Below are 57,671 nucleotides of genomic sequence, written 5' to 3'. Positions count from 1 at the left end.
TGGGCTTAACTTCTCTGTTCGGAAAGGTAAGAGGTGAGCCCCATCGCTATAACCACCTTAGGGTTATCGGTATGGACAAAGCCATACCGTATGTGTTGACATACTGAAAAGATGTTTGGAGTAAACGTAATAAAACAGAATTACAAAAAGCGTTTTAAATACCTAAGCTTACGGGTAATTAGTATCACTCGGCTATGACATTACTGCCTTTACACCTATGACCTATCAACGTGGTAGTCTCCCACGACCCTTTAAAGAAATCTCATCTTGTGATGGGTTTCGCGCTTATATGCTTTCAGCGCTTATCCCTTCCCGACGTAGCTACCCAGCAGTGCTCCTGGCGGAACAACTGGTACACCAGCGGTCGGTCCAACTCGGTCCTCTCGTACTAAAGTCAGATTCACTCAAATTTCTTGCGCCCACTACAGATAGAGACCGAACTGTCTCACGACGTTCTGAACCCAGCTCGCGTGCCACTTTAATGGGCGAACAGCCCAACCCTTGGGACCTTCTCCAGCCCCAGGATGTGACGAGCCGACATCGAGGTGCCAAACCCCCCGTCGATGTGAGCTCTTGGGGGAGATCAGCCTGTTATCCCCGGCGTACCTTTTATCCTTTGAGCGATGGCCCTTCCATGCGGAACCACCGGATCACTATGCTCTTGTTTCCAACCTGATCGACCTGTATGTCTCTCAGTCAAGCACCCTTATGCCATTGCACTCTACGCACGGTTACCAAGCGTGCTGAGGGTACCTTTAGAAGCCTCCGTTACTCTTTTGGAGGCGACCACCCCAGTCAAACTACCCACCAAGCAATGTCCCTTCCAGTGGAAGGTTAGGTCTCAAATAAGCAAAGGGTGGTATTTCAACAATGACTCCACGACGCCTGGCGACGCCACTTCAAAGTCTCCCACCTATCCTACACATTACTTATCCAAGATCAATACTAAGCTATAGTAAAGGTGCACGGGGTCTTTTCGTCCCGTAGCGGGTAATCGGCATCTTCACCGATACTACAATTTCACCGAGCTCATGGCTGAGACAGTATCCAAATCGTTACACCATTCGTGCAGGTCGGAACTTACCCGACAAGGAATTTCGCTACCTTAGGACCGTTATAGTTACGGCCGCCGTTTACCGGGGCTTCAATTCAGATCTTCGCCGAAGCTAAACCCTCCTCTTAACCTTCCGGCACCGGGCAGGTGTCAGGCCCTATACATCATCTTTCGATTTAGCAGAGCCCTGTGTTTTTGATAAACAGTCGCTTGGATCTTTTCACTGCGCCCCATATTGCTATGGGGGACCTTTCTCCCGAAGTTACAGGTCAATTTTGCCTAGTTCCTTAGCCATGAATCACTCGAGCACCTTAGAATTCTCATCCCAACCACCTGTGTCGGTTTGCGGTACGGGCTGCCTCGCTTGCTTTTCTTGGAAGTTGCTCCACTGGATTATCCACTTGGCCGAAGCTTTGCGGTACTATCCCGATCTCAAAAATCGGTTCAACGTACTATTCCGTCAGTACGCACCAGTTTTACACCTCCGTCACTTTTATTACGGGCAGGTACAGGAATATTAACCTGTTGTCCATCCACTTCCCCCTTCGGGTACGCGTTAGGACCCGACTAACCCTCAGCTGATTAGCATAGCTGAGGAAACCTTGGTCTTTTGGTGAGGGGTTTCTCGCCCCCTTTATCGTTACTTATGCCTACATTTTCGTTTCCATACGTTCCAACAGGTCTCACGACCCATCTTCTACACATATGGAATGCTCCCCTACCACTCCGTAGAGTCCATAGCTTCGGTAATATGTTTATGCCCGATTATTATCCATGCCGTACCGCTCGACTAGTGAGCTGTTACGCACTCTTTAAATGAATGGCTGCTTCCAAGCCAACATCCTAGCTGTCAGTGCAGTACAACCTCGTTTCTTCAACTTAACATATATTTGGGGACCTTAGCTGATGGTCTGGGTTCTTTCCCTTTCGGACATGGACCTTAGCACCCATGCCCTCACTGCTGATCATCATTTTATAGCATTCGGAGTTTGTCAGGAATTGGTAGGCGGTGAAGCCCCCGCATCCAATCAGTAGCTCTACCTCTATAAAACTAAATCAACGCTGCACCTAAATGCATTTCGGGGAGTACGAGCTATTTCCGAGTTTGATTGGCCTTTCACCCCTACCCACAGGTCATCCGAAGACTTTTCAACGTCAACCGGTTCGGGCCTCCACTATGTGTTACCACAGCTTCACCCTGCCCATGGGTAGATCACACGGTTTCGCGTCTACCACTGCTAACTATATCGCCCTATTCAGACTCGCTTTCGCTACGGCTGCACACCTGAAGTGCTTAACCTTGCTAACAACGGTAACTCGTAGGCTCATTATGCAAAAGGCACGCCGTCACCACACTAGGTGGCTCCGACCGCTTGTAAGCGTATGGTTTCAGGTTCTATTTCACTCCCTTATTCAGGGTTCTTTTCACCTTTCCCTCACGGTACTGGTTCACTATCGGTCTCTCAGGAGTATTTAGCCTTGGCGGATGGTCCCGCCGGATTCATACAGGGTTTCACGTGCCCCGCACTACTCAGGATACCACTATCAATAACATTTCTTACCTATACAGGGCTATCACCTTCTACGGCTCCTCTTTCCAAAGGATTTTAATTCAAAATGCATCAAACATTGTGGTCCTACAACCCCATGCAGTCCGTAAACTGAATGGTTTGGGCTATTCCGCGTTCGCTCGCCACTACTAGCGGAATCACTATTGTTTTCTCTTCCTCTGGCTACTTAGATGTTTCAGTTCACCAGGTTTGCTTCCTTTCGGATGACATGTCTTCAACATGACGGGTTGCCCCATTCGGAAATCTGCGGATCACATCGTATGTGCCAATCCCCGCAGCTTATCGCAGCTTATCACGTCCTTCATCGCCTCTGAGAGCCTAGGCATCCCCCATACGCCCTTAATTTGCTTATGGTATTCAATGTCGATTCTCTAACGATAGAAAATCAACGCCTTGCTCTTGTATTCTTATTTTACTAATAACAAACACATTTTTCAATGTGCCTATCTGTTTCTCGTTTAATCTTTTCAATATGTCAATGAACGTTTTCAATATCAAGTAAATGATACCAATAGTGGAGAATATCGGAGTCGAACCGATGACCTCCTGCGTGCAAGGCAGGCGCTCTAGCCAGCTGAGCTAATCCCCCATTTTTAGTTATGAGTTATTAGTTATGAGTTAAGAGTGATCCCACTCGCAACAAACCCAACTTCTAAAATTTCCTTCAATATATAATGAACTATGTGCGGTTTAGGCTTCCGCGAAAGCGTAAAAGTAGTCTCAGGCAGACTCGAACTGCCGACCTCTACATTATCAGTGTAGCGCTCTAACCAGCTGAGCTATGAGACTGTAACGAACCCCGAAAGGCACATCACTCGTCTTTCGACTTTTTTATTAATAAGATTGACAGTTGTAAAAAATAATATAAACAAACACGCCATTTGCATGTAGTAGGCTATGGAACTCTCATTTTTAGGTTCCATTATTTCAGGAACTCCAGAAAGGAGGTGTTCCAGCCGCACCTTCCGGTACGGCTACCTTGTTACGACTTAGCCCCAGTTACCGGTTTTACCCTAGGCAGCTCCTTGCGGTCACCGACTTCAGGTACCCCCAGCTTCCATGGCTTGACGGGCGGTGTGTACAAGGCCCGGGAACGTATTCACCGCATCATGGCTGATATGCGATTACTAGCGATTCCAGCTTCACGTAGTCGAGTTGCAGACTACGATCCGAACTGTGATAGGGTTTATAGATTCGCTCCCTCTCACGAGGTGGCTGCTCTCTGTCCCTACCATTGTAGCACGTGTGTGGCCCAGGACGTAAGGGCCGTGATGATTTGACGTCATCCCCACCTTCCTCACGGTTTGCACCGGCAGTCTCGCTAGAGTCCCCGACATGACTCGCTGGCAACTAGCAATAGGGGTTGCGCTCGTTATAGGACTTAACCTGACACCTCACGGCACGAGCTGACGACAACCATGCAGCACCTTGCAAACTGTCCGAAGAAAAGCCTGTTTCCAAGCCTGTCAGTCTGCATTTAAGCCCTGGTAAGGTTCCTCGCGTATCATCGAATTAAACCACATGCTCCACCGCTTGTGCGGGCCCCGTCAATTCCTTTGAGTTTCATTCTTGCGAACGTACTCCCCAGGTGGGTTACTTATCACTTTCGCTTGGCCACCCAGTACTCAATCGTACCGGACAGCTAGTAACCATCGTTTACGGCGTGGACTACCAGGGTATCTAATCCTGTTCGCTACCCACGCTTTCGTCCCTCAGCGTCAATGTATTGTTAGTGACCTGCCTTCGCAATCGGTATTCTATGTAATATCTAAGCATTTCACCGCTACACTACATATTCTAGCCACTTCACAATAATTCAAGATGTTCAGTATCAATGGCAGTGCCGGAGTTGAGCCCCTGCATTTCACCACTGACTTAAACACCCGCCTACGGACCCTTTAAACCCAATGATTCCGGATAACGCTTGCACCCTCCGTATTACCGCGGCTGCTGGCACGGAGTTAGCCGGTGCTTATTCTTACGGTACCGTCAGCCCTCTACACGTAGAGGGGTTTCTTCCCGTACAAAAGCAGTTTACAACCCATAGGGCCGTCTTCCTGCACGCGGCATGGCTGGATCAGGCTCTCGCCCATTGTCCAATATTCCTCACTGCTGCCTCCCGTAGGAGTCTGGTCCGTGTCTCAGTACCAGTGTGGGGGATCTCCCTCTCAGGACCCCTACCTATCGTAGCCATGGGGAGCCGTTACCTCTCCATCTAGCTAATAGGACGCATACTCATCTATCACCGTAACCTTTAACCAGTAAATCATGCGATTAGCTGGTACCATGAGGCGTTAATCCAAATTTCTTCGGGCTATTCCTCAGTGATAGGTAGATTGTATACGCGTTACGCACCCGTGCGCCGGTCGCCACCATCCGAAGACGTGCTGCCCCTCGACTTGCATGTGTTAGGCCTGCCGCTAGCGTTCATCCTGAGCCAGGATCAAACTCTTCATCGTAGAATCTTGTTAAAAAGATCTCTTGCGAGAATCCCATAACCTATATACTACTAGCAATTGGCGTTCTTGTCTGTTTACACTATATTATTCTTATTCTTACCGATCTGATTCCCCGAAAGGAAACAGACCTGTTCTTTTTGTGCTGTCAATCAATATCTCAATGAACTTATTAGAAGTCTTCAAAATGGAACTTGAAAAGCGGCCTCTTCACGATGCCTAACTTATCAGTATTCCCCATCTCCTAATGAACGTTGCTTTAACTTTCGACTTAACGTCTCTTGCAAAGCGGGTGCAAATATACAGAGCATTTTCTTTTCCAACCAAACTTTTTGAAGAGAAAAATCAATAAAAATTTAAAATAAATTTCAACCCGCTGAAAAACACCCAAATACACCTCCAAAAAAAATCAAAAATTCTTTATCCAAAACTAACACCTGACCAGCCAACCCTCCAATCCCACCTCCCAAACATCCTAACCAACTCCCAAACCAAACCACCCCAAACCAAACCACCCCAAACCTATCCCAACAAAAAAAGCAGCCTTAAAGATGCCTCTCTTATTGTGATCTGTACAGTTAGAATTGCATAGGAACTTCAATAAGTAACAAATCTGATTTTGATGTTGCCTTAATATTAATAGTATCACTTTCTATCACGCCCATGGCATCTCGATTCTTTAACTGGTCGCCATCAATTTCTACATTACCCTCAATGACCATAATGTAAACTCCATTACTTGGGTTTTTCAAACGATAGTCATTAACCGTATCGGGATCCATACTAATCATATGCATCCAGGCATCTTGATGTATCCACACTCCTTCATCGTCTGGTGAAGGAGATAATATTTGTTGAAATCTGTTTTTACGGTCCTCAACGTTAAGTTTTAGTTCGTCATATCGAGGCGTGACATTTTTCTTGTTTGGAAAAAGCCAGATTTGAAATAATTTTAATTCTTCCGTTTGACTGCCGTTGTATTCTGAATGGGTCACTCCAGTACCAGCACTCATGACTTGAACCTCACCCGTTTTGATTTGGGCAACGTTACCCATACTATCCTTGTGTTCCAACACTCCAGATAGTGGTATGGTAATAATTTCCATATTATCGTGTGGATGGGTAGGAAAACCAGCACCTGGAGCTATGGTGTCGTCATTCAACACTCTTATGGCGCCAAAATTGATTCGCTCTGGATTGTACCAGCTTGCAAAACTAAAACTGTGGTTTGCCTTGAGCCACCCGTGATTTGCGTGACCTCTGCTTTCTGCTCTGTGAATTACGTTTTTCATAATTTAAAACTACTATTTATTTGTATGTACAACAAATATTTAATACATCTTTAGCTATCTCTTCTGCGAGCTACCTAAGCTAAGATCTTTAGGCGGCTTCCTTACGTTGCTTTATGCGATGAGGATGATGGTAGTACGCTTTCGCGAAAGCGTACCCATGACCATACTCAATCTTATAGTAAACTACCGCAATGCAGCCAGCTATACTACAAAAGGTGACTATTGCCAATAAAGGCATGATCCCATCTACCAAAAGTTGAGCCACCAAGGTACTTGCAATACTCCCAAAAATCATACTGACCGCACCCACGAGCGCACTAGCGCTACCGGCCTGTAGATTGAAAGGTTGCAAACTAAGCGCCGTCACATTAGGATTCTGGAAGCCGATAAAAAAGAGCATGGTGAACAATCCAGGGTAAATCACCCAAAACTGTGGCTGCACCAACAAACTATAAATGGTGATACTACCCGTTAAAAAAGCCATGATGATTGCCACGGTAAATGTTATCTGGAATGTAGTAAACCGCTTGAGAAAAAGCCTGTTGAGCTGACTGCCCAAAATCAAACCAGCTGCATTACCACCAAAAATATAACCGAACATATCTTCGCTCATCCCAAAAAACTCTATAAACACAAAAGGTGCACTGGCGACATAAGCCAGCAGTGCTCCTATCGCAAATCCTCGAGTGGTTGAAAAGAGAAAGAAATCCTTATTCTTATATATAGACCAATATTCTCTAGCAACTTTAGTGGGCCGCAGGCTTGTCGAGCTATTCGGTTCTGCGCTTTCTGGAAGTACATAGATTACATTAAGAAGCATCAGGCCAGCAAATGCAGCCAGACAGAAGAACACCACTTCCCAGTGAAATGCGGTTATGATAAAACCACCTACCGTAGGCGCAATGATAGGTGCAACACCCATGATGAGCATGAGCGTACTCAAAACATCTGCTACTTGATCCTTTTCAAAGTAATCTCTTACAACAGCCTTACTGGCCACCATACCGGCACAACCTCCTAAGGCCATGAAGAATCTGAAAAATGCCAGCGACCATAGATTCCATGCGATTCCGCATAGGATGCTCATGAAAATATAGAGGGCAAGCCCGACGATAAGTGGTTTGCGTCGTCCATATTTGTCCATCAATGGACCATAGGCAAGTTGGCCTAGACCTATTCCAATAAAATATGTGGTAAGCGTCAGTCCTACAGCACTAGTATCGACGTTAAAGTCTCCAGCAATTTGTTTAAACGCAGGCAGGTAAGTATCTATGGAAAATGGACCTATAGCAATGAGCGTCCCCAACAATAAAATGATGATGTTTTTTCTTCTTTTGCTTATGTCGGTCTGTACAGTTCTCTTTCTCACGCTGCAAAGGTACTTTTCAATCCTAGGCCCTAAACCTATATTCACAAACCTTTACGATTTCATAACGGCCTATAAATCGTACTTTTGAATCTCATAACCCAACAACCTTTACCATGAAAAAATTCCTATTACCCATTCTATTTTCTGTAGCCATCATTTCTTGTAAGAATGAAAAAAATGAGGAGACTACTGTGGAAGAAACTCCAGAACTAGCCATGCAAGTAGCGCAATCCAGCGGCCTTGAAAACTGGAAAGATGTAGAATCGATGGAGTTTACATTTAACATAGAACGTAACGGCGAGACCCTTGCCACCAGAGCTTGGAAATGGAATCCTAATTCTGATCAGGTAACTCTAGATTCAAAAGGAGAGCAAATTACCTATAATAGAACACAACAAATGGACAGTCTTGCCCAGAGTGCAGATCGTGCCTTTATCAACGACGTCTACTGGTTATTGCCACAATTCAAACTGGCTTGGGACACTGGTAAGGAAGTAACCTATCCAGATTCTACTGCAGGTAAGATGGTGCAGGTACAATATACCGGCGATGATGGCTACACACCTGGCGATCGCTATGACATGGTTATCGATGAGAATATGATGATCAATAAATGGATGTACTACCCTAAAGGAAAAACAGAGCCTGCGATGATCACTTCGTTTGAAGATTACCAGGATTATGGCGGCATCAAAATAGCGACCAACCATAGATCAGAAGACGGTACTTTGAACATCTACTTTTCAGATATCAACATCACCAAAAAATAAAAATGACCTACAACTCCACAAAAGAATTTGCACAATCACTAGACCAGGCAGATGAATTGGCTCGCTTTCGCGAAAGCTTTACCATTCCAAAACATGTTGACGGTACAGAAAGTATTTATCTGTGCGGCAACTCTTTGGGAGTACAACCTAAAAAAGCAGTGGAATATGTAGCCGATGAGCTGAATGACTGGGCACAGCTGGGCGTAAAAGGCCACTTTGACAAAACCTTTCCATGGACGCGCTATCATGAATTCCTAACAGATTCCATGGCTGAAGTGGTAGGCGCCAAACCGCATGAGGTCGTTGTCATGAATACCTTGACGCCCAACCTGCATTTTATGATGGTAAGTTTTTACAAACCATCAGGCAAGCGCAGGAAAATCGTGATGGAGGCAGATGCCTTTCCCAGCGATACCTATGCGGTAGATTCCCAGATCAAATGGCACGGCGGCAATCCTGCCGAGGATATTATTCTATGGCAGCCACGACCTGGCAGTAGCACCTTAATGATGGAAGATCTGGAAACGATCTTTAAAAATCATGGTGATGAGATCGCGCTGGTCATGATCGCCTCCATCAATTATTATACGGGTCAGTTTTTTGACCTCAAAAAAATCACTGAATTAGGGCATTCCCACGGTGCGATGGTAGGTTTTGACTGTGCGCATGGTGCTGGCAATGTAGACCTTAAACTGCACGACAGCGGCGCAGATTTTGCCGTATGGTGCACCTACAAATACATGAATTCTGGTCCAGGAAGCATCGCCGGCTGCTTTGTACACGAGCGGCATGCAGACAATGACCAGATCAACCGATTTGCCGGCTGGTGGGGACACAACAAGGAAGAACGTTTTTTAATGAAGCCTAAGTTCGATCCCATCTACGGCGCTGAAGGCTGGCAACAGTCCAACGCTCCTATTTTAAGTATGGCGCCCATACGCGCCAGTATGGAATTATTTATGGAGGCTGGATTTGACAATCTATTGGCAAAATCAAAACAACTTACTAATTACCTGGAATACCTCATCCACAACATTGAGGGCGACCGCATTAAAATTATAACACCTAAAGACCCTAAGGATCGTGGCTGCCAGTTATCACTTGCTGTAAAGGATGCTGACAAGTCCCTTTTTGAAACCATAAGCGATAAAGGCGTGATCGCAGACTGGCGAGAGCCAGACGTGATACGGGTCGCCCCAGTACCTCTTTATAATTCCTATATGGATTGCTGGAATTTTGTCCAGATCCTTGCCGCAGCACTTTAAGCCGCCACCTAGAACTTTTGAATGAAAATATCTGATACGAATACCAATATCCTAATTACCGGCGCAGGTCTTTGTGGTGCTCTGTTGGGATTGCGTCTTGCCCAACGCGGCTACACCGTGAATATTTTAGAGAAACGACCCGACATGCGTACCAAAATTGTGGACGCTGGTAGGTCCATCAACCTTGCCCTGTCAGACCGTGGACTCAATGCCCTTAAAATGGTGGGTCTGGGCGATAAGGTAAAAGAACTGTGCATACCCATGAAGGCACGCATGATCCATCCTAAAAACGGCGCCGTTATCACCTCAAATTATAGCGGTCGTGACGATGATTACATCAACTCCATTTCCAGGGAAGATCTCAACAAACTCTTGTTAGATAAGGCCGACGAATATGATAAGGTCCAGATCGACTTTAATGACGAGGTACTGTCGGTAGATGTAAAAACAGGAAGTGTAGAATACAAGGACTCGGAAACCGAAACCGTAAAACAATGGCATCCCGATATTCTGCTGGGTACCGATGGTGCCGGCTCTAAAGTACGTCAGGCCATGGCGCGACAGCGCGAGTTCTTCTTTTCCTATACTACAGACTGGTTGCCACACGCTTATAAAGAACTGCGCATGCCACCGGCAGATGATGGCGGCTGGCGCATTGATAAACATGCCCTGCACATCTGGCCACGTGGTGGTTTTATGTTGATCGCTCTTCCTAATCTGGATGGTAGTTTTACCATGACCCTTTTTATGCGCCGCAAGGAATCGCCACAAAGCTTTGAGCAAATCACCACAGATGAAGAGGTGACGGCTTTCTTCAAGGAAGAGTTCCCTGATGTCTTTGATGAAATACCCGATTTGTTGGAGCAATACCAGCGTAATCCTGTTCCGCCTTTGGGCACCGTGCGTTGCTCTCCATGGACCGCTCACGGCAAGGTGTTGATGATGGGTGATGCCTGTCATGCGATCGTTCCCTTTTACGGGCAAGGCATGAACGCCGGCTTTGAGGACGTGACCGTTTTTGATCAGATTTTGGGAGAATGCGACGACTGGGAAGAAGCCATGAAGCGATTCTCGGTAGAGCGCAAACCAGATACAGATGCCATTGCAGACCTTGCTTTGGACAACTTTGTAGAGATGCGAGACAGCGTTTCGCATCCTAATTTCCAGACAAAACGTGCCATAGAGATGAAGCTGGAGTCCGCTTTCGCGAAAGCGCAATACTCCTCAAAATACTCACTAGTAACGTTCCCTCCAGAAGGTATGGGCTACCGTGAAGCCATGAAAAGAGGCCGCGCCCAGGACAAAGCCATTATCTGGCTCATCGACAATGATCTGATAAAGGTCGAGGACAGCGCCGAAAGCCTACTCGCCGCGATCAATAAGAAAACGGAAGAGGTTATTTGGCATAGGAGTTAATTAATGTAAATTTGATTAATTCTGCAACTAAATTCTTTTTCAAAATGATCAAATTATTACTCAAATCAACTTTGTTTATTGTAGCATTTCTATTTGTTCAAGTTACGCACGCAGATCAGCTAGCATATATAAGGCTTGATCAAGCAAAAGCTGCAAAGGAATATTTGGAAACTCAATCACATGTAATTGTGTGGTGCGCTTGTTGTGAGAATGAGGATCAACAATACTTGACGATTGAAAACATTTATTACAAAAATGTCAATTATAAGAATTTATATCAAGTAGTACTTCAAGGAAAAGATATAGAAGGAAATCTAGAAACTGTCAATTTGGATTTAGCTTATACCCATGTCCCTAAGGATGGCTATTATCATACCGTAGGAAAATTATTAAATTATGACTGTGATCCCTGCACACAACCATTCAAAATCGATAGCCTAAATGGCTTATATGTCAATCCTACTTACGGTAATAGATCATCCAATAGTATCCATATATTGGATATTTTCGTCTCATCAGATTTCATTATGATGCATATACTTTATAAAAGTCCAATAGAATATGAAAATGGAGGTTGGTCCAGAATTAATTCTGATGTGTATATTAAAAATTCTGAGGGTAAAGCAAAATATAGTCTTTTGAAAGCAGAAGGTATTGCTATTGCTCCAAATATAACCGAAAGCGATTTTGCTGGACAACACCGGTCATTTCGACTTTATTTTCCTAGGATTCCTGACTTAAGTAAATCGATTGATATGATAGAGTGCGTAGAAGATGAGTGTTTTAACTTTTTTAACATTTCCCTAGCGAAAAAATTTAATTAATGATATTTTCAAAAAGATTTTTTGTTCTAGGTTTCTTGTTTCTTTTTATGCTAACGAGTTGCAAAAAAAACCAGAAAGCCAAAAATGAGAACAATGATGAAGTTTTTATTCAATCTAAAGTATATATATTTTTAGATTTTTATGAAGATATGACTTATGACGAACTAAATGATGTTCTTGAATTATTAATTAAGGAAGAAAAAATTGCTTTTGTTCCAAGTCCCAATGCAGAAAAATATTTCTATTTGACGGGTTTTTGTAAAGTTCCCATGTCTTTTGAATTTGGAAATGGTGGGTTGAAAAGCATTGTTTTAGAGGATGCCCGTTGCTTAATCGAAGACTTTAGTCAAAAATATAAAGAAGTTGAATTCATCAATCAGGAAGTAGATTTGGTAAATTATACAGCATATAACGACGACTTTAATCCAAACTCCGTGTATCAAGGTAAAGAACATAAAGTGTTTTGCTATGGTGATTCTAGAGAAAACTGGAAAAGTGAATTTGACTTTAAGGTTCGTAAGGAGTATCAAGTAGTAAAATCAATCTTAAAAAAAGAACCAACAATTATAAAAAAAGGAGCTATTTTAATTGAAATTAAGTCAAAGGAAGCGCAATCCGGTTTGATCAAGGACAAAGTATATTCTAATAGTATCGATGATATTAGTTGCCGTTGTGACTTAGATAAATCTGAATTTCTCAGTGATGCCTTTTCTGAAGAAAGTTGCGAACAATTTTACATGAGAACAAGGTCAAAATATGTTGCTTATATGAGACGAGACTTCAACCACAATTACGATATCAGATACCAATCGATACAAAACCATGAGAACATCCTAAATCAGAGAGAAAATCATCAAAAAAACCTCGAAGAAAATTATCAAAAGCAGAAAGAAAGAATTAACATTAGGGCGAAATCCGCTATGGATGAAATTTGATTAAAACTTGTATTTATAATGAAATCAATGGTAAAAATATATTGATAGATGAAATTGAAAATATGCGATTGAAAGCTCTGAGTTTACATGAATATATCAAAGATATAGCTTCTAATGATCAAGATATCGATGACCTTAGCTGGTTTGTTAAGATAGCAACTGAACACATAGAAATCTTACATTCAAGTCTAAAAAAGATCAAATTTGAATCAAATAGGTGATTCTTGAATGCTTCTCTAACACAATTATCATCGGCGGTGGCGCGGCAGGCTTCTTTACAGCCATTAACCTCGCCGAGCAGCGTCCGGATCTTTCCATCACCATATTAGAACGTGGTAAGGACGTGCTTCAAAAAGTACGTATTTCTGGCGGTGGACGATGCAACGTCACTCATGCCGAATTCGATCCAAAACCATTGACAGGCAATTATCCGCGAGGTGAAAAAGAACTGCTGGGACCATTCCACAAATTTATGACCGGCGACACCATTGCCTGGTTTGCAGATCGTGGCGTGGAACTCAAAATAGAGGACGATGGCCGCATGTTTCCCATCACAGATTCTTCTCAGACTATCATCGATTGCTTTCTTAGTCTGGCCAAAAAACACCATATTCAAGTATTGACCTCACAAAATGTAATGGCGCTAGAGCGACATGACCATTGGAAAGTGATTACCAAAACCGACGAATTCACTTGCGATCATCTAGTCGTTACGGCTGGTAGCAGCCCAAAGATTTGGGAGATGATGAAGTGCTTAGGTCATACCATTGTAGATGCCGTGCCGTCACTCTTTACCTTTAATATAGTTGACAAAGCCATTACAGACCTTGCTGGTATTGCACTGGAAGCTCGTGTTGAAGTGCCGCAGTTACAACTAGAATCTCAAGGACCGCTGTTGATTACGCATTGGGGATTTTCTGGACCGGCCATTCTCAAAATGAGCGCTTGGGGCGCAGTGCAGCTTCATAATTCCAACTACAAATTTGACGTGGCCATCAACTGGCTCAATTATATTTCGCAAGAAGAATGTTACGAGATGCTGCTCGCCAAACGTGACGATAGTAAAAAGCAGATTTCCAACGATCGGTTGTATGAGATTCCAAAAAGGCTCTGGAATTACTTGGTTCACAGCTTGAATTTAGAAGACAAGACCTGGGCCGAATGTTCCAACCAGATCCTAAAAGAATTAGCTATTACTCTAACCGCAAGTGTTTTTAAAGTCGATGGAAAAAGTACCTTTAAGGAAGAATTTGTTACTGCCGGCGGCATTGATTTAAAAGAAGTGGACTTTAGAACTTTTGCGAGCCGCAAGCAGGAAAACCTCTATTTTGCTGGCGAGATATTAAATATTGACGCCATTACCGGCGGCTTTAACTTCCAAAACGCCTGGACCGGTGGCTGGATGGTGGCGCAGGCGATTTCTCAATCTTAAGCTCATTTTACAACTCGTAAAAACTCTATTGCTTACCTTTATTTTCTTAAAACCATACCCGTGAATAAGAAAACCATGCTCATGATCCTGGACGGTTGGGGAATCACTCAAGATCCCAAGGTCAGCGCGATCGCACAGGCAAACACGCCATATATAGACAGTCTTTACGATAAATATCCACACGCCACGCTACGCACAGATGGCGAGAATGTTGGCCTGCCAGACGGCCAGATGGGCAATAGCGAGGTAGGTCACATGAACCTGGGCGCTGGTCGCATCGTGTATCAGGACCTTGCCAAAATCAATAAAGCCGTTCGAGAAAATAGTCTTAAAGATGAACAAGTGCTGGTGGATGCATTCGCTTTCGCGAAAGCGAACTCCAAAAAAGTACATTTTGCAGGATTGGTATCAGATGGTGGCGTTCACGCACACATCAACCACTTGAAAGCATTAATCGATGCTGCGCTGGATTATGGGCTGGAAGATCTTTTTGTACACGCCTTTACAGACGGTCGCGATGTGGACCCAAAATCTGGAGCTGGATTTCTGGAAGAGTTGGAACAGCACATTGCACAGACACCGGCACAAATCGCTAGCGTCATAGGTAGATATTTTGCCATGGATCGTGACCAGCGATGGGAACGCGTAGCCAAGGCCTACCACCTAATGACCGATGGTATGGGCGCGCCCAGCCATGATGTGGTCGCATCAGTACGTGAGAGTTATGCGTCTGGATTGACAGATGAGTTTATTGAACCCATTGTCGCTTTAAATGGAGGCGAACCGGTCGCCAAGGTAGAAAGCGGCGATGTAGTCATCTTCTTCAATTACCGTACAGATCGTGGTCGTGAGTTGACAGACATGCTATCCCAACGCGATTTTCATGAGCAAAATGCGCACAAACTGGACTTGTACTATGTGACGATGACGACCTATGATGAAAACTTCAAGGACATCAAGGTCATTTTTGAAAAACCAAATTTGAAAAACACCTTAGGCGAGATCCTATCGGGTGCAGGAAAGAAACAAATACGCATTGCAGAAACCGAGAAGTATCCTCATGTAACCTTCTTTTTTAATGGTGGTGAAGAGAAACCCTTTGACGGCGAGGAGCGCATCATGTGTAAATCACCCAAGGTGGCTACCTATGACCTACAACCAGAAATGTCCATCGATTGCGTTTCAGGAAAAATAATCCCTGAAATCAAAAAACAATATGCCGATTTCATTTGTTTGAACTTTGCAAATCCTGACATGGTAGGACATACAGGAAGTATGGAAGCTGCCGTTGCCGCCTGTGAAGCGGTAGACCATGCAGCACAACAAGTAATTGACGCTGCCGTTGATAATGGTTATACGGTGATTGTGATTGCAGATCATGGGAATTGTGAAGTGATGATCAATCCTGATGGTAGTGTAAACACAGCGCATACGACTAATCCTGTACCGCTTATTCTGGTAGATCAAGATATTAAGTCGATAAAAGATGGTGTTTTGGGCGATATTGCGCCTACCATTTTAAAATTGATAGGCGTTGAACAGCCAGCAGAAATGACACAAAAACCTTTAATATAAAATTAGAAATGAGAAAAATACTACCTGCAGCCATAGCTGCCATATTACTTACCGCTTGTGGTTCTCAAAAAGAAGCAACCACAACCAGCACTAGCGAGGCTAAAACTGTAGCCACTGTAGAAATGACAAAACCAGAAGCACAAATGGCCACGATGGTCAACGGCAACCTGCAAGGCGTTGCGTCTTTGAAAGATTTCCAGAGTGAGCCATTCAGCTCTTGGTTTACACCTAGATATGAAGACTACACACCAGATGCCGCAGTGGTGTCAGAATTGAAATCGGAGATGAAGGATGTAAGCATACGTGCCTATATGGGAACTTGGTGTGGAGATTCTAAAAGGGAAACTCCTAAGTTTTTCAAGCTTTTGGATGCCGTTGGATATGATCAAAACAATCTTACCATGGTCACAGTAGACCGTTCCAAAAGAGAACCGGCAGATCTTGTCAACGGTTATGACATTAGCAGGGTTCCAACGTTTATCTTCTATAGAGATGGTGAAGAGTTGGGTCGCTTTGTGGAATACCCGCGAGAGACTTTGGAACAGGACATTTTAAAAATCGTCAGCGGTCAGGATTATAAACATTCCTACCAAAACTAAAACCTTTTAAAGGAGAGCAATTCGCTCTCCTTTTTTATTCTCCTAATTATGGACAAAATAAATCTAGCTGAAAAATTTGATCTATTCCAAGAAACATGGACGCCTAAAATCATTAGCGAACTCAATGGGCAGCAAGTCAAGCTTGCCAAATTGCACGGTGAGTTTGTTTGGCACAATCATGAGCAGGAAGATGAACTTTTTTATGTGGTAAAAGGAATTTTGAAAATTCGCTTTCGCGCCTGCCTGCCGGACAGGCAGGAAAGCGAGGTCATTCTTCATCCAGGTGAAATGATTGTGGTTCCTGCAGGTGTGGATCATTTACCAATAGCAGAAGAGGAAGTTCATGTGATGCTTATTGAACCGGCTGCCATTAAACACACAGGAAACGTGCAACATGAACTGACTAAGGAGCAACTGGACTGGATCTAGATTTCGCTTGTTTAAAAAGGAATTGCGTTAGGGATTGAAACGGAAATCCTTTTGTTGCGGCGGTAGCGCGACAAAAGATTGTAGTGTAAAGCCCGACCGTAGGGAACGCCACCATCTTAAATATTACAGGATCCTTACATCTTTCTTATTTTAGCAGCTTGTAAACGACAAGATGATAGTTACCAAAACCAAAGAAGAGCTAGAAATCATGCGCCAGGCGGCGTTGATGGTAAGTAAAACCCTAGGTATGATCGCGGCAGAGATTAAACCTGGCGTGACCTCGCAACGACTGGACAACCTAGCGGAACAATACATTAGAGACAATGGTGCCATTCCAGGATTTAAGGGGTTGTACGATTGTCCCAGCACGCTGCTGATCAGCCCTAACGAAGAGGTGGTTCATGGATTGCCCAAGGATGTGGCGATCAAGGATGGTGATGTACTATCCATTGACTGCGGCGCAATTGTGGACGGTTTTTATGGCGACCATGCGTACACTTTTACGGTTGGTGAGGTCCCGGAAGAGACTAAGTTGCTTCTCGAGCGTACCAAGAACTCCTTATATATAGGTATCGAGCAATTCCGTTTAGGGAATCGTGTGGGCGATGTAGGTTATGCGATCCAGGAATATTGTGAAGGTTTTGGTTATGGTGTGGTGCGTGAATTGGTAGGACATGGTTTGGGACGTGTGATGCATGAAGATCCCCAAATGCCTAACTACGGGAAACGTGGTCGCGGTAAAAAGTTTGTAGAAGGAATGACCGTCGCCATTGAACCTATGATCAATATGGGAACCAAAAGCATCAAGCATTTCCCAGATGGCTGGACCATCAAAACCCGTGACGGTAAGCCCAGCGCACACTTTGAGCATGATGTGGCTATCGTTGACGGCGAGCCTAGGTTATTGAGTACGTTTGATTATGTGCACGAGGTTTTGGGAATTACTTCAAATGAAGAAGATCCTTATCGCTGGAAAGAATAGCACACTAAAACGAGCAATAAAAAAGCGAGATACTATGGAATGTATGCCGCTTTTTTATTGAAATTATAATGGAGACCTAATTACAAATCTGTTCTCCAGATCAGGTCAAGCCCAAAGAAGATCGAGCTATCAAACTCTGTATTCAATCTTGTACGATCGTCACCAGAAACCTGGAAGGTTAATATTTGGGCACCAACGGTGTCTCCTTGATTATATAAACCATAGTCCGTAGTATCATAACCTACTTTTCCTCTTAGGATCATCGTGTTATCAAAGAATGCGTAAGCTGCATAAAGCCCGAAACGTATACTTTCTTCCTGCACATAAAACTGCGAATCGGTTTCTTGAAGATTATAGGCTTTTATAGAGGTGACCAAATTGGCACCTAGACTAAAATCTTCGGTGAAATTGTAATTGACATCTGTACGAATAGGAAGCGTCGCGTTGATGTAAAACTTATCGTTTTCGCTTTTGTACCACAACCCTACAAGCGGAGTAATAGTAGTACCAAATTGTTCTGTACTTACATAACTACCAAATTTTAAGCTGTAACTACTAGAATAGCGCTTTTCAAACAAGGCGAGTCCGCCCAACTGTAGATCTGGTGAATCCAGGCTTCCCGCAAAGTCTGAAGCAAATTTTGGTAAAAACACATAGGTTCCACTCCATTTATTGCCATGGTTCTGTTTCACACCTAGATTGAGACGTGTCATGATAAGATTACTTCTATCTGCATTATACTGTAAACCCAATCTTGTATTCTCATAAGTAAAACCACCAATGATGGTCGTCTTTGCAGATATAGGATAAGGAAAGTAAAATTCAATGTTGGTATTGCTCACCTCGGTATCCACCTCTGTTTCTGGGTCAATATTACCTAAATCAGCATAATTATAGGAGTACTTGAATAGGTCAAAATAATCCTGAGCGTTAGAAAAACTTGCTGTGAAGAGCACTGCAATGAAGAATAGAAGATTTCTCATAAAGTTGATTTTAATTGATGGAAATCTACGTCGTAATTATCATATAATAAAATAAAATGTTAAATACTGATCGATGGGTAATAAATGACCTACAAAAACACGGAATTGATAAAGCTGCTCTAATAAAACCAGAATGACACTTTAAACTGTCATCATTTGATCAAGATCAATCTAGTACATGTATTTTTGCTTCAGGATATCTATTAACTCGATTCAAAAGGTTCTCCATCCAGTGAAAAAACTATTCAAATTCTTTCTCAACTTGATACCACGGCCATGGTTGATCAGTGCGAGTTATGCCGTGCGGCCTTTACTTGCCTGGTGGTATCGTGGTGATCGCTATGAAGATCCTATTGACGGGAAGAAATTCCGCAGTTTTTTACCCTATGGGTATGGCAAGGTGCGCGAGAATGTACTGTCACCTTCTACTCTATCACTAGAGCGCCACCGGTTGTTATGGCTGTATTTGCAGCGAGAAACGACTTTGTTTTCTGCACCTACTAAGCTGCTTCATTTTGCACCAGAGCAATGTTTTTATCATCGCTTTCGCGAAAGCGAACTCATTCAATACACTACTACAGATCTTAATTCACCACTGGCAGATGTTCAAGCAGATATCTGCAACCTGCCATTTGAGGATAACGCATTTGACATGATTTTATGTAATCATGTCCTGGAACATATTCCTTATGATGCGACGGCCATGAAAGAATTGTATCGCGTTCTCAAATCTGGCGGCAAGGCCATTTTTCAGGTACCGCTGGAAAATGATCGCGCCAAAACTTTTGAGGACGATTCCATCACAGATCGCGCAGAACGTGCGCGCATTTTTGGTCAATACGATCACGTACGCATCTATGGGATGGATTATTTTGATCGCCTGCGCGAGATTGGTTTCAACGTAGAAGCTTGTGATTACACCAAAACTTTAACGCCAGAAAAGATCGATTATTACCGGCTGGCGGCTGGCGAACTCATTCCCGTCGTTACAAAATAGGTTGTTTCACGTACTGATTGAATCCTGGCGTCGTCTCAAACTTGAGCTTGCCGTCGGTTCCCATATACATGATCAGGACTTCAATTTCAGGAAGATTTGGTAGCAGTCTTCTGGATTTTTCTAGTGGCATCGCCATAAATGCGGTGGCATAACCATCTGCCAGCGTACAGTTTTCTGCAATTACATTGACACCTAGCACCTCACTGGGAACTGCCTTGCCTGTCAAAGGATTCACCGTATGCACGTACTCCTTGCCAGATTCCTGATCAATCTTGAACTTGCGGTAATTGCCACTGCCGGCCATGGCCTTATCTTTTAGTTTGACCGCAGTGACGAGTTCTCTCTGGCCAGCTACTTGTGTGGGATCATCAATGCCTACACTCCACTCTTGTTGCTTCTCAAGGTTGATTCCCGCAGCGGTGACCTCGCCACCAACTTCTACCAAGTAATCTGTGATACCGTGATTCTCTAGCATTCTGGCGATATAATCTACCAGAGTGCCTTTTGCAATCGCATTGAATTCCAGATAAATACCACTATGGCTGCTTTCCACAAAGTACTGGTCTTCTTTTCCGGCAGGTACCATATCCAGCTTGTAAAAACCCACGTATTGCAACAAACTATCGATTTGATAATCTTGCGGGACTTTCTCCTTTTTGCCGTCAGCGCCAAAGCCGTAGGCATTCACTAGATTCCCTACAGTTGGATCAAAATAGCCGTCGGTTTTGCGGTAGATTTCTTGGGCAAAGTCAAAGACTTCCTTGAATTCCTTTCCTACAGCTACACTATCCTTTCCTGCATTGATCTGGTTGATTTTGGAATCTGGAACCCAAGTGGACATACTTTGATTAAAAAGATCAATCAGACTATCTACTTTAGGCTCTAGATCCTTGGTCTCATTAGCAAAGTACTTGATAGAATAAGTCGTGCCTATGGCGTTGCCGTATAACTCTTGTGTAGTGGCAGAAAGGTCCTGATCGGTCTTTTTACACGAACTCAAAAGAAACAAAAACGATATTACTGCTAGATATTTCATAACCTTAATGATTGATGTCCAAAGTTACCAATTGCACACGATCCTATAGGTAGTAAACATTTAAGATTTGACCGGCTATTATAACTTTTTGTTAGTTCTCCAGCCATGCCCATCAGGTTACCTTTAAATAAAAAACAATGGACTTAAAGCTACAAGGGAAAACAGCACTCGTCACAGGATCCACTAAAGGAATAGGAAAAGCCATCGCTCAAAAACTATTGGAAGAAGGTGCCACGGTAATCTTGCACGGTAGTAGTCAGGATTCCGTGGATAAGAGTAAAAGTGCTTTTAGCACCTATGAAAAGGTAAGCTTCATGCCAGCCGATTTTGCCGACGTCAATTCTATCAATACCTTCATTGAAAAACTGCCCGAAATTGACATTCTTGTCAATAACCTGGGCATTTTTGGCGGTAAAGAATTTCCAGACATTACTGATGAAGACTGGATGTCTTTTTTTGAAATCAATGTCATGAGTGGTGTGCGTTTGAGTCGTGCCCTATTTCCCAAGATGATGGAGAAAAACGAAAATGGCCGGATTATATTTATAAGCAGTGAGAGCGCTCTCAATATTCCCGAAGGAATGATTCATTATGGAATGACTAAAACAGCGCAACTCTCCATCTCAAGAGGACTTGCTAAACTCACTAAAGGTTCTACCGTAACGGTAAATAGCGTGTTGCCTGGACCTACATATTCCGACGGTGTTCAAGACATGCTGGACGACATGAGCGATGATGGAAGTCACGATAGAGAAAAAATGGAACAGCATTTTTTCAATGAAGAGCGACCGTCCAGTTTGATACAGCGTTTTACAGATCCTATAGAAATAGCAAATATGGTGGCATATGTGGCCAGTCCATTATCAAGCGCCACCAACGGTGCATCCTTAAGAGCAGAAGGTGGAATCGTCGATTTTATCTAATCCTTGATTTCTATCAGACCAGCATAGTTGACCACATAATCGTCCTCATGATGGACAGGCATGTCATAATCCCTAGAATTAGCCAGACCTACACCAGCAAAGTAGGTTCTGGCTTTATATTTTACCGCATGATCATAAACCGTCTTCATCAACTTCTCGTCATACTCTACGGGATTTGCTGGGTATGTAATGGCGCGCACCACAACAAAATGTAACTTTTTGTTTTTGAGGGCCACAAATTGCGGGTCCTTTTTGGGCTTTGAATTTACGGCCAGAAATTCAAAGCCTTGCTCCTCCATTTCCTTGCCCACGATATTCATCGCAAGCTGATGTAGTTCTTGAGTTGTCAACGGTGTCATTGTACAAAGATAACGACTGTAGGTAAGTTCGCTTTCGCGAAAGCGAATTCATCCACCAGCTATTTCCTATATTTAGTCGTTAATTTTTTATAATGAAATACGGCAAGCTGTGTTTGATAGCCATGTTTTTGGCTTGGTTCATTTCCTGCGACAAAACTGAAGATCCTAGCGAGGCCATCGCCGCAAAACCTGTAACGGAATATGTGAATCCGTTTGTGGGAACTGACGGTCATGGGCACACCTATCCTGGCGCCACGATGCCTTATGGGATGATGCAATTAAGTCCAGATACACGGCTGGAAGGTTGGGACGGCTGCAGCGGCTACCATTACAGCGATGATAAGATCTATGGTTTTTCCCATACGCATCTGAGTGGTACTGGCGTGAGCGACTATGGCGACGTGCTTTTAATGCCCACCAACCAGCCCATTTTAAACAATGGCGCCGATGGACAGAAAGGATACCGCTCTACCTTTTCTCATGAAAAAGAAGAAGCGAGTCCTGGATACTACAGCGTCCATCTGGATGACACCAATATTGAAGTGGAACTGACCGTATCGCGCAGAAGCGGCATGCATCGCTACCAATATCCAGATAGCACGAATCAATTTCTGATTTTGGACCTGGAACATCGTGATAAATTGTTGGAGCATGAATTGAATCTTGAGTCTGCAACAGAGGTTTCTGGAAAAAGATTCTCCAGCGCCTGGGCGAGTAAGCAGATGCTGTATTATTATATTCAAACCTCGCATCCCATAAAAAACTGGGATCAAGATGCAGGTGATTCACCCACGAAGCGAGCGCTAGAGTTTGAGAATCCAAATAACGAACCGGTAATTATTAAAATAGGAATTTCTGCAGTTGATGTAGATGGAGCAAAGAATAACCTAAAAGAGGAAATTGGAGTAAAGTCCTTTGAGGATGTACGCCAGGAAGCGACGACGGCTTGGGAAAAAGAACTCTCTAAAATCATTGTGGAAGATAGCGATGAGGAAAAAGTCAGCACCTTCTATACAGCGTTGTATCATACCATGCTGGCTCCAAATCTTTATCAAGATGTAGATGGTCGTTACCGAGGCATGGATCTAGAGATTCATCAAACCAAAGATTTTGATTACTATACCGTTTTCTCTTTGTGGGACACCTATCGAGCCGCTCATCCGTTATACACGATTATTGATCAAAAAAGAACCAACGATTATATCAACACCTTTACGGCAAAATATGATGAAGGCGGCATCATGCCTATCTGGGATCTTAGCGGTAATTACACAGGTTGTATGATAGGCTACCATGCTGTTCCTGTTATTGCAGATGCCTACCTCAAAGGAATCAGGAATTATGATATCGACACGGCCTTTGAAGCCATGAAGCACAGTGCAATGCAGGATCATTTAGGTTTGAAATCTTATAAAGAATTAGGCTTCATACCTGTGGAAGAAGAAAGTGAGTCGGTTTCCAAAACCCTAGAATATGCCTACGATGATTGGACCATTGCCCAAATGGCAAAGGCGTTAGGTGCCAAAGCAGACTATGAAGCTTTCATTAAACGAGCGCAGAACTATAAAAATCTATACAATCCAGAAACTGGCTTTTTTCAAGGTCGCTACAGAAATACGTGGTTTTCACCATTTGATCCTTTTGAAGTCAATTTTAATTATACTGAGGCCAATGCCTGGCAATATTCCATGTATGTGCCACAAGATATCAATGGACACATAAAGCTAATGGGTGGCGAGGCTAATTATGAAGCACATCTAGATAAACTATTTACCGCTGCTCGTGAAACCTCTGGTCGCAACCAAGCAGACATTACCGGCCTCATCGGGCAATATGCGCACGGCAACGAGCCCAGCCATCATATGGCCTATTTATATAATTATGTTGGTAAAGCCTCAAAGACTCAAGAAAAAGTTCATGAAATCTTGACCACTTTATACTCCAATACACCTGACGGAATTTCCGGCAATGAAGATTGCGGTCAAATGAGTGCCTGGTATGTATTGAGCTCGCTAGGATTTTATCCGGTAACTCCAGCCAGTAATCAGTATGCCATAGGATCTCCCTTATTTGATAAGGCTACGATTCATTTTGAAAATGGAACATCGTTGACCATCAAGAAAAACGGTAGCGGAAAATATATTGACGCCATGTATATGGACGAAGACCCGAATGATTGGGTTAATAGCAGATCACATAATACTGCTTTTATTACTCACGAACAGTTAATGGCTGGTGGGTTTTGGGAATTTGATATGTCAACCGTTCCAGATTCTTGGGGTAGTTCGCTTTATCAAACACTAACGACCAGAATCACAAATAACTCAATTGTAACGCCACCGTTCATCAAAAAAGGTGACATCACTTTTCCTAATCAAACGGAGATAGTACTGGAAACTACCAGCTCAAATCAGGATATATATTATTCACTCAACGGTGAGCGATTTATCAGATATGATTCTGCCATCACTATTGCTAACTCCCAACTTCTAAAAACCTACTCGGTTTATAAAGGCATTCATAGCGACACGATACAAACAGACTTTTACAAATATGATGCAGATCGATCTGTGACTCTTAATTATCAATTTGCTAATGAATATAGCGCAGGCGGCAAGAATGCTTTGATTGATGGTTTAAAGGGAACTAGAGATTACCGTTCTGGCGCCTGGCAGGGTATTAAAAATCAAGATCTTGATATTATGGTAGATCTTGGATCACTAAAGAGCGTCAACGAGGTGAGTATCAATTTTCTGAAAGAACAAAGAAGTTGGATATTCTACCCGCAAGATGTGGAGATAATGCTGCTGGATTCCAAACAAGAAGTTATTACTTCAAAAACAATAGAACTGCCTGAAACAGGAAGGGAAGAAGTTAGCGAGATCTATACTGCAAATAGTTCTTTTGAAAAAATGGCTGCAAGGTATGTAAAGGTTGTGGCCGCCAACTACGGTGCGTTACCAGAGTGGCATCTGGGTTTTCCCATGAAAGGAACGGCCTGGATATTTGTTGACGAAATCACTATTGAATAAGATTTGAAAAGAAGAAACTTTATAGCCACCAGTATCAAGGGTAGCCTAGCGTTGAGCATGGGCATCCAATTATTAGCTTGTAAAACACCCAAAATGACAAAACAAAAAATAAATCCCATAGCCATTTGCACTTGGGGATTTGTATCTGCAAATGAGACAGCTGGAAAAGCACTGGATGCTGGAATGAATGCCCTAGATGCATCCATTGTAGGCGTGGCAGTAGAAGAGGAAAATATCAAAAACACCACCGTTGGCAAAGGTGGCGCTCCAGACCGTGAGGGAAATGTGACTCTTGACGCCACCGTTATGGATCATACCGGTAATTGCGGCGCTGTAGTTTGTGTAGAAGATTATACCAACGTAGCGGCAATAGCAAAAAAAGTCATGACTGAAACTCCTCACGTCATGCTGGCAGGCAAAGGAGCCGAAGAATTTGCCGAAAAGCAAGGATTCAAAAAAGAAAACCTGCTAACGGAATCTTCAGAGAATGCCTATAGGGAATGGTTAAAAACCAGCCAGTACAAGCCCATCATTAACATTGAGAACCACGACACCATAGGCATGGTGTGTATGGATGGCAACGGCGATATTTCTGGTGCCTGTTCCACCTCTGGATTATCCTATAAAATGAAAGGTCGTGTGGGCGACTCTCCTATCATAGGTGCTGGTTTGTTCATCGATAATGAAATAGGTGGTGCGGCCGCCACTGGAATGGGTGAAGAGATCATGAAGTCTGTGGGCAGCTTTTTGATAGTAGAATTGATGCGTAACGGCATGAGTCCGCAGAAAGCTTGTGAAGAAGCTGTAATGAGAACCATACGCAAAAATTCAGGCTATAAAGATTTCCAGGTGGCCTACATCGCCATGAACAAAAAAGGCGAGACAGGCTCCTTCTGCATCCATAAAGGCTTTTCTATGATGGAATATCGTGAGGGTACAAATCGTCAGATTCCTTCCTCATATTATCTAAAAGATTGATTACTTGGTAAAAATCAGTATGTTTAATTACGCTTTCGCGAAAGCGAGAACACCACAATCATTAATTACCTAATTATAGTAATCCTATTACCCCAATGAATTCTAATAAAACCAATTACACCGTTCCGTTTATCATTATCACAGTACTCTTCTTTTTATGGGGTTTTATCACCGTATTGGTAGATAGTCTGGTACCACGGCTTAGGGAAGTTTTTGAATTAAGTTATTTCCAGGCTGGATTGGTACAATTTGCCTTTTTCTTGGCCTATTTTGTGTTTTCCATTCCTGCTGGGATCCTGCTTTCCAAAGTAGGTTACAAAAAAGGAATCGTCATAGGGCTTGCCACCATGGCAATAGGTTGTTTGTTATTTTATCCAGCATCATCAGAGCGTATTTTTGGAGTGTTTTTGTTGGGATATTTCACGCTAGCTGCTGGTATCACCATATTGCAGGTAGCCGCAAATCCTTATGTAGCCGTTCTGGGATCAGAAGAAGGTGCAGGTAGCCGTCTTAATCTTGCGCAGGCATTCAACTCTTTAGGTGCCTCGATCGCTCCTATTGCTGGTGCCGCATTTCTATTGAGCGACAAAATCCTAACCTCTCAAGAAATCACCACATTAACTGACGCTCAACGGGAAAGTTATTATATCACTGAAGCCGGTGCGGTTCAAACTCCGTTTCTGTTCTTTGCCGGACTGATAGGATTGCTTGCTGTGGCTTTCATTTTCATCAAGTTACCAAAACTACAAAAAACTGCCAAAGGTGGTTATGCAGCACTTCTCAAGAAAAGATCTGTATGGATGGGAGCTGCTGGGATTTTTGTCTATGTAGGTGCAGAGGTTGCCATAGGTAGTTACCTGGTCAACTATTTTATCGATCTGAATCTGGAAGAGACCATACGCAATAACGAGTTCATGGGGAATATCGCTTCGTTTTTCCTGAACGCAGACATCAACGACATTGATGCCAAAGCCGTGGTAGGCGCGTTCCTGTTCTTCTACTGGACCGGTGCCATGGTAGGTCGTTTTATAGGATCTGCCTTAATGCGTTTTATAGCTCCATTTAAGGTGCTTATGACATTCACCGCTCTAGCTATTCTGATGATCCTTATAAGTGTATCCACTGACGGCTTGCTGGCCATGTGGTCCATTCTGGCGGTTGGTTTATTCAATTCCATCATGTTTCCTACGATTTTCACCTTGACCTTAAATGGATTGGGCGACCTGAAACCTCAAGCCTCTGGATTGTTATGTATGGCTATTGTAGGTGGAGCTATTGTGCCCATCAGCTTTGGCGCACTAGCCGACTCTCTAGGCTTTGCGCTGGCATTTCTATTACCTATGGCATGTTACGCCTACATCATGTTCTTTGCCTTTTATAAGGGTAGGAAGATTGAGGTTGTTACCGTGTAAATCTTAAAAGTTATTTACAGAAAGGTTGCCTTTTTGGCGATAACTATTTGAAATACAATTTGTCACACTGATCTATTTCAGTGTGACATTTTAGTTTATACATCTTTTGTACGGCATATAAAAGCATTGATCACAATTGATGAGTGGTTAAATTAGAGCAAAATTGTAACTCGCCTAACACTCAAAATTTATTTACTAGCAATAATACCTACTTCTAGATAAGCTCTGTGCAGCAAAATTCCCTTCACATAAGCATGGGAACTAATTAAACAGCAGAAAGATCTATAGGAAATGCTGACCAGCGTCAGTATGACAACTCATAAGGTGATGCATTTAAGTAATAAAAAATCCCGATCTGTTTAGATCGGGATTTTTTAATGTTACGCTTTCCTGCCTGCGTCAGGCAGGCGGAAAGCGAAATAATTTAAAGATTATCCTCCAAAGTCATCAAAACGTATGTTCTCTGGCGGTACACCGAAGTCCTCTGCCATCTTACCTACGGCGTTATTCATCAATGGCGGTCCACAGAAGTAAACCTCTATATCTTCAGGAGCCTCGTGCTTGCTTAAATACTGATCTATTACCACCTGGTGAATGAATCCAACGAATCCATCACCTGACTCATCATCGATGCTTTCTTTCACTTTCCAGTTGTCTTCTTCCATAGGCTCAGAAAGCGCTAGGTAAAACTTAAAGTTTGGGAATTCACGCTCTAATGAACGGAAGTGCTCGATATAGAACAACTCACGCTTTGAACGTCCACCGTACCAATACGTCACCTTACGATCGGTTTTCAAAGTTTTGAAAAGTTCATATAAGTGAGATCTCATTGGTGCCATTCCAGCTCCACCACCTACATAAAGCATTTCTGCATCTGAGTGATTGATAAAGAATTCTCCATAAGGTCCAGAAACGATAACCTTGTCTCCTTCCTTTTGATTAAAAATGTATGAACTAGCGATTCCAGGATTTACATCCATCCAGCCGTTCTTAGCGCGATCCCATGGTGGCGTAGCAATACGTACGTTAAGCATGATCTCACGACCTTCTGCAGGGAAAGAGGCCATGGAGTAAGCTCTTTCTACTGTTTCAGGGTTTTTCATTACTAATGGCCATAAGTTGAACTTATCCCATTCTGCTTTAAACTTATCTGGTGAATCGTGCTCTTCTGGGTGCGCCGTGATGTCGATATCTTCATATCTCACTTCACACTTAGGGATCTCGATCTGGATATAACCACCAGCTTCATAATCCATATCTTCTGGAAGTTCTACTACAAACTCCTTAATAAAAGATGCCACGTTGTAGTTACGAACTACTGTAGCTTCCCATTTCTTGATACCAAAAACTTCCTCTGGAATCTCGATCTTCATGTCTTGTTTAACCTTAACCTGACATCCCAATCTCCATCCAGCGGCAATTTCTTTACGCGTGAAGTGTGGCACCTCAGTTGGTAGAATAGAACCACCACCTTCAGTCACGACACATTTACATTGTACGCAAGTTCCACCACCACCACAGGCAGATGGTAAGAACAGTTTGTTATCACCCAAGGTTCCCAGAAGCGTTCCTCCAGATCCTGTGGTAATGTCTTTTTCTCCGTTTACATTGATCGTCACGGGACCAGATGGGAGCAATTTTGATTTTGCCGAAAGCAACAAGACTACTAACAACAATATTAGTGTCAAGAATATAGCTACACTGGCAAGTATGGTAAGCAAGTTAGAATCCATGAATCGTTCTTTCTAAATGTTAAATTTCAATTCCCATAAAACTCATGAACCCTAGAGCCATAAGTCCCGTAATAATAAAAGTGATTCCCAAACCACGCAGTGGCGCAGGAACGTTTGAATAAGATATTTTTTCACGTATAGCGGCAATGGCTAGAATGGCAAGGAAGAATCCAAAACCAGACCCTATTCCATAAACCGCAGCCTCATCAATACCTGAAAAGTCTTTTTGTTGCATAAATAATGATCCACCTAGAATCGCACAGTTTACCGCGATCAACGGTAGGAAAATACCAAGAGCTCCATATAATGCTGGAGCAAAACGCTCTACCACCATTTCTACCAGTTGTACCATACTCGCGATCACCGCGATAAACATGATAAAACTCAAGAAACTTAAGTCAATGTTAGCTGCATTTTCCATACCTGTCCAGGTCAAAGCGCCTGGCTTTAATAGATAGGTATCAAGCAACCAGTTAATAGGTACGGTAATACCTAGTACGAATACTACAGCAGCACCAAGTCCTACAGCAGTTTTAACCGATTTTGAAACGGCTAGATAAGAACACATCCCTAAGAAATAGGCGAAGACCATGTTCTCAATGAAAATACTTCTTACAGCGAGATTGATTAATTCCATTTTCTAATTCTTAGTATGATTAATTCTGTTCTATTAATGTTCTGTTGCGGCTGCGTTGTACCCATATAATGATACCTACCGTGATCAATGCCATAGGAGATAACAACATCAAACCGTTGTTCTCATAACCAAATTCATAAAAAGATTCTGGTATCACCTCGAATCCTAGCAATTTACCAGCACCTAATAGTTCTCTAAAGAAAGCCACAAGAATCAAGATAAATGCGTATCCAGCAGCATTACCTATTCCATCAAGAAAGGATTTATAAACGCCATTTCCTAAGGCAAATGCTTCCAAACGACCCATCACGATACAGTTGGTAATAATCAGTCCAACGAAAACCGATAACTCTTTGGACACGTCATAGGCATAAGCTCTTAACACTTGGTCAACAAGGATTACTAGAGCAGCAACAACTACCAGTTGCACGATAATCCTGATACGAGATGGTATTAAATTACGCAATGCGGAAATAATCATGTTACTAAACGCCATTACCGCCATTACGGCAATACTCATAACGATGGCCGGTTTCAATTGTACCGTAATCGCAAGGGCAGAACAGATTCCCAAAACCTGTACGGTAATAGGGTTATTGTCAGTTAAGGGATCAGATAACAGTTTACGGTTTTTCTTACCCAGTAGGCCTTCGCGCTCTTCTGTATCAGACAGGAAGAGGATAAGTCCTTGTTTTTTTGATTCTTTATTTTGAGCCATGAGGTGTTTATTTAGTTCGCTTTCGCGAAAGCGTAATCATCAAAAGCAGATTTACTGCATTGCTACTTTTACGTTGGTTTTTTCTTTGAAGTATGGAAGGTAACGTTGCAATCTTTCAGAAATCATGTCTGTCACACCATCACCGGTGATCGTAGCACCAGCGATTGCGTCCACGGCATTGTCATCCTTATTGTCACCACCTTGATAACCTTTGGCTACTGATACACCAATGAAGTTCCCAGATTCGTCCATGATCTTCTCATCATCAAAACGCTTCTTGAACCAACCTTGAGTGATCTCTGCTCCTAAACCTGGAGTTTCACCCTTGTGATCAAATACGGCACCTTTGATGGTATTCACGTCATCCTTAAGGGCTACATAACCCCAGATGGCATCCCAAAGACCTTTCCCTCTCAATGGTACGATATAGTATTGCGAGCCTTCAACATCTGCGACATATAAAGGGTATGCTTGCTCTTCTACCGGTTTTTTAAGTTCCTTTTTGAGGTCTACCGTAAAAGCATCCACATCAGTACGCTCTTTACCTTGATCGTTAAGCGCTACTTGCTCTACAATGTACTTGTTAAACAGTGCCTCTGCAGAATCCCTCGTCGTCTCGATACCTACCGTAGCGAGAATGTTCTGCATTTTTTCTTGTTTCACGTTTTCAGCTTGTGCTGGTTGCAGGTTTGTTGCTGCAAAAGCCAGTGCACTTGCCACTACTGCCACCAGGATGATGGCAAATATGAACGTGTATGCATTTGAATTTCTATCCATTTCTTAAGCTGCTTGAAGTTGAACTTTAGCTTTTTTCAATCGTTTCTTTCTTTTATTCACGTTTCCTTGAATCACGTAGTGATCAATAGTTGGTGCGAATACGTTTAGTAGAAGAATGGCAAGCATGATTCCTTCTGGATATGCTGGGTTGAAAATACGTATCAACAACCCGAAGAATCCTATCAAGATACCGTAAATCCATTTCCCTTTAGTAGTCTGCGCAGCACTAACTGGATCTGTTGCCATAAAGACAATACCAAATAAGATACTACCTACTACAAGATGCTGGTAGAACGGAAAGTTGAACAATTGATTTGTCCCCATTTCCAACAGTGTTGCATCCCATCCACCCAATTCTAGAGCGGCGACAGCGCCTGCATCGTTCAATACTTGATCCATCGTGATTCTACCACTATCGACCAGTTGCGTCACAAAGTCTTCTCCCAATCCTCCAAAGAAGTTGAAAATAAGACCCATTACAACACCACCTATCAAACCACCTAATATGATTCTCCAACTACCAACTTTAGTAGCTATCAAAATGATGGCGCCTATGATAATCATCAATGCAGAAGTTTCTGCGACAGATCCTGGAATGAATCCCATGAACATGTCATAAAAATCAATACCTGCTAGAACCGAAGTTCCTGCCTCTGCAGCTGGGTTGGAAAAAGCTACTGCATTACTCGCAGCACCACTAATCTGCCCATCATAACTTCCACTTGCTAGAGCACCAAGAATTGTTTCTCCAGAAACAGCATCTGTAGACCCTTCATGAACCCAGATGGCGTTACCAGACATATAAAGAGGATATGCGAAAAACGCAAAGGCTCTTGCTGTCAACGCTGGATTCAGAATGTTCATTCCCGTACCACCAAAAGCTTCCTTACCTATTAGTACGGCAAAAGCTACAGATAACGCAAGCATCCATAATGGGATATCTACTGGGAAAATCATAGGAATCAAAAGACCTGTTACTAGGTAACCTTCGTTCACCTCGTGACCTCTATAGATGGCAAAAATGAATTCTATCGTCAATCCTACTACATAGGATACAATAATCAAAGGCAACACTAAGATGGCTCCTTCTACAAATGCATCCATAAATGGAACATCTAGAACACTGGAAAGACCGCGTTCTTGATACAAATACTGCGCACCACTATTCCACATTCCAAAGATCAAAGCTGGAATAAGCGCCAAGACCACAGTAATCATCGTACGCTTCAAATCTGACACGTCACGTATGTGCGCTCCCTTTTGAGTGGTATGGTTGGGAGTAAATAAGAACGTATCAAAAGCATTGATTGCCGGAGCAAACTTTTCATACTTCTCGCCAGGTTCGAAAGGTTTTCTAGCCTGATCTAATTTATTTCTAAGCCATTTCATAGTTTATCCTACTTCAGTTATCATTAAATCTAGACCCAAACGTATTACTTCTTGAGCCTCTAACTTTGATGTGTTAATATAATCTACAAGGGCAAAATCCTCTGGAGCTACTTCATAGATCCCTAGGTTTTCCATTTTTTCAATATCTCCTGCCATACAGGCTTTGATCAATTGCATAGGATAAATATCCATAGGCAACACTTCTTCCATCTCACCAGTCACCACTAAGGCGCGCTCCTCACCGTTAAGGTTTGTGTCGACTTTGCTGCGACCACCTTTCATCCAAGACAGGGAAGTTCCAGAGATACTTGGAATATTATTTCTAGTGAATGGCAACCATCCCAATAAGGCATATTCATTACCTTCTGGAATAAGGGTTACGGTGTTATAATAGAAATTCAGGAATTGATTGTTGTCAAGTTTATCTCCTGTTAACACATCACCAGAAATGATTCTAGTTTCGTTAGTATTTACATTAGAAACCAATGTAGAAACGTTGGCACCTATGATCGTTCTATAATATTTACGATCCGAATCAGCTACTTCAGATCCCGCTAGTGCTACTGTGCGTTCTCCATGGAATTGACCAGTCAAGAAAAGATTACCAATGGTAGCAACATCTTCTGCTCCAACAACCCAAACCTTCTCACCAAAATTGATTGGATCAATCTTATGAATTTGAACACCTGCGTTACCTGCTGGGTGCGGTCCTTTCACTTTATGTACGACAGCATTTGTAATCGATCCTAGTTTTGAATCCTTGCCAACACCTATATGCACATCACCACTTGTTAGTTTACTAAGCGCATCAACTCCTGCTTGAAAAGCTTCCTTTTTACCAGACACAATAAAATCCACATCACCAGCAAGTGGCGCTGTAGTGTAGGCAGAAATAAAAATAGACTTAGGCGTATCTTCAGAACTGGCAACAATGTCGTAAGGACGCTGAATGATAAATGGCCAGCAGCCACCTTCCAAAATCCTGGTTTTAACCGCTGCAGCTTCTGCTGTATTGGGATCCATTTTACCAAAATCAACATGCTCATCAACAGCATCTGCAGTGATACGCACCTCTAGAATGCGCCTTTTGGCACCTCTAACCACCTCAGTAATGGTACCGCTTACCGGCGCCACAAACTTTACAGGCTCGTCGTATTTGGAATAAAAAATGGTTTCACCAGCTTTGACCTTTGCACCTTCCTTAAGCACAAGCTTGGGAACTACCGCGTGAAAATCTAATGGTTTGATCGCGTAAACGCTAGATCGTGGTGCATCGACAATTGATTTGTCTGCCACGCCTTTGAGCTTGAGGTCGAGCCCTTTTCTAACTCTAATGTCCTTTGACATAGGATGAATGGATTTAGTCCTTTTTTGAGTCTGCAAATTTAAGTAATAAAGGTTTCAGTTGAACTTGTGGATTTTATTTAGATTACTTCTAAATAGTTACCTAAAGTTGCTTTGGCACTGCTTTGGCAACCTGATTGCCAAAGGTTTTTGATTTATATTTATCCAGCCAATTTTCATTCTATGAGGTCGTTTATTTTCATGTTCATTACAATGGTTTTTTGTTCCGCTTTCGCGGAAGCGCAAGAACTTTCAGACCTAGTCAATGATCCTGACTACGTCAAGACGGTTACCTTTAATAAACCACCAGAAAATATGGTGCCGGTCTACAAACTGGGAGAAACCATCAACATTAGTTTTGACGATATCATAGGCGATGAAGCGGATTATTTTTACCAGATCGAGCACTACGATTATGACTGGAAGCCTAGCGCTCTTTTTAAAAACGAATTTTTGAGAGGTGTGGATGACAGGCGCATTCTTAACTATCGCAACTCTTTTACCACACTTCAATCCTACTCACATTATGAGTTGACCATTCCCAATCAATTTACTACCGCGCTTACCGTAAGTGGCAATTACATGATCCATTTTTACAATGACGACCGCGAATTGATCTTTTCCAGAAAATTCATGTTGCTGGATGACAAGTCGCTGGTAGGTGTTGCCATTAGACGCGCTCGAGATCTCAAATTTGTATCGGTCAAGCAGCGCGTGGAGTTTTTTGTAGATTCTGAACAGATCAATTTCATTAACCCAAAGGAAAACCTTAAGGTTGCCATCATTCAAAATAGCGACCTCAACACTGCGATCTATAACATCCAGCCACAATTTAATCTAGGCAACAAACAATTGTATGATTATGATGGGCCAACGTCATTTTGGGCTGGAAATGAATACCTCAATTTTGAAAACAGGGATTTTAGATCACCTAATGTCAATATCGATTATGTACGTCGCAATGAATTGTATGAATCCTTTCTTTTTATAGATGCCTCACGACTCTATCAGGAATACACATATTTTCCTGATATCAATGGCAACTTTCTGGTAACTACAACCACTAATGAGGATAATGACATTCAAGCAGAATATCTTAAGGTGCACTTCAAGCTGGACTCATTAGCGGTTCTTCCAGAAAATTCCAGTGTTTTTGTTACCGGTAATTACAACGGTCACCAGTATCAGGATGAGAATTTGATGACTTTTAATCCGCAGACTAATTTGTACGAAGTGACCATGTTGCTCAAGCAAGGTTTTTACAATTACAGATATACAGTGATTGATGAAAATGGCATCGAACTGCCAGGATTGATAAGCGGCAACAAATGGCAAACCGAAAATGAATACACCGTTCTAGCCTACTACCGCGAGCCTGGCGGCCGTTATGACCAGTTGATAGGTTACGGTTCTGGCAATAGCGCCAATATTTCCAATTAATTATATTTGATCGACCAACCATCGATCATGAGCTTACCAGTAAGATTATTGCCAGAGTATCGCAGTGAGAAATGCCTCAATTGCGATACACCTCTTGAAAAGGCAGATAAGTATTGTCACCAGTGCGGCCAGATCAATTCAAAGAAACGCTTATCGCTATTTGATTTTTTCAGTGAGTTTTTGTCAAACTTTATCTCCTATGATAATCGCATCTGGAGGACAATAAGTGGAATACTCATAAGACCAGGAAAGGTTACTCAAGAATATTGCGCAGGCCGCAGAACACGATATGCCAATCCATTTAGGTTTTTTCTTACCGTGAGTATAGTATTCTTTTTGCTATTACAATTCAGCATCAAAATGGCTCCAGAGACCATGGCTCCCATTCAAATCTCTGAAGACAATAATGAAAACACGGCAGAGGCTGGCTTGTTCCAACTCAAGATTGACAGTACCGTCCAAAACAAACAGGATCTGCTTAGACAAATGAAAGAGATCCAGGATTCCATCAGTAAAAACGGATCGCCTATTCAAAAATTTGTCACAGATAAAGCCATTGAAGAGTTTGAAAAAGACACGACCTCATTAAAGTTAGGCCGCGACTCGTACACTAGTCAGGCAGAGCTGGACTCGATGTCTTTTATACCGCGGTACATCAATCAAATTGAAAGTTATGCCAACTTCTATGACGACCATCGCAACACAACCGCCACAGAAGCTCTGGAACAATTAGGCCATCGCAAGGATAATTCAAATGTTTTTAGATATCGCAAGGCGTCTAAATTGCAGGACGTTTTCTCCAACCCTATCACTTTATCAGATATTCTGTTGCCTAAAATACCCTTGTTTCTATTCTTCTTTGCGCCAGCTTTGAGCCTCATCTTCTGGTTGCTATACGCAAGGCGCAACTTTACCTATATGGAGCACATGGTGTTCAACTTTCACCTGTTCACCTTTATATTCCTTTCCTTCTATTTCATGCTGGCAGAGTTTGCATTTTTTGAGAGTAACATTCTAGCAAGCATTTTCTTTACGCTTATTGGACCCTTCTATCTATATAAGGCGATGCGCAATTTTTATAAACAGGGACGATTTAAGACGATCTTGAAATTTCTAATGATAAATTTTGTATTTTTAATTCTTATACTGGCAAGCAGCTCCTTGTTTGTAATAGTGAGTATTTTTTTAAGCGTATAATGTTACAGCAAATTACCAGAGGCATCAAGATCACGGTGCGCACGTCTTTCCAGGGTACATTTTATAAGAATTATAAGATGCACTTCGCCTTTGGCTACAACATTACCATTGAGAACCAAAGCAAGGACAGCGTCCAGCTCACCTCTCGCCACTGGAAGATCAAGGATAGTTTGAGCCGCACAGAGCATATTGACGGTGAAGGGGTGATAGGCAAAAAACCTGTTCTCAAACCTGGTGAATCACACACTTACAACAGCGGCTGTTTGCTGGCATCGCCCTTTGGTAGTATGAGCGGCACATATACTATGGTCAATTTTAGCTCGGCGAGACACTTTGCCGTAAATATTCCCAAGTTCAAGCTAAGCGCGCCATTTGCCTTGAATTAAACTTTAGATCAGATCTAAGTTGCGGTAAACTGCAAAATGCTTTAGTAAAAAATCGACAGCTTTTACTTTTTTAGATGATTTTGAAGGATACGCTTTCGCGAAAGCGTACTAAAATCAATCTTCTTGCAACTATTTGACATAGTGCTTACACAAGATGTCGTAGAAATTCTTCCGAATACGAATCACAATCGGTTGAGACTTAAACGTAAGTTTAGGTTTATAAAAAGGCATTGCCGTCTCTATTTTGTATTTTCACAGCCAAATTTTAAACCGAGAAAAATACAATCATGGGAAAAGGATTTTTCAATGTACCAGTGGCCATTAACGAGCCGATTCTATCATATGCACCAGGCACTCCAGAGCGCGAGGAAGTTCTTAAGGCATACCAAGATTTTTATAACACAACTACCGAAGTGCCCGTTTACATAGGCGGCGAGGAAATCAAAACCAAAGACACCGGCGAGATAAGACCACCACACGATCACAAGAAAGTAGTGGGAACTTACCATAGAGCTGGTAAAAAAGAGGTTCAAAAAGCTATTTCTACCGCTTTGGAAGCTCGCAAAGAGTGGTCTCAACTGCCATGGGAACAACGTGCTGGTATTTTCCTTAAAGCTGCAGAGCTTATTGCTGGACCGTACCGTGCTCGCATTAATGCGGCAACCATGGTAAACCAATCCAAAACCGTTTTTCAAGCAGAAATCGATAGCGCGTGTGAGCTGGTTGACTTTTTAAGATTCAATGTGGAATACATGACCGAGATCTATGCAGAGCAACCAGAATCCACTTCTGGCGCCTGGAATAGACTGGAATACCGCCCATTAGAAGGTTTTATCTACTGTATAAGCCCATTCAACTTTACCGCGATTGCCGGTAACTTGCCTGCAAGTGCCGCTCTTATGGGTAACGTTTGTGTGTGGAAACCTAGTGACCACCAGATGTTGAGTGCAAACGTCATAATGGAGATCTTCAAAGAAGCTGGAGTTCCTGATGGTGTGATCAACATGGTGAATGCAGAACCAGTGATGATGACTAAAGAAGTTTTGACTCATGCGGATTTTGCAGGTGTGCACTTTACAGGATCTACATCGGTATTTAAAGATATATGGTCTCAAATAGGGCAAAATATCAATACGTATAAAACTTATCCACGTATCGTTGGTGAAACTGGTGGGAAAGACTTTATCGTGGCTCACAAAACAGCCGTTCCTGCACAGGTAGCTACCGCTATCGTGCGTGGAGCTTTTGAATTCCAAGGTCAAAAATGTAGTGCCGCCTCTAGAGCTTACATATCAAAAACCATCTGGCCAGAAGTTAAAGAGTTGATAGGGAAAGATATCGAGAGCATCAAGATGGGATCACCAGCAGATATGACCAATTTCATGACGGCTGTAATTCATGAAGGCTCTTTTGACAAGTTAGCTTCTTACATCGACCGAGCGAAGAAAAGCAAGAAAGCAGAAATCGTTTTTGGCGGTGGTTATGATAAGAGTGAAGGATGGTTCGTAGAACCTACCGTGATCGTGACGACAGATCCTAATTATGAAACGATGGAGACAGAACTCTTTGGTCCTGTGATTACGATTTATGTCTATGAAGACAGCAAGTGGGAAGAAACCTTGAAACTAGTAGATGAGACGAGTATTTATGCCTTGACGGGTGCTATTCTTGCACAAGATCGTTATGCATTGAATCAAGCTACCAGAGCATTGGAAAATTGTGCCGGTAACTTCTATTTGAATGATAAGTGTACAGGTGCCGTGGTTGGACAACAGCCCTTCGGTGGTGCGAGAGCATCAGGAACCAACGACAAGGCTGGTTCAAAACTGAACTTGCTACGTTGGGTTTCTCCACGTATGATCAAGGAAACCTTTGTAACCCCAACGGATTATCGCTATCCGTTTATGGGTGAGTAACTAGTTTCTCATTATAGAATTGAAAAACGCCTTCTCAAATTAATGAGAAGGCGTTTTTTGTTAATGTCTCTTTCAATTTGAGAATAATCCATTGAAAAAAGGTTTATGTCAGTAAACTAGAGCTTAGAATTACCATAACCATGTCCTTCCAATCATTATGTAGTTTGCACTAACTTTGATAAAACATAAATGGCGCTATTGCCATCAAACAATTCAACTTAATATGAAAAATTTATTAGTCCTATTTGCCCTCGCAATATCTGTACAAGTTTTTGCACAGGAATCCGCTTTATTACGTGTCAATTATAGTGAAGGTGATGTTTACGAGATAAAAATGATCCAACAACAATCAACCGGTATCCAAGGTAGTACAGACATGACCATTATGATGGATATGGAAGTGACCGAAGTTACAGATGAAGTTATTGAAGCGGAATCTAAAATCACTTCTATCGTTATGGATGTCAACCAGGCTGGTATGTCCATGAGTTATGATTCTAGCAAAAATGACGATGAGCTTGATGCTACCGGCAAGATGCTTAAAGGGCAACTTAGCCCGATGATGAGTGCCGTCATAAGAACTACAATGGACGAATACGGCAATACACTATCTACTAAGGTGGTACCTTCAATACCAAGTATGGAGCAGTTTTCTACCGCTACTACCATTGATTTCCCCAAACAAGAGGTCAAAGTAGGGTCTAGCTGGACTTCTGATAATGAACAGCAAGGAATGAAAGTAAAATCTACTTACACCGTAACTAAAATTGCAGATGGTATAGTTTATCTAGATGTTAAAGGTGAAGTTTCTGGTACTGGGACAGGTTCTATGACAGGATCTTCAGAAATTGAAATTAGCACTGGAGTATTAAAGAACAATGAATCTGAAATAAAAGTAACCACACAAGGAATAGAAGTGTCTGTTGTTTCCAATGTTTCAATGAACAAAAAGTAATTGCAGTAAGTCATAGCTACTTTTAGTTATTCGATCATAGAACGCCTTCTCATTAATTTGAGAAGGCGTTTTTTATTGTGTTAGATTAAGAAAGCCACTTCGAGCGGCATTTGAGAAAGAACATTTTTGGTTGATAAAAAGTCTTGCTAAACCATATCTCGACACTTCGACTGCACTCAGTGCAACGCTATCGCTCGATATTGGTTTGAAAGCGATATGAATTCTACAACGGCAAATGCACCACTTTCTTGGTCTCAAAAAAGGGATCTTCAAAGACCTGATCCAGTTCGTAGATATCGGCGTGTTTGAAGGGTTTGAGTTCTTCGGTGAGGTCGCCGCCTTTTAGGTATAAAATGCCGTTTTCTATCTCGTGGTAGCTGTCCTTACGCACTTTATTGCGTGTCCAGCTTACAAAATCGGTCATGTTAGTCACGGCTCTGGAGACGATGAAATCAAATCTGCCTTTTACTTTTTCGGCACGACCGTGTTCTGTGGTGACGTTTTCCAATCCCAATGCTTCTACGACCGCATCTACAACCTTCAGTTTTTTGGCAATGGAATCGACTAAATGGAATTTGGTTTTTGGGAACATGATCGCCAGCGGTATTCCAGGAAAGCCGCCGCCGGTTCCCACATCCATGACTCTTGTACCACCAGGTGTGTTGGGTAAGCTTTCGCGAAAGCGAACTACACTTACAATTCCCAGCGAGTGTAAAACATGGCGCGTGTATAGTTCATCAATGTCTTTTCTGGAGATCACATTGATCTGTGCGTTCCATTCTCGATACAATCCTTCCAGTTGTGCAAATTGCTCCTGTTGACGATCTGTTATATGTGGGAAGTATTCTTTGATGATTTGTGACACGAATGCTGGGTTTTTAAGGTTTTACAAAAATAAACGAATATTATATGGCGATCTGTATTGCTAGTTGCGGATGAATGATATTTTTGTAGCAAATATTTGTGATCATGAATGAGCATCTATCAGACCGTATCAACAATCTACCTACCAGTGCCACGCTTGCCATGGCTGCAAAAGCGCGAGAATTGCGTGAGCAAGGCAAAGATATTATTGGTCTAAGCTTAGGAGAACCAGACTTTAATACTCCAGATTTTGTAAAGGATGCGGCTATTCAAGCTGTTAATGACAACTATAATTCTTACACACCAGTAGATGGTTATGTGGAATTGAAGGATGCGATTATCCATAAATTCAAACGCGACAACAATCTGACGTATGACCGCAGCCAGATTGTGGTATCTACAGGTGCCAAACAATCTATCGCCAATGTTGCGATGGTCTTGCTTAATAAAGGTGACGAGTGTATTCTACCTGCACCATACTGGGTAAGCTACAGCGCCATCGTTGAACTCGCCGAAGGTGTTCCCGTAGAGGTTCACGCTGGTGTGGAACAAAATTTCAAAATTACTGCAGAGCAGTTGCGTGCCGCGATCACGCCTAAAACCAAGATGATCCTATTCTCATCGCCAAACAATCCTAGCGGTTCTGTTTTTTCAAAAGAAGAACTGGATGCTTTTGCAGCTGTCTTGAAGGATTACCCAGACATTATCGTAGTGAGTGATGAGATCTATGAGCATATCAATTATGGATCTGGCCATGCGAGTATCGCCGCTTGTGAAGGAATGTATGACCGCACGGTAACCATCAATGGTGTGAGTAAGGCCTTTGCCATGACTGGATGGCGTGTAGGTTATATAGGTGCACCTACCTGGATTGCGCGTGCCTGCAACAAGTTTCAAGGACAAATTACTAGTGGTACTTGCTGTATCGCACAACGTGCAGTAATCACTGCTCTTGAGGCACCAGTTTCTAAGATCCAATATATGGTCGATGCCTTTGCAGAGCGTCGCAAACTGATCCTAGAATTATTGAACCAGATCGATGGCTTTGTTACTGATGAACCAGAAGGTGCTTTTTATGTGTTCCCAGATATTTCGGCCTTCTTTGGTCGTGAAATCAAGGGTCATAAAATTTACACGGCAGAGGATTTTTCTTTATTCCTATTAGAAAAAGCGCTTGTAGCGACCGTATCAGGTGAATCTTTTGGAGCGCCTAATTGTATACGTATCTCTTATGCCGCAAGTACTGAACAGATCAAAGAAGCAATGGAGCGTATCCATCTAGCTTTGTCTTAAAAAGATATTCCCATATTTTAAAAAGCCCGCAAATTGCGGGCTTTTCTTTTTGTTTTAGTAACTCAAATTTAACGAACTACCTACCCTAAGAAACTCTTTAAAGGCAGTACTTTTGCCGGCCAAATTTAAGAGGTGTGTTATGAGTATGGTTTCAGAATTTTTTGCGGTCATCGATTTTAAAGAAATATTTACGGCAAGCATGATCTTGTTTGCGGTGATTGATATTGTAGGTAGTATTCCCATCATCGTGGACTTGCGTCGTAAAGTAGGACATATTCAAAGTGAAAAGGCCAGTGTCGTCGCTGGGATATTGATGATCGTTTTTATGTTCGTTGGTGAGAGCATGCTCAACCTTATAGGTATTGACGTGAACTCTTTTGCAGTCGCAGGAGCCTTTATCATTTTCTTTATTGCACTAGAAATGATTCTGGGCATTCAACTCTACAAAGACGACCAGCCAGAGACCGCTGCGATTATTCCCATTGCTTTTCCTTTAATTGCCGGTGCCGGTACGCTTACCTCGGTACTTTCCTTACGCTCTGAATATTATGCGATCAATATTATTGCTGCGATTCTTATCAATATCGTATTTGTATATGCCGTATTGAAAAATTCCGGGCGCATAGAGAAGGCGATAGGAAAACAGGGAATCGATGTGGTAAGAAAAATCTTTGGAGTTATCTTGCTAGCGATAGCTGTCAAACTTTTTGCGACCAACATCAAAGAACTCTTTTAGTTATGAAATACGTATTCTATGCGATCATGATACTGGGAATTGCCAGTATTGCGTTCAATGTCTTTAAAATTGATTTTTCAAATCCGCTGGTAGGTGAAAGTCAGATTGCGGTCATTAGTATCGTTGCGGCACTTTGCGTGGTGATTTTAATGGGCATCATGCTTATTTCCTATAAGATCAAGGCAAAAGCTCCAGGCGGCAACTAGGTATTTTTGCGGTCTCGACTCAACTCTTTTAATCGATCTATCATGGGATCCATAGTGTTGAGCAATTTCACTTTAAGCTCTGTACCATAAAGCTGTTCTGCAAGTGAGGCTTTTAAAAGCAGCATCATGAATTCACGATTGCCCGTCAATCGCAGTGATTTATTATTTCCACCTCTGGCCCTTTGGTAAAATTCCAATAAAAGCGTTTCTGGAACCTGGTAGGAATCTACAAATTCCTTTTCTGGCATGTACCGCAAGTAAGAACCTTCAGTACGCAAGAAATCGTTGGCAACACGATCTGCAAAACCTGTTCTAGCAAAATAATCTAAGGTTTGATTCTCGTAACCTTTAGGTCCTGCAACAAAAACGTCTGGAATAATACCGCCACCACCGTACACGATTTTTCCTGCTGGTGTTTTATACATTAAAGAGTCGTTGACTTCAATATTGGATTTATCCTGTAGTTCACCGTTCTCATAACGCTCAAGATATTCATTGAAGTAATCTTCATTACCAGAATCATAGGGCCTTTGAATACTACGACCTGTAGGCGTGTAATATCTAGCCACGGTTAATCGTACGGCACTACCATCACCCAATTGCATTTCCTGCTGCACCAATCCCTTGCCGAAACTGCGTCGACCTATAATAGTTCCCTTATCATTATCCTGCAAGGCACCTGCAACAACCTCGCTGGCGCTGGCACTATTTTCATTGATTAGAATAAATACGGGTTTGTCCTCAAAATCACCATCTGAGGTGGCATAACTGTTTTTTCGCTTATTGTTGCGGTCCTTTTGAAATAGCATCAACTGGTCATCTTTCAAAAACTCATCGGCCATGTCTAGAGCCGCTTGTAAAACACCTCCAGGATTATCTCTTAAATCGACAGCGACTTGCTGTGCTCCTTTTCTTTTCAAAATATCTATGGCACGATTAAACTCTGCTGTGGTAGATTCTGCAAAGCGGTTGACCTTAATGTAACCCAATTCATTAGTCAACATATAAGCGGCGTCAACACTCTTGATGGCAATCTGGCCGCGAGTAACCGGTATCTTAAAAACAGTGCTATCACCAGGTTTAAGGACACCTAGTGTGATTCTTGAGCCAGATTCTCCTTTTAGTTGATCTGTAGAAACCTTGTTTTCTCCATACAACGGTCTGCCGTCCACGGTAAGAATGCGATCACCGCTTTTGATACCAGCTTTTTGGCTAGGTCCATCTTTGATTGTGCTCAAAACCGAAATTGTATCCTCATTGACAAAATACCTGATCCCTATACCCACAAAATTACCTCGCATATCATCAGCGACGGCTTGTGCTTGATCTGTTGAGATGTAGATGGAATGTGGATCGAGGTTTTGAAGAATACCATTGACGGTAACATCCACGATGCTATCTGTATTGACCTCATCCACATAACGCTGGTCAATAATATCTATGAGTCTGTTAAGTTTGCGCTTCTTAAGATTGCCAGATGTTGTGAAGGCATCATCCATACCGTTGACAGACAATAGGTTGCCTATCAAAATCCCTAGTCCAAAGAAGATCCCTAGAAATAATGGGTAGTATAGATATTGTTTTTTCATCAATCGAGTTGGCTAATCTGTTTTGTAATAACGCCTGCTTTCTCGAGGAATTGCAGACCGCTATCGTCCTTATAGGCATTGAGGTATACTACACGTTTGATGCCACTTTGATGGATCAATTTGCTGCACTGCTGGCATGGCGACATGGTAATATAGAGCGTCGCGCCTGTACAGGATTGTGTAGAAGCGGCCACTTTTAGTATTGCATTAGCCTCGGCATGCAACACGTACCATTTGGTATAGCCTTCTTCATCCTCACAAAAGTTCTCAAAACCACTAGGCGTGCCGTTATAACCATCACTTATGATCATGCGGTCGCGCACGATTAGCGCTCCTACCTTGCGACGCTTGCAATAGGAAAGTTGTGCCCATTCCTGTGCCATTTTAAGGTAGGCGACGTCGTATCTATGTTGCTTTTCAGGTTTCAATAGTGTTTTTTGTTAGGGTGATTGATAAGTAGTTCGCTTTCGCGAAAGCGAAATTCCCTTCAACCTCAACGCATGTTACCAGATCCATCTTGCGATCAACATGGGAATAACGATCCCAAAAATGATGGCCGAAATGATTTGTGCCCATTCCCGTTTACTGAAACGGAAAAGTCCTGTAAAGATAAAATTTAGAATCAAGACAATCAGTACAATAACTAATTGTGCACCCTCGATTCCCAGAGCAAATTCTGTCAGTGTCAAAAGAATGTTATCATCAGTTCCAGAAGCCAACATGCGGAAGGCTCCAGAGAAACCAAACCCATGAATGAGTCCAAAAAAGATGGCAATAATTACAGTAAGCCATGGCGTATTGTTCTGGTGGCGACGTCCTGCGGTGAAGATGTTATATAATGCAGTCACTGCAATGGTGACAGGTATCAAGAATTCTATGTAAGCCGATGAAAAAGAAACCTTGCCAAAGGTGACCAGCAGCAAAGAGATGGAATGACCTATCGTAAAAGCGGTTACCAGCAGTAATAGCTTGCGCCAACCGTTAAACAAATAGGGAACCGCGAGCAAAATAATAAAAAGGATGTGGTCATAAGCCTGCAGGTCAAGCACATGCCAAAAACCCTCTAAAAAATAGAATTTAAAATTATCCATCAAAAGAAATCAACTTAGATTAAAAAGGGAAATATAACAAGATAGAAGGTCTATAGAAACACCTAACCGATTTATTCCTACCTAAAAACGAAGATTTAATCCAGTGTAGAAATTGATGCCTGGCGCTGGCTCATAATACCGATTGCCGAAGGCGTTGATGCGTATGTTGTCAAAGTACTGTGTGTCAAAGAGATTGTTGACACCTGTTCGCAAGGTGAGGTTCACGCCATTGAATTCTATGGGATATCCTAGGTTGATGTTGGAGATGATGGCATCTTCCACCTGGGTAGCGTTTGCATCGTCAGCAAATAGGCTGCCGCGGTAAGTGTTGTTCCACTGGATGGTTAATTGATTAGTGGCTTGATAGGTAAGCCCTAGAGCGGCCGTATGTTTTGGGATGCCTGGTAAGAGGTTGCCAGATAAATCATTTTGGTCCAGCGTGTATTCATCATACTCAAACTGTGAAAACGTGTAAGACCCATTTAACGTTACCGATTGTAAAAGCAACATTTCACCTGAAAGTTCCAAACCATATCTATTGGTGCTACCAGCATTCCTATAAAATGTGCGATTGGGAAATTGGGCAATCTCAAACGGTACGAGATCATCACTTGTTCTTATATAAAACAATGCAGCATTCCATCGCAGCTTACTGGCTGAATTTTTAAACCCTACCTCATAATTTATCGCGCGTTGCGGATCTAGATTTTCATTGAATCCTGTGGCGCCGTTTGGGTTTGACGATAACTCAGTCAACGCTGGTGTCTCAAAGCTGGTCGATACATTTCCATATAGGTAATTGGAATTGGGAAGCTCATAAGTGACGCCTAGGCTACCGCTCCAGCTATTCAAGTTTTGCTTGCTGTTATTAGCAGCGACAGTTCTGTCTTCGGCCTTTAATGTGTTGATGTCATATCTTAAACCACCTTGCAGATTCCAGTTGGAAAACTCGAGATTATCTATGAGGTAAAACCCGTAAGAATTGAACGATTCCAATTGATTAAAATCTGAACTGCCTCGCACGCCGTTTAAGTTGTCAAAACGCTGACGTTGATCTGCCTGAAATGCCAGCGCATAGCCCAACTGTATTTTATTAGTGCTATTTTTTCCTAATGTTTCATAGGTCAAGTAACTGCCTTGGCCGTAATAATTGCGGTATAATTCTACCTGACCACCACTTTCAAAAGGAAGATTATTATCAAAATCTCGATAAGAATAGAACCCGTAGGATTGAAATCCTATTTGGTTCCAACTCTTGCTAAACGAAACTCCTGTCTTGAGTTGTCGAACTTGTTCGCGGCTATCGAACTCTACGTTTTGTGTACGTGCCTGTCTTCTATCTAGGTTGACCTCTTCAATAGTCAAACCACCAGCGTCGAGAGCTACGGGACTATCAGTGTAATTCAATTGGAAATCAAGACTACTAGAGCCTTTGAGATTAAAGCTGGATCTAATATTAAGTTGATTGGTTTCAAAGGCAGCGTGCTCTCGGTAACCATCTGTTGTGGTTCTGGAAAGCGATATAATTGTTGCTCCATTATTATGCTTGACACCACTTAAAAGATCCCACTTGAACATATTATAATTTCCAATCGTGGATCCTGCTTGAACAAAAGAACTGTCAATCTCTCTTATAGTTTTGATATTGATAACACCGCCAGATGCATTTCCATATAATAGGGATGCTGGACCTCGCAATACTTGGAGTTCATCAATAATACCTAGCGTGAGATTGTCTAGTTGGCCTTGACCATCTGGAGTTGTCTCTGGTATTCCATCGACCACAATCTTAATTCCTCTTATCCCAAAGGCAGATCGCGCTCCAAATCCTCTTAAGGAAATCCGTAAATCCTGTGAGAAATTATTGGGACTTAAGATAAAAAGGCCAGGAATACCTTCTAGATATTCATTGAAGGATAGTTGTTGTAGTCGTTGCCTCGATGTCTGGAAAGATCTAGATTCTACAGAAAATGGTACTATTTCTCCAACCGTTTCCAGATCAATGGCTGGTTGAACCTTGATTCTTATGGTTTCTAGACTATCCACTTGCGCTATACAATAACTGGATACTAATAATATACAAATTGAGGAAAGAAAATTGAAACGCAAGAAGTAGCTGATATTGGTAAAACGTGCAATTTAGATAAGACCTCAATGATATCAGTCTTCCAAACATTTTTTAACGGGAATTTGATTTTGAGCATTTTAAAATTGTACGAAAATTCTACAATAACAAAAAATAAAGATTACGCTCTACGTCTCTAAAGAGTTGCTCTTAATGTTGATGTATATTTAGGCCTTAAACATTCAAGTATCAACTGTGCGGGTTTTGCATTTTAGGTTATTGTCGCTGTTAACCCTGCTTTTCTTTGCAGTTGGTAAGGCACAGCGATCTGTAGAATCAGATAGCATCAAGCGTACTACAGTTGCTACAGAAGAGCTCTTAAGAGATATGATGTTTGAAAGCTTCCAGCTCTATTCAGAAGGCGATTTTCAAGGTTCACTCAAGAACAACCTCGCGACCATCAAGCTTGCTGAAGCATCCAATAATCTAGAAATTGCTCACGAATCTTACAGCTATTTAGGGTATGATTATCTAATTCTTGAAGACACTGTAAAAGCTTTGGAAGCCTTTGAGAAATCCTACTACTATGCCAGAAAAACCAGAGATAGTCGTCAAATAGCTAATGCTTATACAGATTTTGCCGCGGTTTATGTACAGGATAGCGCTACTTATGAAAAGGGACTGCATTATTTTAAAAATGCATTTACGATATACCACACATTAAAGGACAGTTCTGGACTTCACGGTAGTTATTATGACTATGCTAAGGTACTTCTATCACGTGGTGAGAAGAAAGAATTCAACGAGGTAGTGGATTCTCTCATGAACTATTCTGGCTATTCTGAGCTCAATCCAGGATATAAAGCAAGGTCATACAATCTTAAGGCTCAAAGCTATTTAATTCGTGGAGATGTGGATCAAGCTCTTCAAAACTTAAATGTGGCGTTAGAATTGGGCGAGGAATCGCATTCCAATTTTATCCTAGAAGAAATTTACAAGATTTATGCTACTGCCTTAGAGTCAAAACAAGACTATAAAATGGCCTATGCCATGATGGTCAAATATGATAGCATCTTCAACATCAATCAAAAGGACCGTAGTTATTCAGAAAGCAGAAAAATAGCTGCAAAATATGAGGTTGCCGAAGTTCAGGAAGACTTATTACAGGCACAGTTAGAAAAAGACCTGGAACAAGAAAAGGTTCAAAACCGCACCATCATCAATTACATCCTTATTGGGGTCATTCTGCTAGGATTAGGGTTGATTGTATTCCTTTACTATATTTCTAGAAGAAGAAAATCCTATATTACCGCACTCCGAACTAAAAATATACAAGTAGAAAAAGCAAAACTAGAGGCAGAACGTCTTGCCAAGGTCAAAAGCAATTTCTTCTCTACCGTGAGTCATGAGCTTAGAACTCCATTATATGGTGTGATCGGTTTGAGCAGTATACTCCTTGAAAAGAACAAGGACAAGGACAACCTTCAAGAGTTACAATCCCTTAAATTCTCTGCAGACTACCTTCTAGCACTAGTGAATGACGTATTGCACCTCAATAAAATAGACTCTCAAAATAGACTCGAGAACCATGGCGATGTTTTCAACCTTGTGGATCTTATAGACAACATCACCTCATCCTTTGAATATCTGCGCGTTCAAAACAATAATGAACTGGAAGTTGAGTATGCACAACAGCCGCCACATTTAGTAAAGGGCAACAGCACGGTACTCTCACAAATTCTTATGAACCTCATTGGAAACGCCTGTAAGTTCACAGAAAACGGAAGGATTCTAGTTCGAATAGCCTCCAATGCTACAAAAGATAACGATTGTGACATTAAGTTTTCAGTACAAGACACCGGTCCAGGCATAGCGCCAGACAAAGTAAAACAGATATTTGAAGAGTTCGCTCAAGGCGAAAGCAAAAACATCACCTTCCAGGGAACTGGTTTAGGCCTTTCCATTGTCAAAAGACTATTACGCGCTTCGGGTTCAGAAATACATGTAGAGAGTGCGCTTGGCAAAGGCTCGACTTTTAGTTTCTCAATGACTTACGAGGTCATCGAGCAAGAATCTGCGAAAAAGCTGAACATACCTCTCAAGGTTTATGATGTTAGCGAACTCAAAGACAAAAAGATCCTAATTGTGGAAGACAACCAGATCAATCAAATGGTGACCAAAAAAATCCTAGAGAAATTTGAGGTGCAGTGCGATATCGCGGGCAATGGAAAAATTGCTGTAGAAAAAGTAAGAGACAACTCTTATGATCTGGTTCTCATGGATATTCACATGCCGGTCATGAACGGTATAGAGTCCACTAAAGAGATACGTAAATTCAGTAAAGTTCCCATTTTAGCACTTACCGCGGTAGAGCTGGAAGAAATGCGAGAACAGATTTACAACAGTGGCATGAACGACATCATTGTAAAACCTTACGATGTTAAACATTTCCAACAAGCTATTTTAAGAAGCATGGCTACATATTAAATGGCAATTTACCCTTATAAGATTGGAAGTAAAGATCTAGAGCCACAGTTTGCGACGTCCACGAATTCAGGCCTGGCCTACCTTTCTTCTATTAGCTTGTCATCTTTCCAGGTGCCACTAGCAATGATGTTACCGTCTTTATCGTAGAATTTCCCCTTACCATTGCGCAGATCATTGTCCCATGAACCTACAAACTTCTCACCATTAGTCCAGTAATATGTACCTAAGCCGCTACGCACGTCGTTGACGTATTCCCCTTCATAATGTTCGCCATCAATCCAGTAAAAAGTACCATTTCCATGTCGCAGACCATTGTGCCACTCTCCTTCATAACGACTACCACTATCAAGAATGGCAATACCATACCCATTAGCTTTTTTTCTTTTCACCTGGCCCACATAGTGAAGACGGTTTCCTTTTGCACTTTTAAAAGTTAAGTATTCTCCATAGAGCTTTTGCTGCATCTGTGTTTGAATATTCTTGAGTTGCATCTGTGCTTTTGCTAGTGCAAAACTTAAGGAATCAATTTCCTGTTGGCTGTATTGTTCCGAGGGCGTTACCGCGGCTGTAGCATCGATAGGTTCTGATGGATTTGATCGATATTTCAATTGATTTTGCATGGCAAGCATTCTGGTGCCTAGACTGCGACGCAACTCGCGATCCATCATATAATTTGTAGTAAACTGGTCAAGATTTTCGAGAGCTTGCTCATAGTTTCCTGCTTCCAGTAAAGAATCTGTTCTTGAGATGACCTTCTTTTGATTTAAGTCCAGATCTGTATTTTCTTCTTGTTTTCCTGCGGCTAACTCTTCTTTTAAATTCTCGCTCTTGTTATATTGATAAAAGGCAAATGTCGCTGTTAGCAAAACCAATATGTATGGAAATATTCTTTTCATAGCAATTTTTTTACCTCAATCTCTAAAATGAATGTCTGGCAGTCTGTTCTTAACTTTACGGAAGTCTGGTGAGAAGTATACATGTAGTCGTGCTGTGTAATTCTGGTTATAATTACCGCCATTATCCAGTGTTTGTCCAAAACTATACATAAATCCAGCCGCTACCGTCAAACGTGGATTTATTATGTAACCTATAGTGGTATTGAGGCGGACGTCTTCTAACGGACTGGCCACGACCGGCGTTCCACTTTGAAGAATCACTTCTGCCTCTGGCGCTACATAAACTGTCTTTGTTTGAAGTTTAGGTGTGTTGAGCGGTACCTTGACTCTAAACATATAGCGGAAGCGATTTCTAAAAATATAGTTATCCTCTTCATTAAAACCCTTTGACCATCGATGCTCGATACGCAGTCTATGATAAGCCATGGCATTATATACCGGCATAGCAAACTGATATTGATGCCAGATACGGTATTCTGGAATAAGGTTTGCCGCTTCACTTTCTGGATCTGTATTAAAATTGAGCCTCAACACACCACCAAGGGCAAAATTAGTCTTCTTGTCATAGATGTATCCTATGGCATGACGGTTGTAGATTTGAGCGAATTGACCTACGTAAGGCGTATTTTCAGTTTCTTCTAATCTGAAATGAGTTTGTGCTATCCAGAACAACCTTTTTGAGATACGTATATTGCCATAGGTGTTAATCCAGTATTTGGTCTTGACGTCCTTGAACTTTGACTCTTCTGGTATGATTTGTGGTTCCTGCGCTTTCGCGAAAGCGAAAACCAAAAACATCATCATCGGTAGTAAGATTCTACATATTTGCATACAAATAGTGCTAGTCAATTTTTTAGACGCCTAAAAGCTTGAGAATTTCCTGTGGATCTTCCTCGCGTTTGAGGCGTCGCTCAAGACGTTGAGTATCTTCATCACGCAGTGTTGTGAGTTTACTGTTTAACGTCTCGTATTGCTCGATCCATTCCTGATAGCTACCACATTCCAGACCATCTTGCACCTGCTGGAGCAGGTAAGGCAGTAAATAATCCTCATACGCCTTAGTAATACGTTTCTTGACTTGTTCCTCCATGAAAGTGGCTGTAAATATGACGTAGACGTCCTCCGTATATTTTTTCTTGAGTGCCTCCTGTCGGTTTGGGATGTTCACAAGTGTATTAATCAGCAACTTTTTATTATTTATACAAGCTGTGAGCTGTTTTGCCCTGTTGAGCTTTTCATCATTCTCTGGCATCTTTACATATTGAGTCAACTGCTTTTCAGTATTTTTTTGCATCGCCCGTAATGTTTTTGCTATATCCTCACGCTGGATGGTTGCCAGGGAATCAATCATTTCTTTGAATACTGTAGATTCTGCGACGAGCTTATCTTCCTCGCTCAAATAAAGTGGTTTACGTTTTATTGCAGTGGTCTTTACATTGAGCTGTCCTTGGATTTCCTTAATTACTTCGTAGGAAAATCTCGCCAACTCTTCAACGTCGTCCAAGGCAAAATCAAATCTGTTGTAACTTGATGAAATATTGTGACGATAGACCTGCTGTACATTAGCAGTATCTATCGTTTTAATTGTAGTATCTGGCAAACCCAAAGGCCATAAACCATTGATCAATTCTTTTCGCAAAATATGCTGGGTGACCTCTTCACCATGCAATCTCGACAGTTTTCCTAAAGTCTTCAGATTCGTTGTATCAATAGTTACGATAGCATTATATAATAAAGCAGTCTGCTGATCAGTAAGTCTAGCTAGATTGAGTTGTGAATTGGTTCTTATAGAGACTGCTGCATCACGGGATTTGTCATAGATCGCAGCAATACGGTCTAGAGTTTTTCTCTCCTTATTTGTTAATTCATACAATGGGACTTTAACCGTCCCAGTAGCTAGTTTCACTGCTGCCCCTATATCTTGCATTTGACCTTCAATCTCATGTAAGTAAGTCGAGTTTTGTTTGAGAAGGGTACTTAAACCATGATCAAAGAAATGTACAGTATCACGTCGTTGCAGACGTAATTCCATGATATCTAAATAATGTCGATCTAACGGGATGGTCACCATCTTGTTGGTCTCATTATAATCGAAATAGAATTGCTTGTCCTTGCTATCACTAGTTTTAATGTTGAGCTCTGTAAGCAAACCGTTGGCAAAAGTCCAATTCTCATCTTCACTTATGCCGTCTTTACTAAATAAAGTCCAAGTATCGTGGGCACGACCATCGCGTAGAAGTCGACCTATCATGAATTGGTCTGGAACATCAATACGAAAACTGCGCTGTGGAACACCATTCTCATATGTGATCTCACTGCGATAATGATTACCAGCAATCTCTGAGTTTTTCACACTATCAATAGCAATGATCCATGAACCCTCTGGTAATCCGTTTTCATAATTCCCATTTATGCTTTTTTTGAAACCATCTAACTTTGTCACGTAGGACAATCCTACAAGTTCCTGTCTATCAAGTGGCACAAACTCACCGTAACTATATTCCCAAGACCCAGAAGGTTTATTATCTTTAAATTGTCCTTTTATCCTAACAGGTTTTAGGTCTGTCTGTTGCTCATTAGTGAATGTAAAATCACCTGTTTTAAGCGTATCGCCTTCCTGCACAACATAATTAAAAGTCGCAATGCCTTTAACGTTTTGAATTTGGTAAGGACCGTCAAATCTTTTTTGAGCAAATGATTGGGACCCGATCAAACACAAAAAGATAATCACCTTGAACCGCTGTAAGTGTAAAAAGGCTAGCGCTGACGAGTTGTACTTGCGTAAATTCCAGAATCTTAAATCCAAAAGTATTTATTTTAGAATTTTGGCAAAGGTATAATGCCTGTCATTGAAGTATTGATTCTCGAAGAGATCTTTGCATTTTAATAACATTTCATATCTCCCATTTGATGATCAGTATTTTAAATGACTAGAGATGAATTCGATAAGCGACTAGGAAATCAAATTTAATATTTAACTATACCTCATCAATTTTAAAGGAATAATGATACCGAATAGTTGACCGTCGTGGAACATGTAAACTAAAAAAGCCCTGCTGTAGCAGAGCTTCTTTTTGTACCTCAGGCCGGAATCGAACCGGCACGCCTTGCAGCATTGGATTTTGAATTTAAAGCCTGTACTTCAAAATTTATTAATAATCTAGTAATCAGTAATCTATATTTTTGGTTTATACATAATTTTATGGATATCGTAATCCCTTACGTAAACCTTAATCACCTGATTTTTTTGATATACCATGCGCCGGCACGATTGATTAAGTCAAATGTGATTACTTCGTTCATTTTGTTTTTGGTGGTAATTGTAGCAGTTGGCATCCCAATATTCTTTTTAAGTATTTCAAGATCTACATCTCGATTTGTGGATGCATTATAGTGATTTGGTGTTGAAACAAAACAGATCTTACCAGCGGTCGATTCATCTAGGTCACCATATATGTCAAAAAGATTGATATATAGCAAATCCTTTGGTTTTGTAGAGTAGGCCACAAAAGATTCCACCAGCCTGGTAGGATCTTCATTATAAAAATTAGCCTCTTGTGGCTTGTATTCTTGATAGATGCGTTGTACTTCCTGCAGTTGTTCAACAGCTCTATCATGTGCGTCTGTGGCTCGCTTCACTTCTTCTACTCTAGTGGACCTTGAGCGACCAAAAGTAAAACTAGATGCATCTGCAATTTGTTCGTTAGTTAGTGAAACATACTGCTCAGCGGCAACAATATCATTTCTTATCAAACCATTATAGAAGTTTCTGCCCTTTTGGATATTAGCACCATGCTCCATCAACTCAGCATCGCTCATACTATTGATCACTTCTTTTGAATCAGTTGTTTGGCCTGATTCTTTGCATGCGGTTAAGATGAATAACAATGAAAAGAAAAAGTAAAGTTTATTCATTTGTGATAGGATTTTACTTGGTTGATTTGTAAACTACATACATCATAGGCAACATTAACTGGCGGCCTTTCCTGTAAGTGCCTGGTTGGTAGATTTAAGTATTTGCACCGTTTCTTCCAGTGCCTTGATGTTGTTATCTTTAGCTTGCAATAGTTGTTGTTGTAACTTAATTTTTTCAGTCAGGTTATCAATGGTTTCATTAAGTTGGTTGGAAACCTTATAAATAGCAGAAGGTTCTTTTGCTAAGTAACTATCTTTTTGAAGATCTCCGGTAATTAGATCATCTAGTGATATCTTAAAATATTCAGCTATCTGAACGATTAAGTCCAGTTTTGGCTTCACTCTTCCACTAGCATAACTACTTACTGACCCCTGTTTGATTCCGAAAATCTCGGCAAAATCATTTTGACCTGATGTTTTTTCATCAATTAAGTAGCTGATATTATGTGCAATACGGATTTTCAATTATTAGTTTTAATATTATTTATCGTTTTTTGTACTTAATATCACTTTTTGTATGTATGTTTGTAAGGTCAAATTAAAACAATAACCTAATATGAGCAAGCCCACTACCACATTACACGGCGTCAAAAAAACTGGAGAACTTAAATATCTGGATATCTACAATAGATATGAAGCTGCAAGAAAACTAGGCTATCAAGGCAAATCATTTCTAAAAATGATTATCGTACCAGAATACGAGATTGAATTGAAGTCTGCAGAAATTTATGTCGTAAGAGGTCGTAAAATCCACAAGGAAAATCTAAAAAAAGAGAAGAAAGAAAAAAAGGCTGCATAGTCGTAAGGTTTTACCACACCTTACAAGCACGATGCCAAAATTTTTATTCATACAAAAAAAGGTCTGAGCTACCACCGCCCAGACCTTCAACAATAACCTTAGCCCTTCGACGAGCATAAAGTAAAACCATATTTCTATGGATTCATTTGCAAATATAGCAAAATGCCTGCCACATATTAACCGTCAACAACTACCACAATGACGGCCGCAGCACTTTCACCCATGGTATTGCCAGCCTTTATACAATTATCGTATGAAGAACAGATACGCTTTCGCGAAATGCTGGAAGCACATACCACAACTGCAAGCAACCCACCTAAGAAATATCTTACGGCCGCAGACTACTGGACTGATCCAAAGAACCAGGAAGAATTAATGTCTCGCTTATCTGCTGGCTTGTCGATCGCTGAAATACCACAACGATCATGAAAGACTTCAACCGATTTATGAATTTCTGGCCAGGCATTGCCGGCACAGAAACCAACAACAATACTCCGACGCAAGTCGCAACCGCTGTTAAGAGCAATAGCCAAGAGGGCAGCGGTTGTAAAAACACAACTCAAAACATACTAGATTTTGAAGTTGACTTCACCAGCGTTCAACCTTCTCAAGCATCCGCCTCATGATATCGTATGCAGAATCACAAGGTGAAAAGCCCTTCGACTGGTATAGCTTTTTAAATAAAGAAAATATATCAGATCAAGAATGGCAAGATGCCATAATGCTTTCAAATGATTGGGTTACTTGTGCTTGTGGAAATCAATGCAATATAATACCAAGAGAGGATGAAGGATTGTATTACCGTCATAACGGTAGACCAAAAGACAACCTTCTTTCAGATCTAGGTGGAAAATTCCACGGTTTAATCAAGCGCAGATATGCTACCAAAGCCATTGTTGTACTTCAAGAAATTGAAAACCGCAGCGCTTACCTAATCGCACAGATCCAGCAACAACAATCAAAAACCTCTACAGATGCCTAGACACTTTGACCGGTACCAGGCACAAGCTGCCATTGAGAATTATAGTGAGAACGCTGCAGATAGCAGCAACCGGTACGGCTTGCCTTTTCTTGCCATGACCAGCGAAAATATTCACACTGCAAACCTCAATAAAATATCCAACGATCAAAAGCTGGCCGCCATCCAGTTACTCAAATCATCATTAACCTAATCTACCAACAATGACCACCTACGCAGAAACACAAGGGAAAAAGCCTTTTGATTGGAATGAGTTTTTAAGCATGGAAGATATCACACAAGATGAATTTAAAGATGCCTGTTATTTAGCTTCTGAGTGGGTTACATGTGCCTGCGGTAATCAGTGTCATTTAATTCCTAGGGAATACATAAATTCTAATTATAAGCACAACGGTCGTCCGATCGACGACGATCTAGCTCAATTTGGTCTTGATTTTTACTGGCATTTAAAAATGAAAAGATTTGACAAAGCAAAAATTGTCTTAGAACTTATAGAACAACGCAGCGCCCAACTCATTGCTGAGATACAAGCCCAACAACCTAATCCAGCCGCGCAATGATCAACCTATA

Annotated in this window: 52 protein-coding genes, 2 tRNA genes and 3 rRNA genes (2 of these 57 cut by a window edge); 31 read left to right on the top strand and 26 right to left on the bottom strand. The window is 41.8% G+C overall.

Annotated elements, in window-relative coordinates:
• From rrf to BST86_RS14360, 7 genes are all read right to left on the bottom strand, one after another.
• Positions 1-60 (bottom strand): 5S ribosomal RNA (gene rrf, locus BST86_RS14390); it reaches 49 nt to the left of the window's first position.
• Between the two features lie 98 nt (positions 61-158).
• Positions 159-2,979 (bottom strand): 23S ribosomal RNA (locus BST86_RS14385).
• A gap of 161 nt (positions 2,980-3,140) precedes the next feature.
• Positions 3,141-3,214, bottom strand: a tRNA-Ala gene (locus BST86_RS14380).
• Positions 3,215-3,340: 126 nt separating this feature from the next.
• Positions 3,341-3,414, bottom strand: a tRNA-Ile gene (locus BST86_RS14375).
• 151 nt (positions 3,415-3,565) lie between these two features.
• Positions 3,566-5,084 (bottom strand): 16S ribosomal RNA (locus BST86_RS14370).
• Together the 16S, 23S and 5S rRNA genes with 2 tRNA genes alongside form the textbook arrangement of a ribosomal RNA operon.
• A gap of 575 nt (positions 5,085-5,659) precedes the next feature.
• On the bottom strand, positions 5,660-6,373 hold the full coding sequence (locus BST86_RS14365; protein ID WP_105983853.1) for a pirin family protein: 714 nt from the start codon (positions 6,371-6,373) through the stop codon (positions 5,660-5,662).
• 88 nt (positions 6,374-6,461) lie between these two features.
• Positions 6,462-7,742, bottom strand: a complete 1,281-nt coding sequence (locus BST86_RS14360; RefSeq protein ID WP_105983852.1) for a multidrug effflux MFS transporter — start codon at positions 7,740-7,742, stop codon at positions 6,462-6,464.
• Between the two features lie 113 nt (positions 7,743-7,855).
• On the opposite strand from BST86_RS14360, the gene BST86_RS14355 reads away from it, so the two are divergent.
• The 10 genes from BST86_RS14355 to map all read left to right on the top strand — a co-directional run bounded on the left by BST86_RS14355 (position 7,856) and on the right by map (position 17,969).
• Positions 7,856-8,512 (top strand): hypothetical protein, encoded by a 657-nt coding sequence (locus BST86_RS14355; RefSeq protein WP_105983851.1) that lies wholly within the window; start codon positions 7,856-7,858, stop codon positions 8,510-8,512.
• Positions 8,513-8,514: 2 nt separating this feature from the next.
• On the top strand, positions 8,515-9,777 hold the full coding sequence (gene kynU, locus BST86_RS14350; protein WP_105983850.1) for a kynureninase: 1,263 nt from the start codon (positions 8,515-8,517) through the stop codon (positions 9,775-9,777).
• A gap of 21 nt (positions 9,778-9,798) precedes the next feature.
• Entirely contained in the window at positions 9,799-11,193 is a 1,395-nt protein-coding gene (locus BST86_RS14345) for an FAD-dependent oxidoreductase (protein ID WP_105983849.1), read from the top strand.
• Between the two features lie 44 nt (positions 11,194-11,237).
• A complete protein-coding gene (locus BST86_RS14340) occupies positions 11,238-12,017 on the top strand; it encodes a hypothetical protein (protein ID WP_105983848.1) in 780 nt (259 codons plus the stop codon).
• Complete coding sequence (locus tag BST86_RS14335; RefSeq protein WP_105983847.1) at positions 12,017-12,952, top strand: hypothetical protein; 936 nt, start codon at positions 12,017-12,019, stop codon at positions 12,950-12,952. Before BST86_RS14340 ends, BST86_RS14335 begins: the two co-directional genes overlap by 1 nt.
• Positions 12,953-13,169: 217 nt before the next feature.
• Positions 13,170-14,384 (top strand): BaiN/RdsA family NAD(P)/FAD-dependent oxidoreductase, encoded by a 1,215-nt coding sequence (locus BST86_RS14325; RefSeq protein ID WP_394340892.1) that lies wholly within the window; start codon positions 13,170-13,172, stop codon positions 14,382-14,384.
• 60 nt (positions 14,385-14,444) lie between these two features.
• Positions 14,445-15,959, top strand: a complete 1,515-nt coding sequence (gene gpmI / locus BST86_RS14320) for a 2,3-bisphosphoglycerate-independent phosphoglycerate mutase (RefSeq protein WP_105983845.1) — start codon at positions 14,445-14,447, stop codon at positions 15,957-15,959.
• An 8-nt stretch (positions 15,960-15,967) separates the two neighbouring features.
• Positions 15,968-16,558, top strand: coding sequence for a thioredoxin family protein (locus tag BST86_RS14315; protein ID WP_105983844.1), 591 nt, complete (start codon positions 15,968-15,970; stop codon positions 16,556-16,558).
• Between the two features lie 48 nt (positions 16,559-16,606).
• Positions 16,607-16,987, top strand: a complete 381-nt coding sequence (locus BST86_RS14310) for a cupin domain-containing protein (RefSeq protein ID WP_105983843.1) — start codon at positions 16,607-16,609, stop codon at positions 16,985-16,987.
• Positions 16,988-17,159: 172 nt separating this feature from the next.
• Complete coding sequence (map, locus tag BST86_RS14305) at positions 17,160-17,969, top strand: type I methionyl aminopeptidase (protein WP_105983842.1); 810 nt, start codon at positions 17,160-17,162, stop codon at positions 17,967-17,969.
• An 80-nt stretch (positions 17,970-18,049) separates the two neighbouring features.
• Here the strand turns inward: map and BST86_RS14300 are convergent, their stop codons facing one another.
• Complete coding sequence (locus BST86_RS14300) at positions 18,050-18,952, bottom strand: DUF6268 family outer membrane beta-barrel protein (protein WP_105983841.1); 903 nt, start codon at positions 18,950-18,952, stop codon at positions 18,050-18,052.
• Between the two features lie 232 nt (positions 18,953-19,184).
• Here BST86_RS14300 and BST86_RS14295 point away from each other — a divergent pair, with 232 nt between their 5' ends.
• Positions 19,185-19,949, top strand: coding sequence for a class I SAM-dependent methyltransferase (locus BST86_RS14295; protein WP_172443359.1), 765 nt, complete (start codon positions 19,185-19,187; stop codon positions 19,947-19,949).
• Here the strand turns inward: BST86_RS14295 and BST86_RS14290 are convergent.
• Complete coding sequence (locus BST86_RS14290; protein ID WP_105983839.1) at positions 19,939-20,985, bottom strand: FAD:protein FMN transferase; 1,047 nt, start codon at positions 20,983-20,985, stop codon at positions 19,939-19,941. The two genes, BST86_RS14295 and BST86_RS14290, sit on opposite strands and share 11 nt — an antisense overlap.
• 137 nt (positions 20,986-21,122) lie before the next feature.
• Here BST86_RS14290 and BST86_RS14285 point away from each other — a divergent pair, with 137 nt between their 5' ends.
• Positions 21,123-21,908 (top strand): SDR family NAD(P)-dependent oxidoreductase, encoded by a 786-nt coding sequence (locus BST86_RS14285; RefSeq protein WP_105983838.1) that lies wholly within the window; start codon positions 21,123-21,125, stop codon positions 21,906-21,908.
• On the opposite strand, the gene BST86_RS14280 is transcribed toward BST86_RS14285, so the two are convergent.
• Positions 21,905-22,267 (bottom strand): hypothetical protein, encoded by a 363-nt coding sequence (locus BST86_RS14280; RefSeq protein ID WP_055411877.1) that lies wholly within the window; start codon positions 22,265-22,267, stop codon positions 21,905-21,907. The genes BST86_RS14285 and BST86_RS14280 overlap by 4 nt on opposite strands.
• A gap of 92 nt (positions 22,268-22,359) precedes the next feature.
• On the opposite strand from BST86_RS14280, the gene BST86_RS14275 reads away from it, so the two are divergent.
• From BST86_RS14275 to BST86_RS14265, 3 genes are all read left to right on the top strand, one after another.
• Positions 22,360-25,299 carry a GH92 family glycosyl hydrolase gene (locus BST86_RS14275; protein WP_105983837.1) on the top strand — a complete coding sequence of 980 codons (2,940 nt, stop codon included), beginning with the start codon at positions 22,360-22,362 and terminating at the stop codon, positions 25,297-25,299.
• 3 nt (positions 25,300-25,302) lie between these two features.
• Positions 25,303-26,277, top strand: a complete 975-nt coding sequence (locus tag BST86_RS14270) for a glycosylasparaginase (RefSeq protein ID WP_105983836.1) — start codon at positions 25,303-25,305, stop codon at positions 26,275-26,277.
• A gap of 95 nt (positions 26,278-26,372) precedes the next feature.
• The gene (locus BST86_RS14265; protein WP_105983835.1) at positions 26,373-27,689 is read left to right on the top strand and encodes a sugar MFS transporter; all 1,317 of its coding nucleotides are present in this window, start codon (positions 26,373-26,375) and stop codon (positions 27,687-27,689) included.
• 431 nt (positions 27,690-28,120) lie between these two features.
• Here BST86_RS14265 and nqrF read toward each other — a convergent pair whose 3' ends face one another.
• From nqrF to BST86_RS14235, 6 genes are read right to left on the bottom strand one after another with little or no spacing between them, the layout of a single operon-like run.
• Positions 28,121-29,422 carry an NADH:ubiquinone reductase (Na(+)-transporting) subunit F gene (gene nqrF / locus BST86_RS14260; RefSeq protein WP_105983834.1) on the bottom strand — a complete coding sequence of 434 codons (1,302 nt, stop codon included), beginning with the start codon at positions 29,420-29,422 and terminating at the stop codon, positions 28,121-28,123.
• A gap of 19 nt (positions 29,423-29,441) precedes the next feature.
• Positions 29,442-30,059: an NADH:ubiquinone reductase (Na(+)-transporting) subunit E gene (gene nqrE, locus BST86_RS14255; protein ID WP_055411872.1), complete on the bottom strand. Its 618-nt coding sequence runs from the start codon at positions 30,057-30,059 to the stop codon at positions 29,442-29,444.
• A gap of 19 nt (positions 30,060-30,078) precedes the next feature.
• The gene (locus BST86_RS14250; RefSeq protein ID WP_055411871.1) at positions 30,079-30,777 is read right to left on the bottom strand and encodes an NADH:ubiquinone reductase (Na(+)-transporting) subunit D; all 699 of its coding nucleotides are present in this window, start codon (positions 30,775-30,777) and stop codon (positions 30,079-30,081) included.
• Positions 30,778-30,828: 51 nt separating this feature from the next.
• Complete coding sequence (locus tag BST86_RS14245; RefSeq protein WP_105983833.1) at positions 30,829-31,554, bottom strand: Na(+)-translocating NADH-quinone reductase subunit C; 726 nt, start codon at positions 31,552-31,554, stop codon at positions 30,829-30,831.
• Between the two features lie 3 nt (positions 31,555-31,557).
• Entirely contained in the window at positions 31,558-32,943 is a 1,386-nt protein-coding gene (locus BST86_RS14240; RefSeq protein ID WP_105983832.1) for an NADH:ubiquinone reductase (Na(+)-transporting) subunit B, read from the bottom strand.
• A gap of 3 nt (positions 32,944-32,946) precedes the next feature.
• A complete protein-coding gene (locus BST86_RS14235) occupies positions 32,947-34,290 on the bottom strand; it encodes a Na(+)-translocating NADH-quinone reductase subunit A (protein ID WP_105983831.1) in 1,344 nt (447 codons plus the stop codon).
• A 180-nt stretch (positions 34,291-34,470) separates the two neighbouring features.
• Here BST86_RS14235 and BST86_RS14230 point away from each other — a divergent pair, with 180 nt between their 5' ends.
• From BST86_RS14230 to BST86_RS14210, 5 genes are all read left to right on the top strand, one after another.
• A complete protein-coding gene (locus tag BST86_RS14230; protein ID WP_105983830.1) occupies positions 34,471-35,727 on the top strand; it encodes a type IX secretion system plug protein in 1,257 nt (418 codons plus the stop codon).
• Positions 35,728-35,754: 27 nt separating this feature from the next.
• On the top strand, positions 35,755-36,924 hold the full coding sequence (locus BST86_RS14225; RefSeq protein WP_105983829.1) for a DUF3667 domain-containing protein: 1,170 nt from the start codon (positions 35,755-35,757) through the stop codon (positions 36,922-36,924).
• Positions 36,924-37,310, top strand: coding sequence for a Co2+/Mg2+ efflux protein ApaG (apaG, locus tag BST86_RS14220; RefSeq protein ID WP_105983828.1), 387 nt, complete (start codon positions 36,924-36,926; stop codon positions 37,308-37,310). Before BST86_RS14225 ends, apaG begins: the two co-directional genes overlap by 1 nt.
• A 287-nt stretch (positions 37,311-37,597) precedes the next feature.
• A complete protein-coding gene (gene pruA, locus BST86_RS14215) occupies positions 37,598-39,226 on the top strand; it encodes an L-glutamate gamma-semialdehyde dehydrogenase (protein WP_055411864.1) in 1,629 nt (542 codons plus the stop codon).
• A gap of 223 nt (positions 39,227-39,449) precedes the next feature.
• Positions 39,450-40,181 (top strand): DUF6263 family protein, encoded by a 732-nt coding sequence (locus tag BST86_RS14210; RefSeq protein ID WP_105983827.1) that lies wholly within the window; start codon positions 39,450-39,452, stop codon positions 40,179-40,181.
• A 223-nt stretch (positions 40,182-40,404) separates the two neighbouring features.
• Here the strand turns inward: BST86_RS14210 and rsmG are convergent, their stop codons facing one another.
• Entirely contained in the window at positions 40,405-41,046 is a 642-nt protein-coding gene (gene rsmG, locus BST86_RS14205) for a 16S rRNA (guanine(527)-N(7))-methyltransferase RsmG (RefSeq protein ID WP_105983826.1), read from the bottom strand.
• A gap of 104 nt (positions 41,047-41,150) precedes the next feature.
• Between rsmG and BST86_RS14200 the strand changes: the two genes are divergently transcribed.
• The 3 genes from BST86_RS14200 to BST86_RS14190 all read left to right on the top strand — a co-directional run bounded on the left by BST86_RS14200 (position 41,151) and on the right by BST86_RS14190 (position 43,280).
• Positions 41,151-42,338, top strand: a complete 1,188-nt coding sequence (locus BST86_RS14200) for a pyridoxal phosphate-dependent aminotransferase (protein WP_105983825.1) — start codon at positions 41,151-41,153, stop codon at positions 42,336-42,338.
• 145 nt (positions 42,339-42,483) lie between these two features.
• The gene (locus BST86_RS14195; protein WP_055413676.1) at positions 42,484-43,074 is read left to right on the top strand and encodes a MarC family protein; all 591 of its coding nucleotides are present in this window, start codon (positions 42,484-42,486) and stop codon (positions 43,072-43,074) included.
• Between the two features lie 2 nt (positions 43,075-43,076).
• A complete protein-coding gene (locus BST86_RS14190; RefSeq protein WP_055411860.1) occupies positions 43,077-43,280 on the top strand; it encodes a hypothetical protein in 204 nt (67 codons plus the stop codon).
• On the opposite strand, the gene BST86_RS14185 is transcribed toward BST86_RS14190, so the two are convergent.
• From BST86_RS14185 to BST86_RS14170, 4 genes are all read right to left on the bottom strand, one after another.
• Positions 43,277-44,869, bottom strand: coding sequence for a S41 family peptidase (locus BST86_RS14185; RefSeq protein WP_105983824.1), 1,593 nt, complete (start codon positions 44,867-44,869; stop codon positions 43,277-43,279). The two genes, BST86_RS14190 and BST86_RS14185, sit on opposite strands and share 4 nt — an antisense overlap.
• Complete coding sequence (locus BST86_RS14180; protein WP_105983823.1) at positions 44,869-45,297, bottom strand: deoxycytidylate deaminase; 429 nt, start codon at positions 45,295-45,297, stop codon at positions 44,869-44,871. The genes BST86_RS14185 and BST86_RS14180 overlap by 1 nt, the downstream gene beginning before the upstream one ends.
• Positions 45,298-45,372: 75 nt before the next feature.
• A complete protein-coding gene (locus BST86_RS14175) occupies positions 45,373-45,960 on the bottom strand; it encodes a HupE/UreJ family protein (protein ID WP_105983822.1) in 588 nt (195 codons plus the stop codon).
• An 81-nt stretch (positions 45,961-46,041) separates the two neighbouring features.
• Positions 46,042-48,006 carry a TonB-dependent receptor family protein gene (locus BST86_RS14170; protein WP_146126782.1) on the bottom strand — a complete coding sequence of 655 codons (1,965 nt, stop codon included), beginning with the start codon at positions 48,004-48,006 and terminating at the stop codon, positions 46,042-46,044.
• 298 nt (positions 48,007-48,304) lie between these two features.
• Here BST86_RS14170 and BST86_RS14165 point away from each other — a divergent pair, with 298 nt between their 5' ends.
• The gene (locus tag BST86_RS14165) at positions 48,305-50,512 is read left to right on the top strand and encodes an ATP-binding protein (protein ID WP_105983820.1); all 2,208 of its coding nucleotides are present in this window, start codon (positions 48,305-48,307) and stop codon (positions 50,510-50,512) included.
• A gap of 77 nt (positions 50,513-50,589) precedes the next feature.
• Here the strand turns inward: BST86_RS14165 and BST86_RS14160 are convergent, their stop codons facing one another.
• From BST86_RS14160 to BST86_RS14140, 5 genes are all read right to left on the bottom strand, one after another.
• Positions 50,590-51,408: an MORN repeat-containing protein gene (locus BST86_RS14160; protein WP_105983819.1), complete on the bottom strand. Its 819-nt coding sequence runs from the start codon at positions 51,406-51,408 to the stop codon at positions 50,590-50,592.
• Positions 51,409-51,423: 15 nt separating this feature from the next.
• Complete coding sequence (locus BST86_RS14155; RefSeq protein WP_242446547.1) at positions 51,424-52,212, bottom strand: DUF2490 domain-containing protein; 789 nt, start codon at positions 52,210-52,212, stop codon at positions 51,424-51,426.
• A 49-nt stretch (positions 52,213-52,261) separates the two neighbouring features.
• Positions 52,262-54,214 (bottom strand): hypothetical protein, encoded by a 1,953-nt coding sequence (locus tag BST86_RS14150; protein WP_146126781.1) that lies wholly within the window; start codon positions 54,212-54,214, stop codon positions 52,262-52,264.
• A gap of 428 nt (positions 54,215-54,642) precedes the next feature.
• Complete coding sequence (locus tag BST86_RS14145; RefSeq protein WP_105983816.1) at positions 54,643-55,323, bottom strand: hypothetical protein; 681 nt, start codon at positions 55,321-55,323, stop codon at positions 54,643-54,645.
• 54 nt (positions 55,324-55,377) lie between these two features.
• Positions 55,378-55,788 (bottom strand): helix-turn-helix domain-containing protein, encoded by a 411-nt coding sequence (locus BST86_RS14140; protein WP_105983815.1) that lies wholly within the window; start codon positions 55,786-55,788, stop codon positions 55,378-55,380.
• Positions 55,789-55,879: 91 nt separating this feature from the next.
• Between BST86_RS14140 and BST86_RS14135 the strand changes: the two genes are divergently transcribed.
• The 7 genes from BST86_RS14135 to BST86_RS14105 form a co-directional block, all read left to right on the top strand.
• A complete protein-coding gene (locus BST86_RS14135; protein WP_105983814.1) occupies positions 55,880-56,122 on the top strand; it encodes a hypothetical protein in 243 nt (80 codons plus the stop codon).
• A gap of 198 nt (positions 56,123-56,320) precedes the next feature.
• Complete coding sequence (locus tag BST86_RS14130; protein ID WP_146126780.1) at positions 56,321-56,551, top strand: hypothetical protein; 231 nt, start codon at positions 56,321-56,323, stop codon at positions 56,549-56,551.
• A complete protein-coding gene (locus BST86_RS14125) occupies positions 56,548-56,748 on the top strand; it encodes a hypothetical protein (RefSeq protein WP_105983812.1) in 201 nt (66 codons plus the stop codon). Before BST86_RS14130 ends, BST86_RS14125 begins: the two co-directional genes overlap by 4 nt.
• Entirely contained in the window at positions 56,745-57,104 is a 360-nt protein-coding gene (locus BST86_RS14120; RefSeq protein WP_105983811.1) for a hypothetical protein, read from the top strand. Before BST86_RS14125 ends, BST86_RS14120 begins: the two co-directional genes overlap by 4 nt.
• A complete protein-coding gene (locus BST86_RS14115; protein WP_105983810.1) occupies positions 57,097-57,294 on the top strand; it encodes a hypothetical protein in 198 nt (65 codons plus the stop codon). Before BST86_RS14120 ends, BST86_RS14115 begins: the two co-directional genes overlap by 8 nt.
• Positions 57,295-57,304: 10 nt before the next feature.
• The gene (locus BST86_RS14110) at positions 57,305-57,661 is read left to right on the top strand and encodes a hypothetical protein (protein ID WP_105983809.1); all 357 of its coding nucleotides are present in this window, start codon (positions 57,305-57,307) and stop codon (positions 57,659-57,661) included.
• Positions 57,658-57,671: the beginning of a nucleoid-associated protein gene (locus tag BST86_RS14105; protein WP_105983808.1), read on the top strand. It continues 1,042 nt past the right edge of the window; only the first 14 of its 1,056 coding nucleotides appear in the window; the start codon lies at positions 57,658-57,660; the stop codon falls past the right edge of the window. The genes BST86_RS14110 and BST86_RS14105 overlap by 4 nt, the downstream gene beginning before the upstream one ends.

The sequence above is a fragment of the Nonlabens agnitus genome (assembly GCF_002994045.1).
Classification (GTDB): Bacteria; Bacteroidota; Bacteroidia; order Flavobacteriales; family Flavobacteriaceae; genus Nonlabens; species Nonlabens agnitus.
The sequence above is the reverse complement of the archived record's forward strand: the minus strand, read 5'-3'. Positions and strand labels throughout refer to the sequence as shown.

Excerpts from the sequence above, each read along its gene's own strand:
- BST86_RS14310 (WP_105983843.1), top strand. The coding sequence starts at position 16,607 with ATGGACAAAATAAATCTAGCTGAAAAATTTGATCTATTCCAAGAAACA.
- BST86_RS14145 (WP_105983816.1), bottom strand. The coding sequence starts at position 55,323 with ATGAATAAACTTTACTTTTTCTTTTCATTGTTATTCATCTTAACCGCA.
- BST86_RS14230 (WP_105983830.1), top strand. The coding sequence starts at position 34,471 with ATGAGGTCGTTTATTTTCATGTTCATTACAATGGTTTTTTGTTCCGCT.
- BST86_RS14280 (WP_055411877.1), bottom strand. The coding sequence starts at position 22,267 with ATGACACCGTTGACAACTCAAGAACTACATCAGCTTGCGATGAATATC.
- BST86_RS14210 (WP_105983827.1), top strand. The coding sequence starts at position 39,450 with ATGAAAAATTTATTAGTCCTATTTGCCCTCGCAATATCTGTACAAGTT.
- nqrE (WP_055411872.1), bottom strand. The coding sequence starts at position 30,059 with ATGGAATTAATCAATCTCGCTGTAAGAAGTATTTTCATTGAGAACATG.
- BST86_RS14225 (WP_105983829.1), top strand. The coding sequence starts at position 35,755 with ATGAGCTTACCAGTAAGATTATTGCCAGAGTATCGCAGTGAGAAATGC.
- BST86_RS14155 (WP_242446547.1), bottom strand. The coding sequence starts at position 52,212 with ATGATGATGTTTTTGGTTTTCGCTTTCGCGAAAGCGCAGGAACCACAA.
- BST86_RS14110 (WP_105983809.1), top strand. The coding sequence starts at position 57,305 with ATGACCACCTACGCAGAAACACAAGGGAAAAAGCCTTTTGATTGGAAT.
- BST86_RS14120 (WP_105983811.1), top strand. The coding sequence starts at position 56,745 with ATGATATCGTATGCAGAATCACAAGGTGAAAAGCCCTTCGACTGGTAT.
- BST86_RS14365 (WP_105983853.1), bottom strand. The coding sequence starts at position 6,373 with ATGAAAAACGTAATTCACAGAGCAGAAAGCAGAGGTCACGCAAATCAC.
- BST86_RS14245 (WP_105983833.1), bottom strand. The coding sequence starts at position 31,554 with ATGGATAGAAATTCAAATGCATACACGTTCATATTTGCCATCATCCTG.
- BST86_RS14285 (WP_105983838.1), top strand. The coding sequence starts at position 21,123 with ATGGACTTAAAGCTACAAGGGAAAACAGCACTCGTCACAGGATCCACT.
- BST86_RS14185 (WP_105983824.1), bottom strand. The coding sequence starts at position 44,869 with ATGAAAAAACAATATCTATACTACCCATTATTTCTAGGGATCTTCTTT.
- BST86_RS14240 (WP_105983832.1), bottom strand. The coding sequence starts at position 32,943 with ATGAAATGGCTTAGAAATAAATTAGATCAGGCTAGAAAACCTTTCGAA.
- BST86_RS14115 (WP_105983810.1), top strand. The coding sequence starts at position 57,097 with ATGCCTAGACACTTTGACCGGTACCAGGCACAAGCTGCCATTGAGAAT.
- BST86_RS14135 (WP_105983814.1), top strand. The coding sequence starts at position 55,880 with ATGAGCAAGCCCACTACCACATTACACGGCGTCAAAAAAACTGGAGAA.
- map (WP_105983842.1), top strand. The coding sequence starts at position 17,160 with ATGATAGTTACCAAAACCAAAGAAGAGCTAGAAATCATGCGCCAGGCG.
- BST86_RS14160 (WP_105983819.1), bottom strand. The coding sequence starts at position 51,408 with ATGAAAAGAATATTTCCATACATATTGGTTTTGCTAACAGCGACATTT.
- BST86_RS14290 (WP_105983839.1), bottom strand. The coding sequence starts at position 20,985 with ATGAAATATCTAGCAGTAATATCGTTTTTGTTTCTTTTGAGTTCGTGT.
- BST86_RS14315 (WP_105983844.1), top strand. The coding sequence starts at position 15,968 with ATGAGAAAAATACTACCTGCAGCCATAGCTGCCATATTACTTACCGCT.
- BST86_RS14195 (WP_055413676.1), top strand. The coding sequence starts at position 42,484 with ATGGTTTCAGAATTTTTTGCGGTCATCGATTTTAAAGAAATATTTACG.
- kynU (WP_105983850.1), top strand. The coding sequence starts at position 8,515 with ATGACCTACAACTCCACAAAAGAATTTGCACAATCACTAGACCAGGCA.
- BST86_RS14335 (WP_105983847.1), top strand. The coding sequence starts at position 12,017 with ATGATATTTTCAAAAAGATTTTTTGTTCTAGGTTTCTTGTTTCTTTTT.
- BST86_RS14250 (WP_055411871.1), bottom strand. The coding sequence starts at position 30,777 with ATGGCTCAAAATAAAGAATCAAAAAAACAAGGACTTATCCTCTTCCTG.
- BST86_RS14265 (WP_105983835.1), top strand. The coding sequence starts at position 26,373 with ATGAATTCTAATAAAACCAATTACACCGTTCCGTTTATCATTATCACA.
- BST86_RS14130 (WP_146126780.1), top strand. The coding sequence starts at position 56,321 with ATGACGGCCGCAGCACTTTCACCCATGGTATTGCCAGCCTTTATACAA.
- BST86_RS14235 (WP_105983831.1), bottom strand. The coding sequence starts at position 34,290 with ATGTCAAAGGACATTAGAGTTAGAAAAGGGCTCGACCTCAAGCTCAAA.
- BST86_RS14300 (WP_105983841.1), bottom strand. The coding sequence starts at position 18,952 with ATGAGAAATCTTCTATTCTTCATTGCAGTGCTCTTCACAGCAAGTTTT.
- BST86_RS14275 (WP_105983837.1), top strand. The coding sequence starts at position 22,360 with ATGAAATACGGCAAGCTGTGTTTGATAGCCATGTTTTTGGCTTGGTTC.
- BST86_RS14340 (WP_105983848.1), top strand. The coding sequence starts at position 11,238 with ATGATCAAATTATTACTCAAATCAACTTTGTTTATTGTAGCATTTCTA.
- apaG (WP_105983828.1), top strand. The coding sequence starts at position 36,924 with ATGTTACAGCAAATTACCAGAGGCATCAAGATCACGGTGCGCACGTCT.
- pruA (WP_055411864.1), top strand. The coding sequence starts at position 37,598 with ATGGGAAAAGGATTTTTCAATGTACCAGTGGCCATTAACGAGCCGATT.
- BST86_RS14345 (WP_105983849.1), top strand. The coding sequence starts at position 9,799 with ATGAAAATATCTGATACGAATACCAATATCCTAATTACCGGCGCAGGT.
- BST86_RS14190 (WP_055411860.1), top strand. The coding sequence starts at position 43,077 with ATGAAATACGTATTCTATGCGATCATGATACTGGGAATTGCCAGTATT.
- nqrF (WP_105983834.1), bottom strand. The coding sequence starts at position 29,422 with ATGGATTCTAACTTGCTTACCATACTTGCCAGTGTAGCTATATTCTTG.
- BST86_RS14125 (WP_105983812.1), top strand. The coding sequence starts at position 56,548 with ATGAAAGACTTCAACCGATTTATGAATTTCTGGCCAGGCATTGCCGGC.
- BST86_RS14355 (WP_105983851.1), top strand. The coding sequence starts at position 7,856 with ATGAAAAAATTCCTATTACCCATTCTATTTTCTGTAGCCATCATTTCT.
- BST86_RS14200 (WP_105983825.1), top strand. The coding sequence starts at position 41,151 with ATGAATGAGCATCTATCAGACCGTATCAACAATCTACCTACCAGTGCC.
- BST86_RS14175 (WP_105983822.1), bottom strand. The coding sequence starts at position 45,960 with ATGGATAATTTTAAATTCTATTTTTTAGAGGGTTTTTGGCATGTGCTT.